At 62.9% G+C, this 57,350-nt stretch carries 51 protein-coding genes and 1 pseudogene (2 of these 52 running past the window's edge); 39 read left to right on the top strand and 13 right to left on the bottom strand.

The window, feature by feature from the left end; translation table 11 throughout:
- The 7 genes from hisS to F3Y30_RS07780 form a co-directional block, all read left to right on the top strand.
- Positions 1-1,544: the 3' portion of a histidine--tRNA ligase gene (hisS, locus tag F3Y30_RS07750; RefSeq protein ID WP_203425890.1), read on the top strand. The gene continues 79 nt to the left of window position 1, outside the view; only the last 1,544 of its 1,623 coding nucleotides appear in the window; its start codon lies beyond the left edge, outside the window; it ends in the stop codon at positions 1,542-1,544.
- Between the two features lie 115 nt (positions 1,545-1,659).
- Complete coding sequence (locus tag F3Y30_RS07755) at positions 1,660-2,799, top strand: ATP phosphoribosyltransferase regulatory subunit (protein WP_203425891.1); 1,140 nt, start codon at positions 1,660-1,662, stop codon at positions 2,797-2,799.
- Positions 2,796-3,491, top strand: coding sequence for an ATP phosphoribosyltransferase (gene hisG, locus F3Y30_RS07760; RefSeq protein ID WP_203425892.1), 696 nt, complete (start codon positions 2,796-2,798; stop codon positions 3,489-3,491). Before F3Y30_RS07755 ends, hisG begins: the two co-directional genes overlap by 4 nt.
- 8 nt (positions 3,492-3,499) lie before the next feature.
- Positions 3,500-4,105, top strand: coding sequence for a class I SAM-dependent methyltransferase (locus F3Y30_RS07765; RefSeq protein WP_203425893.1), 606 nt, complete (start codon positions 3,500-3,502; stop codon positions 4,103-4,105).
- Positions 4,106-4,180: 75 nt separating this feature from the next.
- Positions 4,181-4,888: a glutathione binding-like protein gene (locus F3Y30_RS07770; protein WP_203425894.1), complete on the top strand. Its 708-nt coding sequence runs from the start codon at positions 4,181-4,183 to the stop codon at positions 4,886-4,888.
- Positions 4,889-4,973: 85 nt separating this feature from the next.
- Entirely contained in the window at positions 4,974-6,200 is a 1,227-nt protein-coding gene (locus F3Y30_RS07775) for an FAD-dependent oxidoreductase (RefSeq protein WP_203425895.1), read from the top strand.
- A gap of 175 nt (positions 6,201-6,375) precedes the next feature.
- Positions 6,376-9,186, top strand: a complete 2,811-nt coding sequence (locus F3Y30_RS07780; protein ID WP_203425896.1) for an EAL domain-containing protein — start codon at positions 6,376-6,378, stop codon at positions 9,184-9,186.
- A gap of 69 nt (positions 9,187-9,255) precedes the next feature.
- Here the strand turns inward: F3Y30_RS07780 and F3Y30_RS07785 are convergent, their stop codons facing one another.
- The 3 genes from F3Y30_RS07785 to groES form a co-directional block, all read right to left on the bottom strand.
- On the bottom strand, positions 9,256-9,702 hold the full coding sequence (locus F3Y30_RS07785; RefSeq protein WP_203425897.1) for a hypothetical protein: 447 nt from the start codon (positions 9,700-9,702) through the stop codon (positions 9,256-9,258).
- Between the two features lie 679 nt (positions 9,703-10,381).
- Positions 10,382-12,019 (bottom strand): chaperonin GroEL, encoded by a 1,638-nt coding sequence (groL, locus tag F3Y30_RS07790; RefSeq protein ID WP_203425898.1) that lies wholly within the window; start codon positions 12,017-12,019, stop codon positions 10,382-10,384.
- A gap of 74 nt (positions 12,020-12,093) precedes the next feature.
- Complete coding sequence (groES, locus tag F3Y30_RS07795; RefSeq protein WP_004109735.1) at positions 12,094-12,390, bottom strand: co-chaperone GroES; 297 nt, start codon at positions 12,388-12,390, stop codon at positions 12,094-12,096.
- Between the two features lie 268 nt (positions 12,391-12,658).
- On the opposite strand from groES, the gene F3Y30_RS07800 reads away from it, so the two are divergent.
- The 8 genes from F3Y30_RS07800 (at position 12,659) to F3Y30_RS07835 (ending at position 22,124) form a co-directional block, all read left to right on the top strand.
- Positions 12,659-13,477, top strand: coding sequence for a sulfurtransferase/chromate resistance protein (locus F3Y30_RS07800; protein ID WP_203425899.1), 819 nt, complete (start codon positions 12,659-12,661; stop codon positions 13,475-13,477).
- A gap of 22 nt (positions 13,478-13,499) precedes the next feature.
- Positions 13,500-14,867 (top strand): chromate efflux transporter, encoded by a 1,368-nt coding sequence (chrA, locus tag F3Y30_RS07805; protein ID WP_203426522.1) that lies wholly within the window; start codon positions 13,500-13,502, stop codon positions 14,865-14,867.
- A 93-nt stretch (positions 14,868-14,960) separates the two neighbouring features.
- Positions 14,961-15,809: a TIGR01459 family HAD-type hydrolase gene (locus tag F3Y30_RS07810; RefSeq protein WP_203425900.1), complete on the top strand. Its 849-nt coding sequence runs from the start codon at positions 14,961-14,963 to the stop codon at positions 15,807-15,809.
- 16 nt (positions 15,810-15,825) lie between these two features.
- On the top strand, positions 15,826-16,806 hold the full coding sequence (locus F3Y30_RS07815) for a bifunctional riboflavin kinase/FAD synthetase (RefSeq protein WP_203425901.1): 981 nt from the start codon (positions 15,826-15,828) through the stop codon (positions 16,804-16,806).
- Between the two features lie 278 nt (positions 16,807-17,084).
- Positions 17,085-20,000, top strand: coding sequence for an isoleucine--tRNA ligase (gene ileS, locus F3Y30_RS07820; protein WP_203426523.1), 2,916 nt, complete (start codon positions 17,085-17,087; stop codon positions 19,998-20,000).
- A 141-nt stretch (positions 20,001-20,141) separates the two neighbouring features.
- Entirely contained in the window at positions 20,142-20,759 is a 618-nt protein-coding gene (locus tag F3Y30_RS07825) for a hypothetical protein (protein WP_203425902.1), read from the top strand.
- Positions 20,760-20,762: 3 nt separating this feature from the next.
- Positions 20,763-21,245: a GNAT family N-acetyltransferase gene (locus F3Y30_RS07830; protein WP_203425903.1), complete on the top strand. Its 483-nt coding sequence runs from the start codon at positions 20,763-20,765 to the stop codon at positions 21,243-21,245.
- A gap of 78 nt (positions 21,246-21,323) precedes the next feature.
- Complete coding sequence (locus F3Y30_RS07835; RefSeq protein ID WP_203425904.1) at positions 21,324-22,124, top strand: GGDEF domain-containing protein; 801 nt, start codon at positions 21,324-21,326, stop codon at positions 22,122-22,124.
- A 68-nt stretch (positions 22,125-22,192) separates the two neighbouring features.
- On the opposite strand, the gene F3Y30_RS07840 is transcribed toward F3Y30_RS07835, so the two are convergent.
- The gene (locus tag F3Y30_RS07840; protein ID WP_203425905.1) at positions 22,193-22,645 is read right to left on the bottom strand and encodes a nucleoside deaminase; all 453 of its coding nucleotides are present in this window, start codon (positions 22,643-22,645) and stop codon (positions 22,193-22,195) included.
- Between the two features lie 72 nt (positions 22,646-22,717).
- Between F3Y30_RS07840 and F3Y30_RS07845 the strand changes: the two genes are divergently transcribed.
- The 3 genes from F3Y30_RS07845 to F3Y30_RS07855 are packed head-to-tail and all read left to right on the top strand — an operon-like array spanning position 22,718 to position 26,084.
- The gene (locus F3Y30_RS07845; protein WP_203425906.1) at positions 22,718-24,586 is read left to right on the top strand and encodes a pseudouridine synthase; all 1,869 of its coding nucleotides are present in this window, start codon (positions 22,718-22,720) and stop codon (positions 24,584-24,586) included.
- A gap of 6 nt (positions 24,587-24,592) precedes the next feature.
- Positions 24,593-25,153 (top strand): 16S rRNA (guanine(966)-N(2))-methyltransferase RsmD, encoded by a 561-nt coding sequence (rsmD, locus tag F3Y30_RS07850; RefSeq protein WP_203425907.1) that lies wholly within the window; start codon positions 24,593-24,595, stop codon positions 25,151-25,153.
- Positions 25,154-25,181: 28 nt separating this feature from the next.
- Complete coding sequence (locus F3Y30_RS07855; RefSeq protein ID WP_203425908.1) at positions 25,182-26,084, top strand: patatin-like phospholipase family protein; 903 nt, start codon at positions 25,182-25,184, stop codon at positions 26,082-26,084.
- On the opposite strand, the gene F3Y30_RS07860 is transcribed toward F3Y30_RS07855, so the two are convergent.
- Positions 26,085-27,917 carry a monovalent cation:proton antiporter-2 (CPA2) family protein gene (locus tag F3Y30_RS07860; protein WP_203425909.1) on the bottom strand — a complete coding sequence of 611 codons (1,833 nt, stop codon included), beginning with the start codon at positions 27,915-27,917 and terminating at the stop codon, positions 26,085-26,087.
- Positions 27,918-28,036: 119 nt separating this feature from the next.
- On the opposite strand from F3Y30_RS07860, the gene F3Y30_RS07865 reads away from it, so the two are divergent.
- The 6 genes from F3Y30_RS07865 (at position 28,037) to lpxK (ending at position 33,868) form a co-directional block, all read left to right on the top strand.
- Positions 28,037-29,383 (top strand): TldD/PmbA family protein, encoded by a 1,347-nt coding sequence (locus F3Y30_RS07865; protein WP_203426524.1) that lies wholly within the window; start codon positions 28,037-28,039, stop codon positions 29,381-29,383.
- 45 nt (positions 29,384-29,428) lie between these two features.
- A complete protein-coding gene (locus F3Y30_RS07870; RefSeq protein WP_203425910.1) occupies positions 29,429-30,241 on the top strand; it encodes a 3'(2'),5'-bisphosphate nucleotidase CysQ in 813 nt (270 codons plus the stop codon).
- A 62-nt stretch (positions 30,242-30,303) separates the two neighbouring features.
- Positions 30,304-30,540 carry a DUF4170 domain-containing protein gene (locus F3Y30_RS07875; RefSeq protein WP_203425911.1) on the top strand — a complete coding sequence of 79 codons (237 nt, stop codon included), beginning with the start codon at positions 30,304-30,306 and terminating at the stop codon, positions 30,538-30,540.
- A 103-nt stretch (positions 30,541-30,643) separates the two neighbouring features.
- Positions 30,644-31,957 carry a lipid IV(A) 3-deoxy-D-manno-octulosonic acid transferase gene (waaA, locus tag F3Y30_RS07880; RefSeq protein WP_203425912.1) on the top strand — a complete coding sequence of 438 codons (1,314 nt, stop codon included), beginning with the start codon at positions 30,644-30,646 and terminating at the stop codon, positions 31,955-31,957.
- A gap of 11 nt (positions 31,958-31,968) precedes the next feature.
- Entirely contained in the window at positions 31,969-32,715 is a 747-nt protein-coding gene (locus F3Y30_RS07885) for an HAD family hydrolase (RefSeq protein WP_203425913.1), read from the top strand.
- A gap of 112 nt (positions 32,716-32,827) precedes the next feature.
- Complete coding sequence (gene lpxK / locus F3Y30_RS07890; protein ID WP_203425914.1) at positions 32,828-33,868, top strand: tetraacyldisaccharide 4'-kinase; 1,041 nt, start codon at positions 32,828-32,830, stop codon at positions 33,866-33,868.
- Between the two features lie 8 nt (positions 33,869-33,876).
- Here the strand turns inward: lpxK and F3Y30_RS07895 are convergent, their stop codons facing one another.
- Positions 33,877-34,104, bottom strand: a complete 228-nt coding sequence (locus tag F3Y30_RS07895) for a DUF2093 domain-containing protein (protein WP_203426525.1) — start codon at positions 34,102-34,104, stop codon at positions 33,877-33,879.
- Between the two features lie 80 nt (positions 34,105-34,184).
- The gene (gene mutL / locus F3Y30_RS07900; protein WP_203425915.1) at positions 34,185-35,981 is read right to left on the bottom strand and encodes a DNA mismatch repair endonuclease MutL; all 1,797 of its coding nucleotides are present in this window, start codon (positions 35,979-35,981) and stop codon (positions 34,185-34,187) included.
- Between the two features lie 336 nt (positions 35,982-36,317).
- Here mutL and F3Y30_RS07905 point away from each other — a divergent pair, with 336 nt between their 5' ends.
- From F3Y30_RS07905 to F3Y30_RS07915, 3 genes are all read left to right on the top strand, one after another.
- A complete protein-coding gene (locus tag F3Y30_RS07905; RefSeq protein ID WP_203425916.1) occupies positions 36,318-38,054 on the top strand; it encodes a response regulator in 1,737 nt (578 codons plus the stop codon).
- 141 nt (positions 38,055-38,195) lie between these two features.
- The gene (locus F3Y30_RS07910) at positions 38,196-39,545 is read left to right on the top strand and encodes an EAL domain-containing protein (RefSeq protein ID WP_203425917.1); all 1,350 of its coding nucleotides are present in this window, start codon (positions 38,196-38,198) and stop codon (positions 39,543-39,545) included.
- Positions 39,546-39,675: 130 nt separating this feature from the next.
- Entirely contained in the window at positions 39,676-40,020 is a 345-nt protein-coding gene (locus F3Y30_RS07915) for a PilZ domain-containing protein (RefSeq protein WP_203425918.1), read from the top strand.
- Here the strand turns inward: F3Y30_RS07915 and F3Y30_RS07920 are convergent.
- Positions 39,972-40,952 (bottom strand): LysR substrate-binding domain-containing protein, encoded by a 981-nt coding sequence (locus F3Y30_RS07920; RefSeq protein ID WP_203425919.1) that lies wholly within the window; start codon positions 40,950-40,952, stop codon positions 39,972-39,974. The genes F3Y30_RS07915 and F3Y30_RS07920 overlap by 49 nt on opposite strands.
- 91 nt (positions 40,953-41,043) lie before the next feature.
- Here F3Y30_RS07920 and F3Y30_RS07925 point away from each other — a divergent pair, with 91 nt between their 5' ends.
- Positions 41,044-42,594 carry a trimethylamine methyltransferase family protein gene (locus F3Y30_RS07925; RefSeq protein ID WP_203425920.1) on the top strand — a complete coding sequence of 517 codons (1,551 nt, stop codon included), beginning with the start codon at positions 41,044-41,046 and terminating at the stop codon, positions 42,592-42,594.
- 24 nt (positions 42,595-42,618) lie between these two features.
- Positions 42,619-42,826, top strand: a pseudogene (locus F3Y30_RS07930) (hypothetical protein); the annotation flags it as partial.
- Between the two features lie 97 nt (positions 42,827-42,923).
- Here F3Y30_RS07930 and F3Y30_RS07935 read toward each other — a convergent pair.
- The 5 genes from F3Y30_RS07935 to F3Y30_RS07955 form a co-directional block, all read right to left on the bottom strand.
- On the bottom strand, positions 42,924-43,577 hold the full coding sequence (locus F3Y30_RS07935) for a PRC-barrel domain-containing protein (RefSeq protein WP_203425921.1): 654 nt from the start codon (positions 43,575-43,577) through the stop codon (positions 42,924-42,926).
- A 197-nt stretch (positions 43,578-43,774) separates the two neighbouring features.
- Positions 43,775-44,659, bottom strand: coding sequence for an SMP-30/gluconolactonase/LRE family protein (locus F3Y30_RS07940; RefSeq protein WP_203425922.1), 885 nt, complete (start codon positions 44,657-44,659; stop codon positions 43,775-43,777).
- A complete protein-coding gene (locus F3Y30_RS07945; RefSeq protein ID WP_203425923.1) occupies positions 44,656-45,294 on the bottom strand; it encodes a 2-dehydro-3-deoxy-6-phosphogalactonate aldolase in 639 nt (212 codons plus the stop codon). The genes F3Y30_RS07940 and F3Y30_RS07945 overlap by 4 nt, the downstream gene beginning before the upstream one ends.
- Positions 45,295-45,304: 10 nt before the next feature.
- The gene (locus F3Y30_RS07950) at positions 45,305-46,219 is read right to left on the bottom strand and encodes a 2-dehydro-3-deoxygalactonokinase (protein ID WP_203425924.1); all 915 of its coding nucleotides are present in this window, start codon (positions 46,217-46,219) and stop codon (positions 45,305-45,307) included.
- Complete coding sequence (locus tag F3Y30_RS07955; protein WP_203425925.1) at positions 46,219-46,944, bottom strand: SDR family oxidoreductase; 726 nt, start codon at positions 46,942-46,944, stop codon at positions 46,219-46,221. Before F3Y30_RS07955 ends, F3Y30_RS07950 begins: the two co-directional genes overlap by 1 nt.
- Positions 46,945-47,106: 162 nt before the next feature.
- Between F3Y30_RS07955 and F3Y30_RS07960 the strand changes: the two genes are divergently transcribed.
- The 10 genes from F3Y30_RS07960 to F3Y30_RS08005 all read left to right on the top strand — a co-directional run.
- Complete coding sequence (locus tag F3Y30_RS07960) at positions 47,107-47,922, top strand: IclR family transcriptional regulator (protein WP_203425926.1); 816 nt, start codon at positions 47,107-47,109, stop codon at positions 47,920-47,922.
- A 259-nt stretch (positions 47,923-48,181) separates the two neighbouring features.
- The gene (locus F3Y30_RS26595; RefSeq protein WP_281435434.1) at positions 48,182-48,919 is read left to right on the top strand and encodes a LuxR family transcriptional regulator; all 738 of its coding nucleotides are present in this window, start codon (positions 48,182-48,184) and stop codon (positions 48,917-48,919) included.
- 79 nt (positions 48,920-48,998) lie between these two features.
- Positions 48,999-49,748, top strand: coding sequence for a LuxR family transcriptional regulator (locus F3Y30_RS07970; protein WP_246752905.1), 750 nt, complete (start codon positions 48,999-49,001; stop codon positions 49,746-49,748).
- Positions 49,749-49,908: 160 nt separating this feature from the next.
- A complete protein-coding gene (locus F3Y30_RS07975) occupies positions 49,909-51,075 on the top strand; it encodes an Mrp/NBP35 family ATP-binding protein (protein WP_203425928.1) in 1,167 nt (388 codons plus the stop codon).
- Positions 51,076-51,226: 151 nt separating this feature from the next.
- Positions 51,227-52,210 (top strand): magnesium transporter CorA family protein, encoded by a 984-nt coding sequence (locus tag F3Y30_RS07980; RefSeq protein WP_203425929.1) that lies wholly within the window; start codon positions 51,227-51,229, stop codon positions 52,208-52,210.
- Between the two features lie 73 nt (positions 52,211-52,283).
- Positions 52,284-54,128, top strand: coding sequence for a potassium transporter Kup (locus F3Y30_RS07985; protein WP_246752906.1), 1,845 nt, complete (start codon positions 52,284-52,286; stop codon positions 54,126-54,128).
- 304 nt (positions 54,129-54,432) lie between these two features.
- On the top strand, positions 54,433-55,611 hold the full coding sequence (locus tag F3Y30_RS07990) for a cell wall hydrolase (protein ID WP_246752907.1): 1,179 nt from the start codon (positions 54,433-54,435) through the stop codon (positions 55,609-55,611).
- 289 nt (positions 55,612-55,900) lie between these two features.
- Positions 55,901-56,275, top strand: a complete 375-nt coding sequence (locus F3Y30_RS07995) for an AtpZ/AtpI family protein (protein ID WP_203425931.1) — start codon at positions 55,901-55,903, stop codon at positions 56,273-56,275.
- A gap of 58 nt (positions 56,276-56,333) precedes the next feature.
- A complete protein-coding gene (locus tag F3Y30_RS08000; protein WP_203425932.1) occupies positions 56,334-57,086 on the top strand; it encodes a F0F1 ATP synthase subunit A in 753 nt (250 codons plus the stop codon).
- Positions 57,087-57,152: 66 nt separating this feature from the next.
- On the top strand, positions 57,153-57,350 hold the 5' portion of the coding sequence (locus F3Y30_RS08005; protein ID WP_112598859.1) for a F0F1 ATP synthase subunit C. The gene runs 30 nt beyond the window's last position; the window shows 198 of its 228 coding nt (coding positions 1-198); the start codon lies at positions 57,153-57,155; the stop codon falls past the right edge of the window.

Raw genomic sequence — 57,350 nt, forward strand, 5'->3', positions numbered from 1 at the left:
TCCGTGCCGTCAACGAGATGACTGGCAAGATCCGCGAGGTCTACGAGCGCTACGGTTTCGATCCCGTCGAGACGCCGCTGTTCGAGTACACGGATGCGCTCGGCAAGTTCCTGCCCGACAGCGACCGGCCGAACGAGGGCGTCTTCTCGCTTCAGGACGATGACGACCAGTGGATGAGCCTGCGCTACGACCTGACGGCCCCGCTCGCCCGTCATGTCGCGGAAAACTTCAACGAGATCCAGCTTCCCTATCGCACCTATCGCGCAGGCTACGTCTTCCGCAACGAGAAGCCGGGCCCGGGCCGCTTCCGCCAGTTCATGCAGTTCGACGCCGATACGGTCGGTGCCGCGGGCGTCCAGGCGGATGCCGAGATGTGCATGATGATGGCCGACACGATGGAAGCGCTCGGCATCGCGCGCGGCGACTATGTCATTCGCGTCAACAACCGCAAGGTCCTCGACGGCGTGCTCGAGGAAATCGGGCTTGGTGGCCCGGAGAACGCTAATGCACGCCTCACCGTACTGCGCGCCATCGACAAGCTCGACAAGTTCGGCCCCGAGGGCGTTCGTCTCCTGCTCGGCGAGGGCCGCAAGGACGAGAGTGGCGACTTTACTAAGGGAGCCGGGCTAAAGGACGAACAGATCAAAGTCGTTGAAGAGAAGGTAATCTTCTTCTCAACCGGCGCTCGCTTCACCCGTGCTAAGCAAGGTGGCCTGGCGGACAACGTTGTTCTGGACGATCGCTTACCAAGTGATCCTGAAGCTCTTTGGTTGGACAATCTGGATCTTGCCGAGATGGTCAGCAAAAGAGGCTCTAACAATGAGATTGGCCTAGCCGCGGCCGAAGAACTGAGAACCATGGCTCAGCTGTTCCACTCGGCGGGATACGGCACAAAACGAATCCTGATCGACCCATCCGTCGTGCGCGGCCTGGAGTACTACACCGGCCCGGTCTTCGAGGCCGAGCTGCAGTTCGCGGTCACCAACGAGAAGGGCGAGAAGGTCGTCTTCGGTTCGGTCGGCGGCGGTGGCCGCTATGACGGACTCGTTTCGCGCTTCATGGGCCAGCCGGTTCCTGCTACGGGCTTCTCCATCGGCGTCTCGCGCCTGATGACGGCACTCAAGAATCTCGGCAAGCTCGGCCAGAGCGAAGTGATCGAACCGGTCCTGGTCACGGTCATGGATGGCGATGTCGGCTCGATGGGCCGCTACCAGCGCTTCACACAGGAACTCCGAGCCGCCGGCATCCGCGCCGAAATGTACCAGGGCAACTGGAAGAAGTTCGGAAACCAGCTGAAATACGCCGACCGTCGCAATTGCCCCATCGCCATCATCCAGGGCGGCGACGAGCGGGCCGAGGGCGTCGTCCAGATCAAGGATCTGATCGAGGGCAAGCGGCTCTCCGGCGAGATCGAGGACAACGCCGCCTGGCGCGAGGCGCGCGCCGCGCAGATCTCGGTGCCGGAAAACCAGCTGGTCGAAAAGGTTCGCGAAATTCTCGCCGCGCAGGCGGAAGACCGCGAGCGGGCGGGCAGGGACGCCTGACAATGAGGAGCGCCTCCTGCCTGGGATCTGGGCGACCAAGCCAGTCCGCCAACCTCGTCGTTGACGCAGGCAGCAGCTGGAGGCAGCGCGATGCTGGCAGAGGGAGTGCATTCGGATGCCGCTGATCAACCTTCCCGTCTTCGCTCCCCAGATGCTCGCTGACTTCGCCGCTCTTGGAACCGAGCGTGTCGATACGCCCGTCATCCAGCCGGCGGAACCGTTCCTCGACATGGCGGGCGAGGACTTGCGCCGCCGCATCTTCATGACCGAGAGCGAAACCGGCGCGAGCCTGTGCCTGCGCCCCGAGTTCACCATCCCCGTCTGTCTACGCCATATCGAGACGGCGACCGGCACACCCAAGCGCTACGCCTATCTCGGCGAGGTGTTCCGCCAGCGCCGCGGCGGTGCGAACGAATTCTACCAGGCCGGCATCGAGGACCTCGGCGAGACCGATACGGCGGGCGCCGACGCGCGCGCTATCCATGATGCCCTGCTGGTTTTGACAAAGCGCCTTCCCGGTGCACCGTTTGCCGTCACCCTTGGCGATCAGTCCGTCTTCGAGGCCGTCGTCGCCGCCTGCGGCCTGCCCGCGGGCTGGCAGAAGCGTCTCGTGCACGCCTTCGGAAACCAGACCCAGTTGCAGAAGCTCCTCGGGCAGCTCGCAAATCCGTCCGCAACGGGCGTCTTCGGCCCGGAGGTCGAGCGTCTCGCGATCCTCGGTCTCCTTGAGGATGAGGAGCGGCTTGCGGCCCATATCGACCAGACCATGGAAGCGACGGGCTATTCCACCAACGCCAGCCGCAGCCCCGCGGAAATCGCCCGGCGACTGCGCGAAAAGATGGAACTCGAGAGCACACGCCTCGAAGGCGGCACGCTCGCCATGCTGACGGAGTTCCTCTCGTTGGAAGTAAGCCTCGCGGAAGCGCCCGACGCACTCTTCGCCTTCGCCGACAAGGCGGGCCTCACGATGGACAAGGCGCTCTCCGGCTTTGACGCCCGCGTGGCGGCCCTTGCGAATGTCGGCGTGGATCTCTCCTCCGTCACCTATCGCGCTGCCTTCGGGCGTCCGCTGGACTACTACACCGGCCTCGTCTTCGAGGTGACCCTCGAAGGGGACTCGTCCGTGCTTGCCGGTGGTGGGCGCTTTGACAGGTTGATGACGCTCCTTGGCGCAACGGACCGCATCCCCGCCGTGGGCTTCGCTCTCTGGCTCGATCGGATCGAACAGGCAATCGAAAGGAGCGCGCGGCAATGACGCTGACGATCGGCTTGCCGTCCAAGGGCCGCATGAAGGACGACGCTTCGGAAATCTTCTTCAGGGCTGGCCTGAAGATTGCCGCGGTCGGCAACGAGCGCTCCTATCGCGGCCGGGTCGAGGGCATCGACGATGTGGAAGTTGCTTTCCTGTCGGCCTCGGAAATCTCCCGCGAGCTGGCGAACGGTACCATCGACTTCGGTGTCACCGGAGAAGACCTTGTCCGGGAAGGGCTCGCTGAAGCGGATGCACGCGTAGAGTTCTGCGCGCGTCTCGGCTTCGGTCATGCGGACGTCGTGGTCGCGGTGCCGGAGATCTGGCTCGATGTCGACACGATGGCGGATCTTGCCGATGTCGCCGCGGATTTTCGCGCACGCCATGGCCGCAGGCTGACGATCGCGACGAAATACTGGCGGCTGACGCAGCAGTTCTTCTCCGGAAATCACGGCATCCAGCTCTACCGGATCGTCGAGAGCCTCGGTGCGACCGAGGGGGCGCCCGCCTCCGGGTCGGCAGATATCATCGTCGATATCACGTCGACCGGTTCAACACTGGTCGCCAATCACCTGAAGATCCTCTCCGACGGCGTGATCCTGAAATCGGAGGCCTGCTTCGTCCGGGCGCGAAAGGAAAGCCACGCCGGTGATCGGGCAGTGGACGAGATTGTCGAACGCCTTCGCGCCGCGCTGTGAAGCCGGACATGGGCGGCGATGACGACAAGATCACCGGCCTCTACGAGCGTCACGCGCTATCCTTCGATCGCGAGCGCGGACGCTCCTTGTTCGAGAGGCCGTGGCTCGATCGCTTCACTGCGCTGATCAGGCCGCAGGGAACGATCCTGGATATCGGCTGCGGCATGGGAGAACCGATCTCTGCGGCGCTGATCGCGGACGGCTTCCGCCTGACGGGGATCGACTCGTCGCAAACGCTGATTGACCTCTGCCGAAAACGATTTGCCGAGCACAGCTGGATCGTGTCGGACATGCGGACCCTGGCGCTCGCGCGGACGTTCGACGGTATCATCGCCTGGCACAGCTTCTTCCACCTCGATCCCGACAGCCAACGCCGGATGTTTCCCATCTTCGCGGCCCATGCCAGGCCCGGCGCGCCGCTGATGTTCACGGCGGGGCCATCCCATGGCGTTGCCATCGGGGAGTATCACGGCGAGCCGCTCTATCATGCCAGCCTCGACGCCGAAGAGTACCGCTCGCTGCTGGCAGAGTGCGGATTCGAGGTCGTCTCGCACGTCGTCGAGGATCCCGATTGTGGCGGTGCGACGGTGTGGCTCGCGCGTCGGCGGGCGTAATCCGGGATTTTCACCCCGGAGCTTTAAAAACCGGTTCCACGACCTACGTTAGAAGCCCACTTCAAGGAGTCCTCCATGGCAGATCTGTCTTCATTTCCCATCACCAAGAAATGGCCAGCAAAAAATCCCGATATCATCCAGCTCTATTCCCTACCGACGCCGAACGGCGTGAAGATTTCGATTGCGCTCGAGGAATTGGGCCTGCCTTACGAGGCTCATCGCATCGCATTTGATACCAATGATCAGAAGTCCCCGGAATTCGTTTCGCTGAACCCGAATGGCCGTATTCCGGCGATCATCGACCCCAAGGGCCCCGACGGAAAGCCGATCGGCCTGTTCGAATCCGGTGCGATCCTTGTCTATCTCGCCGAAAAGACCGGAAAGCTGATCCCGGCGGATGCTGCCGGCCGTTATGAAACGCTGTGCTGGGTCATGTTCCAGATGGGCGGCGTTGGTCCGATGTTCGGACAGTTCGGGCATTTCTTCAAGTTTGCCGCCGAAAAGGTCGCCAACAACTCCTATCCGATGGAGCGCTACCGTGACGAGTCGAAGCGCCTCCTGAGCGTTTTGGAAGCCCGTCTCGATGGACGCCAGTGGATCATGGGTGAGGAGCACACTATAGCCGACATCGCTCTCTATCCGTGGGTTCGCGGAGCGGACGTCTTCTACGGCGGCCGCGAAGTTCTCGACTATGCGGGTTTCCCGAATGTCATGGCCTGGCTGGAGCGCTGCCTGGAGCGGCCCGCCGCCAAGAAGGGACTGGACATCCCCGCCAGGACCTGAGGCCTAGCCCTATCGCTGCGGCCTGGTGGCGAGTTGACGCCGCCGGGCCGGACGCGTTACCACTCGTCAAAACAACAGATCGGGGATGGACATCGTGGCGGGAAGGTTGGTCGTAGCCGGAGGCGGTCAGGCGGCATTCGCGCTTGTCGCAAAGTTGCGGGCGTTGAAGGATACGCGTCCGATCACGATCGTCAGCGCAGAGGCTACCCTTCCATACCAGCGTCCGCCGCTCTCCAAGAAATATCTTCTGGGCGAGGCCGATCTCGAGCGGCTGCATTTCCGGGCGGAGAGCTGGTATCCGGAAAACGATGTCGAGGTGAAGCTGTCGACGGAGGTTGCCTGGATCGACCGTGCCGGCAAGACAGTCTCGCTGAGCGACGGCTCTATGCTGGAGTACGAGTATCTGGCGCTCGCGACCGGGGCGACGCCGCGCCGCCTGCCGGATGCGATCGGCGGAAATCTCAAGGGCGTGTTCACGGTCCGCGACTATCTCGACGCAGACCGCCTCGGCCTTGAAATGCAGGAAGGCCGCAAGGCGCTCATCGTCGGCGGCGGCTACATCGGACTTGAAGCCGCAGCCGTGGCGAGGGGGCGGGGCCTCGACGTCACTGTCATCGAAATGGCAGACCGCATTCTTCAGCGCGTGGCCTCGCCAGCCACCTCGTCGATCGTCAAGGAAATCCACATCGCGCGCGGCGTCGACGTCAGGGAAAAAACCGGCCTCGACAGGCTGGTCGGCGAGAACGGCCATGTAACGGGTGCGGAACTCTCCGATGGTTCCATCATTTCTGCGGATGTCGTCATCGTCGGCATCGGCATTGCCCCCAACGACCAGCTGGCCCGCGATGCCGGGCTGGAGGTCCTGAACGGTATCGTCGTCGACGACCATGCCCGGACCTCGGATCCGTCCATCTTCGCAATGGGCGACTGTAGCGTCCTGCCGTTGAAGGGCAGCATGGTCCGCCTCGAGTCCGTCCAGAATGCGGTAGACCAGGCGGAGGCGGTTGCGGCCATCATCGCCGGCGGTGACGAGCCCTATGTTCCCAAGCCCTGGTTCTGGTCGGATCAGTACGACGTCAAGCTGCAGATCGCCGGTTTCTGCATGGGGTTCGATGATACCCTCGTCAGGCCGGGCGCGCGTGAAGGAAGCGTCTCTGTGTGGTACTTCCGGGCGGGCGAACTGATCGCGGTCGATGCGGTCAACGACGCCAAGGCCTATGTCACCGGCAAGAAGCTTCTGGAACTCGGCCGCACCCCGGACCGGGCGCTTCTGGAAGATCCGTCTACCGACCTCAAGACCCTCGTCGCCTGACGAGCCGGCGTCTGCCTTGCCCGCGAAGGGCAGGCGATTCCCGTGCAATTTTGAGGCTTCCTTAAGCATAGGTTTATGCAAGTCCGTGCTTTTATGGGACTTTCAGCCCGACTTAATGATTCTTCAGCCTTTTCTCACTTGAGTGATCCGATCGAACCTCACCGCCGGATTTCTCATGCTCCGTATTGTGAATTGCATCGCGCTCGAGCACGACTATCGACTTGTGCTACTCGCAGCCATCATCTGCTTCCTGTCCTGTTTTGTCACAGTGGCACTGGTGCAGCGCGCGCAATCCTGCGAGCGCCTCGCGCGTCGCCTCTGGCTCGGAGCTGCGGGCTTCTCGACCGGCTTCGGTATCTGGTCCACCCACTTCATCGCCATGCTCGCCTACAATCCCGGCATGGTCATGGGATACGAAGTCTACCGGACGCTCATCTCGCTCGCGGTCGCCATCATCGTGACGACGATGGGGATCGTCGTCGGGACCGCATCGAAGCGCCGGTCGGCCGCGCTGGCGGGCGGAATGCTTCTGACGGGTGGCATCTTCGTCATGCACTACATGGGGATGTCGGCGCTGGAAATTCCCGGCACGATCGAGTGGGACTACGCCTATGTGGCTGCATCCTTCGTTGCAGGCGCGATCTTCAGCAGCCTTGCCCTGCTTGGCATCGCAGGCGGCGCACGCAACGTCGCTGCAAGGTGGCGTGTTACGATCCTGATGATGCTCGGCGTCGTCGCCCTTCATTTTACGGGCATGGCGGGCGTGACGGTGGTCTCGGGGCCGATGGACATCACCGACGACACGGTGGTCTCGCCGGTGCTGATGGCGGTGCTGATTGCAGCTGTGGCCTTCTCGCTGCTCTTCGTCGGATTGATCGCGGTCGTCTTCGCGCGTCAGGCAGAAAACGCCGTCAGCGCCGGCACGCGGCAGCTTGCCATGTTCGTGCAGGGCGTGACGGACTATGCCATCTACATGCTCGACGCCGATGGCAGGGTCGAGAACTGGAATGTCGGGGCGGAGCGGAGCAAGGGCTATACGGCCAAGGAAATCGTGGGCGAACATTTCTCCCGCTTCTACAGCGCCGAGGAACAGGCAGCGGGACTGCCCCAGCTTGCCCTGGACGTTGCGCGGGAAACCGGAAAATACGAGACCGAAGGCTGGCGTTACCGCAAGGACGGCAGCCGTTTTTGGGCGCATGTCGTGATCGACACGATCCGCGACAGCGAGGGTGACCTGGCCGGCTACGTCAAGATTACCAAGGACATCACGAAAGAGAAGGCGGATGCCGATCGCATCGCGGAGGTGACGAAAAACCTCGATCTCGCGCTCGAAAACATGGCACAGGGCCTTTGCCTCTTCGATGCCGACGAGAGGCTGGTACTCTCAAACAAGCGCTTTTCGGATCTGTTCGGATTCTCGGCGGACACCTTCAAGCCGGGCATCACGCTCGCCAGCATGGTCGATCTCGCCGTCTCGCGCGTTCACGATGATCCGGAGGTCTGGCAACCGAGGGCTCGCGACATCTATGCTCGCCACAGAAAGCTCATCCGCCAGCCGGGCGGCGGCAGCACCGTCGAACAGCTGTCTTCCGGCCTGTCCGTCCAGATGAAGTACAACACTCTCGCAGACGGCTCCTGGGTCGCGACCTACGAGGACATCACCGATCGCCTGCGCACCGAGGAGCAGATTGCCCACATGGCCCGCCATGATGGGCTGACCCAGCTGCCGAACCGCGCAAGCTTCAACGTTCACCTGGAAGGTGAACTCGAGAGTGCACGGCGTTCCGGCGCATACGTGGCCGTGATCGGCATCGACCTGGACAAGTTCAAGGAAGTCAACGACACGCATGGTCATGCCGTAGGCGACGAGGTGCTGAAGATCCTCTCCCAGCGCATGCAGGACATGCTCACCGGGGATGAGGCCGTGGCGCGCTTCGGTGGCGACGAGTTTGCCGCATCGAAGCGGTTCGATGACATGGCGGAACTGAACGATTTCCTCATGCGCCTCGAAAAGGCGCTCCATGCGGAGGTCAAGGTCGGATCCTTTGAATTGAAGCCCGGCGCCAGCCTCGGAGTCGCGATCTTCCCGCAGGACGCGATGAACGTCGAAAACCTCCTGTCAAACGCCGACCTCGCAATGTACCGGGCCAAGGAAGCGCTTACCCGCACCGTCTGCTTCTACGAGGTATCGATGGACGATGTGGCGCGCCGCCGCCGCATGATGGCCAACGACCTGTGGCTTGCCGTGGAGCGCGGCGAACTGCAGTTGCACTATCAGGTGCAGAAGTCGGTGAAGGGTGGAGAAACGACCGGATACGAAGTGCTGCTGCGCTGGCGTCACCCGGACCGCGGCACCGTGTCGCCCGCCGAATTCATTCCCGTCGCGGAGGAGTGCGGCGCCATCCTGTCGATCGGCGAATGGGTTCTGCGCGAAGCCTGCCGCGAGGCGGCGAGCTGGCCGCTGCCGCACAAGATCGCCGTCAACCTGTCTCCGGTCCAACTCGCAAACACCGACGTGGTCGGCCTTGTCCGGGACGTGCTCGCGCAAACCGGCCTTGCGCCGAACCGCCTCGAGCTCGAGATCACCGAATCCACGATCATCGCGGACAAGCAGCGGGCGCTCCTGGCACTCAGGCAGGTGAAGGCGCTCGGCGTTACCATCGCCATCGACGATTTCGGTACCGGATATTCGTCGCTCGAGACCTTGCGTTCATTTCCTTTCGACAAGATCAAGCTCGACCGCAGCTTCATGAACGAGATCGAGGACAGCCCGCAGGCAAAGGCCATCATCAGGGCGATCCTGGCGCTTGGGCGCAGCCTCGACGTGCCGGTACTTGCCGAAGGAGTGGAGACCGGCAGGCAGCTCGATATCCTTCTCAAGGAAGGATGCGACGAAGCGCAGGGCTACTTCCTTGGCAGACCGGCGCCGATGACTGCCGACGAGGTGCGGGAAGATGCCCATATCGGCAAGGGCCGCGCCGCCTGATCGCAGGCACGCATTCCACTGCCTGCGGGGGAGGTCATGCTCCGGCGGGACGCCGCATAAGGCTCGCGCCTACTGCCGCTTCATGGAATAGGCGGGGAGTTCGACCTGGAAGCGGGGGAAGATGAACACGCCGATGATCAGGCCGGCATACTTCTGTTCGATTCCGGTAGACTCTCCGACGCAGAAGACGGGCTGGCGGGGAACACCCGCCACGTTGATCGTCGTGGAAAAGCAGAACGACGAGCACGTCGTCGACGCCTGTTCGAAGAGTTCGAGCACGCGGGTACGGTCGAGCGGTTCGTAACAGCGAATGAGGTTGAGCAGCCCGCAGTCGCGCTCATGAAGCCCGTGGGTCTTCGCTGCCTTGTCGCCAAGCCTGAACAGTCCGTTGGACAGATCGCCGGTCCAGCGTTCCGTCACGCAGTATTGGGTCAAAAGCTCATTGTCGGCATCGTCCAGCTCCAGGGAGCCGGGTACAAAAGGCGCTGAAAGATTAGTTTTCGCAATCTTAAACACGTACAATCCCAAGCGAAAAAATCAATTTGGCCGCCATGCACTTGTCCTGTCAAGACGAGCCCAGCATGTTCGGTCTTCCGGCTGCAGGCGCAACTTCCCGTCCGCTACAGAGTCCCCGCGGAATCGGTCCATTCGGCACCCATTAGACAGGTCAGTGAACGTACGCGCAACCTCGTTTGCGGTCGGCGTTAGTCTATCAAATCTTTTCTTGTATGAGCCTTGGTCTTCCAGTGTGCTGCCCAGCGGACCAATCACACCCGACATGCCGACCGTCCCCGTGAATCTTCGAGCTCACTTGCTTGGTTTTATAATTTCTTTTTTGCGACCGGCAATGGGTGCCCTGTCAAAATTGTGGGTATTTGATGAGAATTTTAAGGCCAAATCCACATTGGTGCGTATTCAGGTGCATTCTGTGGATAATGCACCCGGTGATTGTGTGATGGTTGTGCCTGTGCGGGGGATCACGACAGTGCGCCGATTTGTCCCGACAGGGGCACCTGCGCAATGAAAAAGGGCAGCCCAAGGGCCGCCCTTCGTCTTGATTTCATCGAGGATAAGGCTTGCGCCTTGTTCCATCATGCCGCCCATGCCGCCACTTCAGGCCGCATGCGGCCTGAAGCACTTTGAGAACATGGGCGAAGCTTTATGTGCGTCGTTCAGTGATAAGGCTGTCGCCTTATCACATCATGCCGCCCATGCCGCCCATGTCGGGCATGCCGCCGCCCATCGGAGCGTCCTTCTTCGGCAGCTCGGCGATCATGGCTTCGGTGGTGACGAGGAGGCCTGCAACCGAAGCTGCGTCCTGCAGAGCGGTGCGAACGACCTTGACCGGATCGACGATACCCATGGCGATCATGTCGCCATATTCGCCGGTCTGGGCGTTGTAGCCGTAGTTGTCGCCCTTCTGCTCGAGGATCTTGCCGACGACGATCGAAGCTTCGTCACCAGCGTTCTCTGCGATCTGGCGGGCCGGAGCCTGCAGAGCGCGACGAACGATGTTGATGCCGGCTTCCTGGTCGGCGTTCTCGCCCTTGACGGTCAGCTGGGAAGAAGCGCGCAGCAGAGCGACGCCGCCGCCCGGTACGATGCCTTCCTGAACAGCAGCGCGGGTCGCGTTAAGCGCGTCGTCGATGCGGTCCTTCTTTTCCTTCACTTCGATTTCCGTCGAGCCGCCGACGCGGATCACGGCAACGCCGCCAGCGAGCTTTGCAAGGCGTTCCTGCAGCTTCTCGCGGTCGTAGTCGGAGGTGGTTTCTTCGATCTGAGCCTTGATCTGGGCGACGCGGCCTTCGATTTCAGCCTTCTGGCCTGCACCGTCGACGATCGTCGTGTTTTCCTTGGAGATCGAAACCTTCTTCGCACGGCCGAGCATGTCGAGCGTGACGTTTTCGAGCTTGATGCCGAGGTCTTCGGAGATCACGGTACCGCCGGTCAGGATGGCGATGTCTTCGAGCATGGCCTTGCGGCGGTCGCCGAAGCCCGGAGCCTTGACAGCAGCAATCTTGAGGCCGCCACGGAGCTTGTTGACGACGAGGGTCGCAAGAGCTTCGCCTTCAACGTCTTCAGCAACGATGACGAGCGGCTTGCCGGTCTGAACGACAGCTTCGAGAACCGGCAGCATGGCCTGGAGGTTCGAGAGCTTCTTCTCGTGCAGGAGAACGTAGGCGTCGTCGAGGTCGGCGACCATCTTTTCCGGGTTGGTCACGAAGTAGGGCGACAGGTAGCCGCGGTCGAACTGCATGCCTTCGACGACTTCGAGTTCGGTTTCGGCGGTCTTGGCTTCTTCAACCGTGATGACGCCTTCGTTGCCGACCTTCTGCATGGCTTCAGCAATGTCGAGGCCGATCTGGCGCTCGCCGTTTGCCGAGATCGTGCCGACCTGTGCAACTTCTTCCGAGGTGTTGATCTTCTTGGCCTTGGCCTGGAGATCCTTGACGACTTCCTTGACAGCGAGGTCGATGCCGCGCTTCAGGTCCATCGGGTTCATGCCGGCAGCAACGGCCTTTGCGCCTTCGCGGACGATCGCCTGGGCGAGAACGGTCGCGGTGGTGGTGCCGTCACCGGCAACATCGTTGGTCTTCGAAGCGACTTCGCGGACCATCTGGGCACCCATGTTCTCGAACTTGTCTTCGAGTTCGATTTCCTTGGCAACGGAAACGCCGTCCTTGGTGATGCGCGGTGCGCCGAAGGACTTGTCGATAACGACGTTACGACCCTTCGGGCCGAGTGTTACCTTCACTGCATCAGCGAGGATGTCGACGCCACGCAGCATCTTTTCGCGCGCGTTGCGGCCGAATTTTACTTCTTTGGCTGCCATTTTCAAAACTCCTGGTTTCGAAAGGCCGGATACTCCGGCTTGAATTTATGGGAAGTTTTTAAGGGAACCGGCGATCAGCCGATGATGCCCATGATGTCGGCTTCCTTCATGATCAGAAGGTCTTCGCCGTTGAGCTTGACTTCGGTGCCCGACCACTTGCCGAACAGAACGCGATCGCCGACCTTCACGTCGAGAGCGACGACCTTGCCGCTTTCGTCACGTGCGCCGGAGCCGACGGCGACGATTTCGCCTTCCTGCGGCTTTTCCTTCGCGGTGTCAGGAATGATGATCCCGCCCTTGGTCTTTTCTTCGGACTCGACGCGACGTACGACGACGCGGTCGTGGAGCGGACGGAAGTTGGTGCTTGCCATTGTCTAATCCCTCGATCAAATGACATTGCGGATCACGAACGGATCCGTTCGATTGGTGTTAGCACTCACATCTGGAGAGTGCTAGCGAGGGGGAGATAGGCTTGACGCCGGATGGAGTCAAGGATGGCTTCGGCAAAATTATGTTCTCCGGGCAGAAGTTGACACGGATCCCGCAATTTTGTTTAACAAACATATGGGGCTTGCGAATGCCCCACGAGGCGCCATGCCGAATTTCGCGTCCTTAATCTCACATCATGAGGGACGTATCATGGCTTCCTACAATGCAATTTCATCCGAAAAGCTCGTGCGCCTGATCGGCACGCCAAAAGCGCCGATCCTGATCGACGTGCGCGACGAGGACGATTTCTCCGCCGCGCCATTCCTGCTGCCTGCTGCCATCAGGAAAAGCCACACGGAGATCCGGCAATGGGCCGGCGATTATCGCGGCCACCAGGCCGTCGTCATCTGCCAAAAGGGTCTGAAGCTCAGCGAGGGCGTTGCCGCATTCCTGCGTTCCGAGGGCGCCCAGGCGGAAGTCCTCGAAGGCGGTTTCGAGACCTGGCAGAAGGCGGGCCTGCCGCTTGTTCCGGTCTCGCGACTGCCGGGGCAATGCAATAGAGGCGGAACGCTCTGGGTGACGCGTTCCCGGCCGAAGATAGATCGGATCGCCTGCCCCTGGCTGATCCGGCGCTTCGTCGATCCCAAGGCGGTCTTCCTCTTCGTCGCTCCCTCCGAGGTCGAAGCGGTCGCGCATCGCTTCGACGCCACGCCCTTCGATGTCGAGGGAGTGTTCTGGAGCCATCGCGGCGAACTTTGCTCCTTCGACGTGATGATCGAGGAGTTCGCGCTTGCCTTTCCGGCCTTGCAACATCTCGCCCGCATCGTTCGCGGCGCCGATACGGACCGGCCGGATCTCGAGCCGCAGGCCGCAGGGCTGCTCGCCATATCACTCGGACTTTCGCGCATGTACGCGGACGATCTCGAACAGCTCGAGGCGGGTATGCTGCTCTACGACGCGCTCTATCGCTGGGCGCGAGACGCCTCGCAGGAAAAACACGACTGGGTCTCGCATGGCGCGCGCAAGTGAAGTCTCGCCGACCGAGGCGCCCATGAACGACCGGATGACAGCAGACGCCTCTCCCAGACACCCGACATTCGGGGAGGCGCTGAAGGTCTGGGCACGGATCGGGCTTCTGAGCTTCGGAGGCCCCGCCGGGCAGATCGCGCTCATGCACCGCGAGCTGGTGGACGAGCGGCGATGGATCTCCGAAAGCCGGTTCCTGCATGCGCTGAACTATTGCATGCTGCTGCCGGGTCCCGAGGCCCAGCAGCTTGCCACCTATGTCGGCTGGCTGCTGCACGGCGCCCGCGGCGGCATCGCGGCCGGGACGCTCTTCGTCTTGCCCGGCTTCCTCGTCATCTGCGTGCTCTCTTCCGCTTACGCCCTCTTCCAGGATACCCACTGGCTGGATGCCCTCTTCTTCGGCTTGAAGGCCGCTGTCCTCGTGATCGTCGTCCAGGCGCTCATCCGGATCGCCAGTCGCACGCTGAAGACGCCCGCCGCACGCATTCTTGCCGCGCTCGCCTTCCTCGCGCTCTTCGCCTTCGCGCTGCCGTTCCCGCTGGTCATTCTTCTTGCCGGTGTTGTCGGATATGTCGCGGCGCGCACCGCGCCCGGCCTTCTCCAGCCGCAGGCGGGCCATCGCAGCCACGTGCCGGACCTTCCATCTGTTATCGGAGAAGGCGTGGAAGGGGGAAGGCAGACCCCGGGGAGGGCGTTCCTCGTCGTCGCGGTCTGTTGCGCACTCTGGATCGCGCCCTTCCTGCTCCTGGCGATGGTTCCGGGCCACACCGGCGCCTTCAATGCGATCGGTGTCTTTTTCTCGAAAATGGCGGTCGTCACGTTCGGCGGCGCCTATGCCGTTCTCGCCTACGTCGCTCAGCAGGCGGTCGACACCTATCAATGGCTCAAGCCGGGAGAGATGCTGGACGGTCTGGCGCTCGCCGAGACGACGCCGGGCCCGCTGGTGCTCGTGCTGTCCTTCGTCGGCTTTCTTGCCGCCTTTCGCGATGCCGACGGCCTGGATCCGCTGCTGTCCGGGCTCCTCGGGGCTTTCCTCGCCGCCTGGGTCACGTTCGTGCCCTGCTTCCTTTGGATCTTTCTCGGTGCGCCCCACGTCGAGAGGCTGCGCGGCAACGAGGCGCTTTCAGGGGCGCTGGCCGCAATCTCGGCGGCTGTTGTCGGCGTGATCCTCAATCTCGCCCTCTGGTTCGGCTTGCATGTGCTCTTTCGCGAGGTCGGACGCCTGGAGGCGGGGCCCCTGTCGATGCCGTTGCCCGCATGGTCCTCCATCGATCTTCACGCCCTCGCGCTTACGATCGTCTCGGCCTTCATGTTGCTCCGGCTGAAGACCGGGATCCTCACCGCGCTTTCGGTCAGTGGTGTCCTCGGCTTCCTCCTTTCATGGCCTTTGTGAGAAGCGCCGAGGCGTAAATTTCTTCGGAAAGGCTTGTTTTCTCGTTCCAGCTTTGCGATGTCAGCCCGGCCTCCCAACTACCGGAAAGTCATCATGGCAAAGCGCATCGATTCCTTCGACGAGATCACAGGGCACTATGACGTCGTGCTGTGCGACGTGTGGGGCGTATTGCACAACGGGGTCGAAGCCTTCGCGAACGCGTCGCAGGCGCTGGCCGCGGCCCGGGCTGCTGGCCTCGCAGTGGTGCTGATCACCAATTCCCCGCGACCGTCACCGGGCGTCAAGGTGCAGATCCGCGGCCTCGGCGTAGAGGATGACGCCTACGACCGCATCGTTACGTCGGGTGATGTCACACGCGCGCTGATTTCGTCCGGACCGCCGAAGATCTATTTCATCGGCGGCGACAAGGATCATCCGCTATTGACCGGCCTCGATGTCGAGCGCGTGTCGGCCGAGGAGGCGGAAATCGTTGTCTGTGCGGGCTTCCGCGACGACGAGACCGAAACGGCAGAGGACTACCGCGAGGAACTGACAGTGCTCGCCGCCCGCCACCTGCCTTTCATCTGCGCCAATCCGGACCTCGTGGTCGAGCGCGGACATCGCCTCATCCCCTGCGGCGGGGCGCTCGCCCAGCTTTACGGCGAACTCGGCGGCACGACACTCATCGCCGGCAAGCCCCATCGGCCCATCTACGAGGCGTCGATGACTGAGGCACGCGAGGTCTTCGGCGAATTCGCATCGTCGCGGGTCATTGCCATCGGCGACGGAATGCCGACCGATGTCAGGGGTGCGGAGGCGTTCGGGCTTGATGTACTGTATATCTCCGGCGGCATCCATGCGCAGGAGTACGTTGTCGACGGGCGCACCGACGAGAAGCTGCTCGCAGCATTCCTGGAAAGAGAAGGCGCGACGCCGAAGTGGTGGATGCCTGCCCTGAAGTGATTGGATCGAAGCCGAGATGACTGTCTTTCATCGAAACGAGACCAGGGATCCGCTTCCCGAAGCGCTCCGCGGCGGAGTGATCGCGATCGGCAATTTCGATGGCGTGCATCGCGGACACCAGTCCGTGCTCGACCGGGCGCTGCAGATTGCGCGCGAGCGTGCGATCCCGGCGCTGGTGCTGACATTCGAGCCTCATCCGCGCACGGTCTTCCGCCCGGATCAACCGGTCTTCCGCCTCACGCCCGCTCCGCTCAAGGCGCGCATCCTCGAAGGCATGGGCTTCAACGCCGTCATCGAATATCCGTTCGATCGCCAGCTCTCCCAGCTGTCGCCGCACGATTTCGTCGACTCGGTGCTGTTGGACTGGCTGCATGCCTCCCATATCGTCACCGGCTTCGATTTCCATTTCGGCAAGGGTCGCGAAGGTGGCCCCGCCTACCTGATGGCCGCCGGCGAAGCCAACGGCTTCGGGGTGACGCTGGTCGACGCATTCCGTGACGAGAATACCTCGGTCGTATCCTCGAGCCTCATCCGCTCTATGCTCTGTGAAGGCGACGTCGTCGGTGCGGCCGGCGAGCTCGGCTACCGCTTCACGGTCGAGCAGGAGGTCATCGGCGGCAAGCAGCTCGGCCGCACGCTCGGATACCCGACTGCCAACATGCAGCTTCCTCCTGAAGCGGGCCTTCGCAACGGCATCTACGCGGTGCGGTTCCGTCGAGCCGACGGGACCTTGCACGACGGGGTCGCAAGCTTCGGACGCCGGCCGACGGTCGACGCTAACGGCGCACCGCTTCTCGAGACCTTCGTGTTCGACTATTCCGGCGATCTCTATGGTCAGGTCTGCTCGGTCTCCTTCTTCGGCCACCTTCGCGACGAGCTGAAGTTCGACGGGCTCGATGCGCTGGTTGCGCAGATGAAGCGGGATGACGAGGAGGCGAGGGCACTTCTTTCCGGCGTGCGTCCGCTGAGCGAGATCGATCTGCGTCTCTGCTTCTAGCGTGTTTCGGCTTTGCAACCTGAACGCTCCGGCCCAAGAAAAGTCGCCGCATCACATCGTGCACCTTTTCAAGAGAGCGAAAACGCCGTAATACCGCCCACCATGATGCTGATACGGCTTACCATCGATCTGCGAATTAGTGGCCCGGCCTTCCGCGCGCTCTGAGCGAGGCCGGAAGGTCCGGGTTTTCGAGCGTTCCGCAAACGCTCCCGCCGTCACCACCAGACCCGTTCCCTTACATGCGCGACAGATCGCGCGATGAGACGATTGCCACAGCCATGACCGATACGCCCGAAAAAGTCGATTATTCCTCCACCCTCTACCTGCCGCAGACGGAGTTCCCGATGCGCGCCGGCCTGCCGCAGAAGGAACCGGAAACGGTGGCCCGCTGGCAGAAGATGGACCTCTACAAGAAGCTGCGCGCCTCTGCCGCCGGCCGCGAAAAGTTCGTGCTCCACGACGGCCCGCCCTACGCCAACGGCAACATCCACATCGGCCATGCGCTCAACAAGATCCTCAAGGACGTCATCAACCGCTCGTTCCAGATGCGCGGCTATGATGCCAACTACGTTCCGGGCTGGGACTGCCACGGCCTTCCGATCGAATGGAAGATCGAGGAAAAGTACCGCGAGAAGGGCAAGAACAAGGACGAGGTTCCCGTCAACGAGTTCCGCCGGGAGTGCCGCGACTTCGCCTCGGGCTGGATCAAGGTCCAGTCGGAGGAGTTCAAGCGCCTCGGCATCGAGGGCGACTTCGAGAACCCCTACACCACGATGAATTTCCACGCGGAAGCGCGCATCGCCGGCGAGCTGATGAAGATCGCCAGGAGCGGCCAGCTCTACCGCGGCTCCAAGCCGATCATGTGGTCGGTGGTTGAGCGCACGGCGCTGGCCGAAGCGGAAGTCGAATATGCCGACGTCGAGAGCGACATGATCTGGGTGAAGTTCCCGGTCAAGTCTGGTCCGGATTCTCTGGTGGGTTCCTTCGTCGTCATCTGGACCACGACCCCCTGGACGATCCCCGGCAACCGCGCGGTCGCGTTCTCTTCGCGCTATGCCTACGGCCTCTACGAAGTCGCGACTGCCGAGAACGACTTCGGCCCGCAGCCGGGTGAGAAGCTGATCTTCGCCAAGCGTCTTGCCGAGGAGTCGGCGGCCAAGGCCAAGCTGACATTCAACTTCGTCCGCGACATCGAGGGCGACGAGCTTGCGGCTGTCGTGTGCAACCATCCACTGCACGGCCTCGGCGGCGGCTATGATTTCAAGGTTCCGCTGCTCGACGGCGACCACGTCACGGATGATGCCGGCACGGGCTTCGTCCATACCGCGCCGAGCCATGGTCGCGAAGACTTCGAGGCGTGGATGGACAATGCCCGGGCGCTCGAGGCGCGCGGCATCTCCTCCGCCATCCCGTTCCCGGTCGACGATGCCGGCTTCTACACGGCCGACGCGCCGGGCTTCGGTCCGGATGCGGAGGATGGCGCCGCACGCGTCATCGACGACAAGGGCAAGAAGGGTGACGCCAACGACCGCGTCATCAAGGCGCTGATCGCACGCCACGCGCTGTTCGCCCGCGGCCGTCTGAAGCACTCCTATCCGCATTCCTGGCGCTCCAAGAAGCCGGTGATCTTCCGCAACACGCCGCAATGGTTCGTCTACATGGACAAGGACTTCGGCGACGGCACGACGCTGCGTTCGCGTTCGCTGTCGGCGATCGATGCGACGCGTTTCGTTCCGGCCGCCGGCCAGAACCGCCTGCGCGCAATGATCGAGAGCCGCCCGGACTGGGTTCTCTCCCGCCAGCGAGCCTGGGGCGTTCCGATCGCCATCTTTGCCGACGAGCAGGGCGAGATCCTTGTCGACGAGGCGGTCAACGCCCGCATCCTCGAAGCCTTCGAAAAGGAAGGCGCGGACGCCTGGTTCGCGGAAGGTGCCAAGGAGCGGTTCCTCGGCAACGACCACGATCATGCCCGCTGGCTGCAGGTCATGGATATCCTCGACGTCTGGTTCGATTCAGGCTCGACGCACACCTTCACCCTGGAGGACCGTCCGGACCTGAAATGGCCGGCCGACGTCTATCTCGAAGGCTCCGACCAGCACCGCGGCTGGTTCCACTCGTCGCTGCTCGAGAGCTGCGCGACGCGCGGCCGTGCTCCCTACGACGCCGTCGTCACCCATGGCTTCACCATGGATGAGAAGGGCGAGAAGATGTCGAAATCCAAGGGCAACGTCGTTGCACCCCAGGACGTGATGAAGGATGCCGGCGCCGATATCCTGCGCCTGTGGGTCATGACCACCGACTACTGGGAAGACCAGCGCCTCGGCAAGACGATCATCCAGACCAACATCGACGCCTACCGCAAGCTGCGCAACACGATCCGCTGGATGCTTGGCACGCTCGCCCATGACAAGGGCGAGGAGATCGCTCATGCCGATATGCCCGAGCTCGAAAGGCTCATGCTGCACCGGCTTTGCGAACTCGACCAGTTGGTTCGCGAGGGCTACGACGCCTTCGACTTCAAGAAGATCGCGCGTGCGTTGATCGATTTCTCGAACGTCGAGCTCTCGGCATTCTACTTCGACGTCCGCAAGGATGCGCTGTATTGCGATGCGCCGTCGAGCCTTCGCCGCCGCGCGAGCCTTGCCGTGATCCGCAAGATCTTCGAGTGCCTCGTCACCTGGCTGGCGCCGATGCTGCCCTTCACCACGGAGGAGGCCTGGCTGTCGCTGAAGCCCGACGCGGTTTCGGTGCATCTGGAGCAGTTCCCGGCCGTTGCCGCCGAATGGCGCGACGACGCGCTGAAGGCGAAGTGGGAAAAGATCCGCGAAGTCCGCACCGTCGTGACCGGCGCTCTCGAAATCGAGCGGCGCGAGAAGCGGATCGGTTCGTCGCTGGAGGCGGCTCCCGTGGTTCATGTCGGCGATCCGGAGCTTCTCAAGGCGCTGGACGGCGAGGACTTCGCCGAGATCTGCATCACCTCGGCGATCACCGTGGTGGCTGGCGAGGGGCCGGCGGATGCATTCCGTCTCGGCGAGGTGGCAAAGGTTGCCGTCGAGCCGAAGCGGGCGGAAGGCCGCAAGTGCGCCCGCTCCTGGCGAATCACCACGGATGTCGGCTCGGATGCGGACTATCCCGACGTTTCGGCACGCGATGCCGCCGCGCTTCGGGAGATTGGCTTCCGCGTCGCGGCCTGATTGCCGGATCCTTTGGACAACAGCTACCGGATGAATTGCGCTTTGTGGCCTCATCCGGTAAAGCTGCCTGAAAATCGTCCGATTTTTCCGCCATGGCACGCAGAAGCAGTATCGTGCACCGGCTCTGCTGGAAGGGTATTCATGGAAATGACGCGGAAGTTGAGAGTTGGCGCCAGCCTTGCTGGGCTCGTCGGGGCAGGCCTGGCATTGTCCGGCTGCGTTGGCGGCCCGACCTACGGCACCGACAAGACAGCGACCGAACAGCTGATGGACGACATCGGCAATGCGGTGACGATCCGGCCCGGAAACGGCGCCGCCAAGACCATTGCCTACCAGCCGCGCGGCCAGCTCGTCCTTCCGAAGGATGAGACCAAGCTGGCGCAGCCGCAGCAGTCGCTTGCCGGCAAGGACAATCCGCAGTGGGTCGAGAGCCCGGAGCAGATGCGTGAGCGCCTGCGCGAGGAGGCGACGCTCAACCAGAACAACCAGTTCTACGAATCGCCTCTCACGAGCCAGTTCGAAACGGGCCGCAAGCTCTCCGCCAAGGAGCAGCAGGAGAAGTACCGCGAGGCAAGACGCCTCGAGCAGGGCCTCTACTCTGACAAGCGCCGCACCCTCAGCGATCCGCCGATCGAGTACCGGAAGATGCCGGAGGAGGCGCAGGCCGATCTCGGAGAGCCGGAGAAGGACAAGGAGCGCCGCCGCAAGAAGGAGGCCTCGATCGCAAAGACCGGCAAGAGCCCCTGGTGGCCGTTCTGATCCATGGCCTATCGCATTCGCCCTGCGACGACGGCTGACGCCGGAACCATCCTGCGTTTCATCACCGAACTTGCGGTCTACGAAAAGGCTGAGCATGAAGTCGAGGCGACGGTCGAAACCGTCGCCTCTTCACTTTTCGGACCCACTTCGGTCACGCGCGCCGTCATCTGCGAAAGCGAAAACGGTGACCCCGTGGGCTTTGCAGTATGGTTCATGAGCTATTCCACCTGGCAGGCGCGCAACGGTCTCTACCTCGAGGATCTCTACGTCACGCCCGAGCATCGCGGCGGCGGTGCCGGCAAGATGCTCCTGCGCCATCTCGCGCGTCTCGCGGTCGAGGAAGGGTGCGGACGCTTCGAATGGAGCGTGCTCGACTGGAATGAGCCGGCGATCCGGGTCTATGAGGCCATCGGCGCGGAACCGCTCTCCGAGTGGACGCGCTATCGCCTCGCCGGTGACAAGCTGAAAGAGTTTGCGGCCGGTTGAAGCGGGCCTTTCGCGATCGTTAGAGATTTCCCGTTCTACCTCACGTTGCGTTAACCCGTGCAGGGTAGCGTTCGCGCCATGTTGGGCATCAGCAGGAAAACGGCGATCAAGGCAGCGGCCGCAACGGGGGCATCCGTGGTGGTTTCGGTTGCCATCGTGCTGCTCATCGTGCCCGTCCTGGGAGGCCATCCGGATGGCCCGGGCTTCTGGATGAGTATGCTTTGCCCGCTCGTCATTGCGGGTCCTGCTAGCACCTACCAGTTCCACCAAAAGGAAACGATAGCCCGGCAGCGCGATGCATTGGCTTGCATGCATGTCGAGCTCGAGGACGCGCATCGGGCGCTGAAGGAACTCCACGCGGATCTTCGCACGAGGGCCCGCACGGATTCTCTCACCGGCGGCCTGAACCGCGAGGCGTTCTTCTCCGCTTTCGAGGCGGCCGCTCCCGGAAGCACGGGCCCTGCGGCGCTGATCATCGCTGACGCCGACCATTTCAAGAAGATCAACGACACGTTCGGCCACCTCGTGGGCGACGAGGCGTTGCGCAGGATCGGTGCCGCCATCAGCGGCTGCGTTGGCGGGGGCGACCTGTGGGGAAGGATCGGTGGAGAAGAGTTCGTGGTGTTTCTCGCCGGACAGGACCGGCAAGGAGCAATCCACACGGCCGAACGCATTCGCCGCTCCGTGTCGGAATGCGGAATGATTGCTGACGGTCGGCCGGTCCCCGTGAGCGTGAGCATCGGAATTGCCTGGGCCCAGGGGCCTTTCGATCCGGCGGATTTCTTCCGCCAGGCGGATGGAGATCTCTATCGGGCGAAATCAGGCGGGCGCAATCGGATCGTCATGGACGGGCGCGAGGTTGGCGCGGCCGCGGCCTGATTCAGTGGATATAGCCGGCTGGGCTGGCCCGATCGCCATTGACCCCGTTGTGGTCGTCGCCGGGCAGCTCAATCCTCGTCTCGCCGCTCCCTGAAGAAATGCCGCAGCATCTCGGCCGACTCGCTCTCCCGGATTCCCGAATAGACGTCTGGCACGTGATGGCAGGTCGGCTGCGCGTAGAAGCGCACACCGCTTTCGACCGCGCCGCCCTTCGGATCGTTGGCGCCGTAGTAGAGCCGGCGGATGCGGGCAAACGAGATTGCCGCCGCACACATGGTGCATGGTTCGAGGGTGACGTAGAGATCGGCGCCCGACAGCCTTTCCTGCCCAAGCTGCGCGGTCGCCTCACGTATTGCGACGATCTCCGCATGGGCGGTCACGTCGTTGTCGGCGCGCGTGCGGTTGCCGGCCGTCGCAATAACAACCCCGTCGCGCACGATGACGGCTCCGACCGGGATTTCGCCGCGTTCTCCCGACAGACGGGCTTCGGCGATGGCCAGTTCCATGAACCGATTTGTCATTCCCGACGCGAATTCCTCTTAACCACGGGCCTGCGACCTGATACGACACCCGAAAACTCAGGCAAACATCAAATGACACCCAAAGACAAGCCCAGACGGCCCGGAGCCAAGCCATTCGACCGCGACCGCAAGCCGCGTGACGGTGGCGGCAAGCCGGGTTCCAAGAAGCCCTTCGCAGCCAAATCGGCAGGCCCCAAGGCATCGGGCGGCAAGCCCTTTGCCGCAAAGACGGAGAAGAAAGCGCCGGTTCGCGCCTCCGCCCAGGCCGCCGATCACGCCACAGCTCAGGGTCCCGAACGTATTTCCAAGCTCCTTGCGCGTGCAGGCGTTGCATCGCGCCGCGATGTCGAGCGGATGATCATGGAAGGTCGCGTCAGCGTCAACGGAACGGTGCTCGACACGCCGGTCCTGAACGCGACGCTTGCCGATCGCATCGAGGTCGACGGCCAGCCGATCCGCGGCATCGAGCGCACGCGCCTGTGGCTCTACCACAAGCCTGCGGGACTGGTGACCACGAACTCGGATCCGGAAGGGCGCCCCACGGTATTCGAGAACCTTCCGGAGGATCTGCCGCGGGTTCTGTCCATCGGCCGGCTCGACATCAACACGGAGGGCCTGCTGCTCCTCACCAATGACGGCGGGCTTGCCCGCGTTCTGGAGCTGCCTTCGACCGGATGGCTTCGCCGTTACCGTGTGCGTGCCCACGGCAAGATCGAGCAGGAAGCGCTGGACAAGCTCAAGGACGGCATTGCCGTCGACGGTGTCCTCTACGGTGCGATTGATGCGACGCTCGACAAGGTTCAGGGCTCCAACGTCTGGATCACGATGGGGCTTCGCGAAGGCAAGAACCGCGAAATCAAGAACGTGCTCGGCGCGCTCGGGCTCGAGGTCAACCGCCTGATCCGCCTGTCCTATGGTCCGTTCCAGCTCGGCGACCTTCCGGAAGGCCGCGCCCAGGAAATCCGCGGCCGGATGCTGCGCGACCAGCTCGGCCCGCGCCTGATCGACGAAGCCAAGGCCAATTTCGATGCGCCGCTCTTCGAGCGCGAGCAGGAAATGGAAGAGGCGCCTGCGCGAGCCGCAAAGCCGGCACGCGAAGAACGCCAGGAAAGACCCTTCCGCGAGAAGGAAGGCGATCGTCGCGAAAAGGCACGTGGTCGCCTGGATACACGGCGGGACGACCGGCAGGACGGCAAGCGCGGCGGCGGTTGGGACCGTGAGGAAAGCCGGTTCGACGACAGGCCGAAGCGCGAGCCGGGCAATCGCACGAGGAAGGCCAACGTCTGGATGGCCCCCGGTGCCCGACCCGTTGCCGAAAAGAAGGCAAAGGCCGCCGAGGGCGAGGAGGCTGTGAAGCGCACGCCACGTCCGCGCCCGGAAGGCGCGCCGAAGGTAAAGCGCTACGGCCGGAACTGGGACGGAGAGGCGACGACCTCCACGCACAAATACGATCCCGACAAGAAGAAATCCGGCTTCAGGGCCGGGCCTTCAGGCGGTGAACGCAAGCCACGCGTCCTTGGCGACGACGACGGCGGTGACTGGATCCGCGCGAGCGAGCCCGAAAGCCGTCCGCGTGACGGCGAGCGCGGCGGTTTCGGCCGCAAGCGGTCGGGTGCCGGCGACGAGCGCGCGGCCCGCGAGTATGGCGACCGGCCCGCGCGTAGCGAGCGCAAGCCCCGCTTCGAAGGCGATCGCCCGTTTGGAGATCGTCCGCCGCGCCGCGAAGGCGGCAAGCCGTTCGGCGAGAGACCCGCGGGCGACAAGCCGCGCGATAAACCGTTTGGCGGCAAGCCGGGTGGAAAGTCCTTCTCGGGCAAGCCCGGCGGAAAGCCCTTCGGTGGGAAGTCCTTTGGTGGCAAGTCCGGTGGTGGCAAGCCCGGTGGCGGCAAGCCGGGCGGAAGACCCTCCGGCGCATCGCGTCCGCGCGGCAAGGGGAAGTAGTCGAAGGTGCGGATTGTCGGCGGAGAGTTCCGCGGGCGTACGCTCGCCACACCGAGATCCAACGATATCCGGCCGACGACCGACCGGACGCGCGAGAGCCTGTTCAATATCCTGAACCACGCCTATCCCGAGGCGCTGGAAGGCACTCGCGTTCTCGATCTCTTTGCAGGGACCGGCGCGGTGGGCCTGGAGGCCCTCTCGCGCGGTGCCCGTTCGACGCTCTTCGTGGAGCAGGGTGTCGAGGGACGTGGTCTCATTCATACGAACATCGAGGCGCTGGGCGTGATCGGGCGCGCGAAGATCTTTCGACGGGATGCGACCTCGCTTGGTTCCGTCGGCACGATGGAACCGTTCCATCTCCTCTTCGCCGATCCACCCTATGCCAAGGGGCTCGGGGAGAAGGCGCTTGACGCGGCCGCCCGCGGCGGCTGGCTCGTGCCGGGTGCCCTTGCCATCCTCGAGGAGCGTGCCGATGTAAATCCTGGCGCCGTCGACGGCTTCGACTTTCTCGAGGTCCGCGCCTTCGGTGACACGCGCATGCATTTCTATCGGTTCAGCCCAGCCTGACGCCGAAGCAAAGAGGAGAGGATCGAGCATGACCGAAACCCGCCTCGCGCACCAAACCTCGTCCAGGCCGGCTGCCGCGCACCCGACCGTCGCGATCGCCTTCGGCGGCGGCGGTGCGCGCGGGCTCGCTCATATCCACGTGATCGAGGTGCTCGACGAATATGCCATACAACCGACCCTCATCGCGGGATCGTCGATCGGCGCCATCATGGGCGCCGCCATGGCGGCCGGCCTGTCGGGCCGCGAGATCCGCGAGCACACGCTGAGCAGTGTCGGAGACCGCACGAACGCGCTGAACCGCATATGGAGCCTTCGCCCGGCGAGCCTGGCGGATGCCTGGGGCAGCGGTTTCCGCTTCGGCCAGTTCAATCTCGAGCGCATCCTCAAGGCGTTTCTGCACGACAGCATGCCCGATTGCTTCGAAGACCTGCAGATACCGATGAAGGTGATCACCGCGGATTTCTTCGGGCAGTCGGAACATGTCTGCGAAAGCGGGGAACTTCTGCCTGCGCTCGCGGCCTCGGCGGCGCTCCCGGCCGTATTTATGCCGGTCCGCATCGCCGGGAGGGTCATGATCGATGGGGGGCTCTGGAATCCGGTGCCTTTCGATCACCTGCGCGGCAAGGCCGATATCACCATCGGCGTGGACGTGATCGGCAAGCCGCCCGGCGACCATCTGTCGACGCCGAATTCGATCGACAGTCTCTTCGGCGCAAGCCAGCTCACGATGAAATCGATCGTGGCCATGAAGCTCAGGGAAGGCGCGCCCGACATCATGCTGCGACCGGAGGTGGGGCGCTTCCGGGTGCTGGACTTCCTGCAGGCGCGAGACGTCCTTGCCGCGACCGCCGGCATCAGGGACGAGCTGAAGCGCGCGCTGGATGAACTTCTCTCGAAGCCGTCGCGCCAGCCTCCCGACAGCCACCCATAGTCAGCTCGCCGCCTGTCGCGTGGCTTCGCCGATCGCCGTCGTGTCGTCGCCGTCCTCGTCTTCGAGGAGATGCCCGACATGCTTCGGCTTGAGCAGCGGCTCCGGCCGGACCGGCTTGGAGAGTAGCATGTGGCGCCCCGCGGCAAGCCCTTCCGCCGCCTGCAGCACCAGTCGCTCCTCGTCGCGGCGACGGATGTCGTCGCTGATCGAACGGGCCTCGTCTTCCAGGATCCCCAGTCCCTCCAGCGTCCTTCGTCCGAAAACGAGGCCGGACTCGAATGTCTCGCGGGTCTCGTGGTCGACGCCGCGGGCGCGAAGGGAAAGCGTGTGCACCCGGTCGTAGGAGCGCACGAAGACACGCGCGTTGGGGTATTCGGCCTGCACCAGATCGACGATCTTGTCGGTCGTCTCCCGCCTGTGGGTGCAGACAGCGACGATCTTGGCCCGTTCGATGCCGGCAGCGGTCAGCACGTCCTTGCGGGTCCCGTCTCCGAAATAGATGCGGAAGCCGAAGTTCGCCGCCTGCCGGATACGGTCTGCGGAATAGTCGATGATCGTCACGTCCCTGCCGCCGGCAAGCAGGATCTGAGCGGCAATCTGTCCGAAGCGCGAGAAACCGACCATCAGCACGTCGGAGCCCGCTCCCTCGAAATCCTCCTCCAGTTCCTCCGCGGCTTCCTCCTTGAGCAGGAAGTTGGCGAGGCCGGCCGCGGCCGGTGTGAGCGCCATGGAGACCGTAACGATGACGATCAGCAGCGACGCCATGCCTGTGGAGAAGACTCCGGCCGCTGCCGCCGCCGTGAACAGGACGAAACCGAATTCGCCGCCCTGGGGCAGGAGGAGCGCCACGCGGATCCCGTCGTTCCGGCTGGCGCCGGCGATGCGGCATAGCGCGAAGATGATGACACTCTTGACGATCATCAGGGCCGGGACCGCCGCGAGGATGATCAGGTAGTTCTTGGTCACGACCTCGAGGTCCAGGGACAGCCCGACAGCCATGAAGAACAGGGCGAGCAGGATCCCGCGAAACGGTTCGATGTCGGCGGCGAGCTCGTGGCGATAGGAGGATTCCGCGAGCAGCACTCCGGCAAGGAAGGCGCCCATGGCCATGGAGAGACCCGCCAGTTGCAGCAGGGACGCCGAACCGAGCACTACGAAGAGTGCCGCCGCGATCATTGCCTCGTGCGCGCCCGTCCGGGCGATCGCATGGAAGAGCGGGTTGAGAAGGTAGCGGCCGGCGACGAGCATGCCGGCGATGGCAGCGACGGCGAAGGTGAAGTCGTAAACTGCACTCGTCGGATCTTCCGGCGGCTGTTTCGCCAGCAGCGGAATGAGCGCGAGCAGCGGCACGATGGCGAGATCCTGGAACAGCAGCAGCGAGAAGGAAGCCTGGCCGTATCGCGTGTTGGTGTCACCCTTCTCGTTCAGGATCTGCAGGGCGAAGGCGGTCGAGGAGAGCGCAAGACCGAAGCCGATGATGAGGCTTCCCGCCCAGTCGGAAAGCCCCGTGAACCAGACGATGCCGAAGAGTGCGGCGCCCGTGAGGACGACCTGGGCAATACCCATGCCGAAGATCTGCCGCCGCATCTGCCAAAGGCGCGAGGGTTTCAGCTCGAGGCCGATGACGAACAGCAGGAAAACCACGCCCAGTTCGGCGACGCCCAGGATCTCTTCGCCGTCGTTTATGCGATGCAATATCGGCCCGATCACCACGCCGGCTGCGAGATATCCGAGAATGGTGCCGAGGCCGAGCCGCTTGAAAATAGGTGCGGCAAGCACCGCGCCGCCGAGCAGCAGCAGGGTCTCGGAAAAGAGGGCATGGGTATTCGGCATTCGCGCAGGAACCTTTTGCAGGCGACTATCTATGAGATGTGGTCTGGAAGAATCACGGCCCCAGGCCTTGATGCTTGTCGGAGTGCACAATAAATGGGGCAGGAATGAAAGGCCAAATCATGTCCGATGCTGTCGATTCCGAAAGCCTTCTCTCCAGAGCCAGCGAGCTGATCGACCGAGCGGTCGCGGCGGGTGCCGATGCGGCAGACGCTGTGGTCGTGCGGGGGCACTCCCGCTCGGTCACGGTGCGTCTAGGCAAAGTGGAGGGAACCGAGGCCTCCGAAAGCGACGACTTCTCGCTGCGCGTCTTCGTCGGCAAGCGGGTTGCGAGCGTGTCGGCGAACCCCGGTTTCGATCTCAAGCTGCTCGCAGAGCGGGCCGTCGCCATGGCCAAGGCCTCGCCGGAGGATCCGTTCTCCTCGCTCGCGGACCCGTCCGACCTGGCGAAAGACTGGCCGGAGCTCGAGCTTTTCGATCCGTCCGAGGTTTCCGCCGATCAGCTCACCGAAGCCGCCCTGGCGACCGAGGCTGCGGCTGTTGGCTATGGGGGGATCACCAATTCGGGCGGCGGCGGTGCTTCTGCCGGCATGGGCGGACTGGTCCTTGCCACGTCGCACGGCTTCTCCGGCTCGTACAAGGCGAGCCGCTTCGGCCGATCCGTCAGCGTCATTGCGGGCGAAGGCACGAAGATGGAGCGCGACTACGATTTCGACAGCCGCCTCTACTACGCCGACCTGCGCGATGCCGCCGACATCGGCATCGGTGCCGCCGAGCGGGCGGTGAAAAGACTGAACCCGCGACAGGTCCCGACCGCCAAGGATGTCACCGTCGTCTACGATCCGCGTGTGGCGCGCGGGATTGCAGGTCATATCGCCGGGGCGATCAACGGCGCCTCCGTCGCGCGCAAGACGAGCTTCCTGCGCGACCGGATGGGCAAGCAGGTGCTGAAGTCCGGCCTTTTCGTGACGGACGATCCGCTTGTCGTTCGCGGCTCCTCATCGCGTCCCTTCGATGGCGAGGGCGTGCGCGGCGAGCGCCTCGTCATGATCGAGGACGGCATTCTCAATCATTGGTTCCTGTCGACCTCGACCGCGCGCGAGCTCGGCCTTTCCACCAACGGCCGCGGCGTGCGCGGCGGCACTGCGGTAAATCCCGCTTCGACCAATTTCGCGCTTGAGCCCGGTGACGTGTCGCCCGAGGATCTCATCCGCTCGATCGGAACAGGTTTCTACGTGACCGAACTGATCGGGCAGGGGGTCAACATGGTCACCGGCGAATACAGCCGGGGCGCTTCAGGCTTCTGGATCGAGAATGGCGAGCTGACATTCCCCGTGTCCGAGGTGACGATCGCCTCGAACCTCAAGGACATGTTCATGCGCATTACGCCCGCAGACGACATCGATCGCAAGTTCGGCGTGGCTGCACCGACCCTTGCCATCGAGGGCATGACACTTGCTGGAAAATGAACGGCAAACGCACCGACACAGGCCGGTGCGGGAACGGATAGGCCGATGACTGGCGCAAGAGCGGGAAGATCCTGGAGCGCTGATCTCGAGCTCCTCGTTGGGGCGGCGCAGGCAGCCGGCGCCCGCGCGATGGAGTTCTTCGGCAACTCACCCGAGGTCTGGTGGAAGAACGAGGGCCGGTCACCGGTCAGCGCCGCCGATTTTGCCGCCAACGATATCCTGAAGAAGGAACTGCTTTCAGCGCGGCCCAACTACGGATGGCTCTCGGAGGAGACGGACGATGATGCGGCCCGCCTTGATTGCGAGACAGTGTTCGTGATCGATCCCATCGACGGGACCAGGGCCTTCATCGCCGGACTGGACGTGTGGTGCGTCAGCGCCGCCGTGGTGCACCGGGGACGGCCCGTCGCAGGCGTTCTGGTAGCACCGGCACTTGGTGAAGTCTTTTCGGCTATCGCCGATGGTCCCGCCCTCAAGAACGGCGCGCCGCTGCAGATTGCCCCTGCCGAGGAGGGGCGTGCGACGCGTGTCGCGGCCGCACAGGACATGCTCTCGAACATGGACCTGTCGGGCCTCGGCGAGGTCGAGCGCATCGCCCATGTGCCCTCGCTCGCCTATCGCCTCGCAATGGTGGCCGACGGCCGGATCGATGCGACGCTCGTCAAGCGGAACTCCCACGACTGGGACCTCGCAGCGGCCGATCTCATCCTTTCGCGTGCGGGCGGCGGGCTTGCAACGCTCGAGGGCGCGGCCCTTTTCTACAATCGTCCCGAGGTCAGTCACGGGATCCTGTGCGCCGCGGGTCTCGAACGACTTTCCCGGTTTGTGAGGGCGTCGCACACCCTTTCCGGCCATTGACCTTTGAGCCGGAATACCGCAAACCGACTGCGAGGGCGGTCGCACAAGTATTGAGAGATGACATGGCTGAAAATACCGAAACGAAACAGCGTCTGCACCTGGTGTTCGGAGGCGAACTAACCACGCTCACGGGTGTCGACTTCCGCAAACTGGACGACCTCGATATTGTCGGAATCTATCCCGACTATGCCACCGCGTTCGCGGCGTGGAAGTCCAAGGCGCAGATGACGGTAGACAACGCCCACATGCGCTATTTCATCGTGCACCTGCACCGCCTTCTCGATCCAGAGAACGCCTGAAACGTATGAATTTTCGTCATCGGCCGGCCATGCCGGCCGATTGTACAAGCGGGTGCCTGATGAATTCTTTTCCTGTGACGGCTGAACCGAAGAGCCATGGCCGATGAGGGGCGTGCTCGCTCGGGTCGCGCTTTCGGCCTATCGCTGGATTGGCGTCGGGCTCTATCCGGTCATCGGCTCCTACCTGGCCTTCCGCGGCGCGAAGGGCAAGGAAGACAGGTCGAGACGGCGCGAGCGCTACGGCCGCGCCAGCGTGGAGCGGCCGAATGGTCCTCTGGTGTGGTTTCACGCCGCAAGCGTCGGTGAAACGACGGCTGTCGTCCCCCTCATCAAGGAGGTTCGCCGCCGCGGTATTTCGGTGGTGCTCACGACGGGCACGACGAGTTCGGCAAAGGTGGCTGCCGCAAGGCTCGGCTCCGGGGTGATCCACCAGTACGTGCCGCTCGATCTCAAGCCTGCGGTCAGCCGTTTCCTCGACTACTGGCATCCGGATCTCGCGATCATCGCGGAATCCGAGATCTGGCCCATGACGATCCTCGAACTCGGAGCTCGTCACATCCCTCAGGTCCTGGTGAACGGCCGCCTTTCGGACCGCTCGTTCAAGCGCTGGAAGAGCCGTCCCGGGCTCGCAGACGCGCTGTTCGAGAACCTCGCTCTGGTGATCGCCCAGACGGAGGAGGATGCAGAACGCTTTCGCACGCTTGGTGCGCTGCCGGTGCTGGTCTCTGGCAACCTCAAGGTGGACACGGATTCACCGCCGTACGATCCGGCGGTGTTGCGTGAGTACCGGGACCAGGTCGGTGACCGCAAGACATGGGCGGCGATCTCGACCTTCGAGGGCGAGGAGGCCGCCGCCGGCAATGTCCACCGCGTGCTGAAGGAGCGTCTCGGCCTGCTGACCATCATCGTGCCGCGCCACCCGGAGCGCTGCGACGCGATCGAGGATATGCTGAAGGCCAAGGGGCTGACGGTAGCACGGCGCACCCGTGGCGATCCGCTCACGCCGGAAACCGATGTCTTTCTCGGCGATACCATCGGCGAGATGGGGCTCTACCTGCGCATGACGGAAGTCGCCTTCGTCGGACGCTCGCTGTTTGCCGAGGGCGGGCAGAACCCGCTGGAGCCCGCCATGCTCGGCTGCGCGGTCCTTTCGGGCGCCAACGTGCAGAACTTCCGCGAGAGCTACCAGAAGCTCGCCAAGAGCGGCAGCGCCCGGATGGTGCGCGACGTCGAGATGCTCGCGAAGGGCGTCAACTACCTGCTGACCCACGACGACGTGCGCCGCACGATGATCGAGGCCGGTCAGGAGACCGTGCAGGACATGCGCGGCGCGCTGCGTGCCACCATCAAGGGGCTCGAGCCCTACATCAATCCGCTGACCGTCAAGGCGCGGCTGCATCCACGTGAACCTTCCTGAACGGTGCTTTCATGACCAAGACTGCCGCGATTTCGGGTATTCTCTTCGACAAGGACGGGACGCTCCTGGACTATGCCAAGAGTTGGGTCCCGGTGAATTACGAGCTGGCGCGGATCGCTGCCGGCGGCGATGAGGATCTGGCGCGGCGCCTGCTGGTGGCGGGCGGCATGGACCCGGATACCGGTTACGTCCTTCCCGATAGCCTGCTTGCCGCCGGCAACACTGTGGAGATCGCCGAGGGCATGGTGGCTGCCGGTGCCACCTTCACGGTGGAGGATCTCTCGGCTCTCTTCGACGGGCTGTTTGCGAACTCCGCGTCCCTCGCCGTGGCCGTCACGGATCTTTCCCGCTTCTTCGGCGAACTGCGGGCAAGGGGCTATTGGCTCGGCGTTGCCTCGAGCGACAACGAACGCTCGATCCGGGCCACCGCCCAGAGGTTCGGCTTCGAGAACTACATCGACTACGTAGCGGGCTATGACAGCGGCCACGGCGTGAAGCCGGAACCGGGCATGGTGCTCGGCTTCTGTGCCGCGACCGGGCTCGAACCGCACGAGATAGCGGTGGTCGGCGACAACAATCACGATCTTCACATGGGGCGCAGCGCCGGCGCCGGCCTGACCGTCGCAGTGCTGACGGGAACCGGTTCGCGGGAGTCGCTTGCCGCGGCATCGGACTACTGCCTCAACGATATCACCGAGCTCGTGGCCCTGCTGCCGGAGGCCGGTGCGGCCCGCCCCGTGCCCACCACCGCGGCATAGATATACAAGCGGTTGCTTTTATGAACGTTTTCGCGTTTCCTGCAGAGGGGCGAGTTTCGGCGGATCGCGGCCGCGTATGCGGATGAAGCGCGTGAGCCGAGCAGGGGGCGGTATGGTTTCTGAAGCACCACCTTTCTGGTGGACGAAGGCGGATTGGCGTGCGTGGGCCCTGTGGCCCGTTTCGAGGCTTTACGGGTTTGTCGCGGGTCGCCGGATGCGCAGGGCGAAGCGTGCGGCATTTCCGGTCCCTGTCATCTGCGTCGGCAATTTCACGGTCGGCGGCGCTGGAAAGACGCCGACGGCGCTGGCGCTGGCACGTGCGGCGAAAGCCCGGGGGCTCAAGCCCGGTTTTCTCAGCCGCGGCTATGGCGGCTCCCTCGACGTGACGACCGTTGTCGATCCGGCCCACCACTATTCTCGCGCTGTCGGTGACGAGCCGCTGCTGCTTGCACGCGAGGCCCTCACGGTCATCTCCCGCAAGCGGGCGAAGGGAGCACAGCGTCTGGTGGACGAAGGTGTCGACCTCATCATCATGGACGACGGCTTCCAGAGCGCGCGCCTGGTTTTTGATTATGCGCTGCTCGTCATCGATACGCATCGTGGACTGGGGAACGGCTATCTCGTTCCGAGCGGTCCGGTCAGGGCCCCGCTTGGCGAGCAGATGCGGCAGGCAAGCGCGCTCCTGACGATCGGAGACGGCAAACAGGCGGACCGGCTGGTCCGGCAGGCCGCGCGGGCGGGAAAGCCCGTTCACACGGCAAGGCTCGTCCCGACTGACGTGGACGATCTCGGGGAGCAGACGGTCATCGCCTGGGCGGGGATCGCGGATCCCGAAAAGTTCTTCCGCACCGTGCGAGAGACGGGAGCCGATCCCGAGGTAAGGCGCGGGTTCCCGGATCATCACCACCTGTCGGATGACGAGGTGGTCGAACTGCTCGATGTGGCGGATCGGACAGGCTACCCGATCGTGACGACCGCTAAGGACAGCGTCCGCCTTGCGGGCGGACACGGGCGATCGGAAGAGCTTCGGGAAAAGAGCCGGGTGATCGGCGTGGAAATCCGCTTCGACGACCCCAAGGCCCCGGGCAAGATCATCGATGCGGCGATTGCCTCGGCCCGCAAGCGCAGGCTGGGGAACGGGTCGACCGGCTGATCGCCGGATCAGCGCATCTGGGTCGGAAGGATGCCCGCCCGCTTGTCGGCTTCGAAGGAGGCCTTGGCGTCGACATAGGGTTCCTGGCGCGCAACGCTCCAGTAGCGAAGCTCGTCTATGGGAATGATCTCTCCCGTCATGGCGCAGATCACATGGGAACCGGGCATCAGAATCTGGAAGTCGCCATCGAGATAGCGGATCCGCGCCTCGCGACCGGGTCCTTCAAAGCGATTCATCATGGTTCCAGGCTCCTGCTTTTGCCGTCACAACACGGTCATCCGTGATTACAGCGCCGTCCCGCTGAATTCCAGCTTTTTCAGCTTCGGCCGAAAAGGCGCTCGATGTCTGCGAGCTTGAGCTCGATATAGGTCGGACGGCCGTGATTGCACTGGCCGGATCCGGGCGTCGCCTCCATCTGGCGCAACAGGGCGTTCATCTCTTCGGGCCGCATGCGCCGGCCCGATCGGACGGAGCCGTGGCAGGCCATCGTCGCCGCCAGATATTCCAGCCGGTTCTGAAGTCCGTTGGCCGTATCCCATTCGGCCAGTTCGTCGGCGAGTTGCCGGATCAGCCCTACCACATCCATCTCGCCGAGCATGGCAGGGGTCTCCCGAACCGCCACGGCCCCGGGGCCGAAACGTTCGATCGACAGGCCGAGGCGCCGGAACTCCTCCGAATGGGTCACCAGTCGGTCGCAGTCGTCTTCGGAAAGGTCGACGATCTCGGGGATCAGTAGCGCCTGGGCAGGCACAGGACGGGCGTGAAGTGCCGTGCGCATCGCCTCGAATACCAGTCGTTCGTGCGCGGCATGCTGGTCGACGATGATCAGGCCGTTTTCCGTCTGGGCGAGAATGTAGTTCTCGTGGATCTGGGCGCGCGCTGCCCCGAGCGGATGCGAAACGGCCACGTCCGCTCCTTGCGACGGCACAGGGGCGGGCTCGGCGCGGGCGGAAGGCTCGATGAAGGTGTCGAAGCGCGCCTGCGGCGGCTCGGCGAAGGTCGTGGGCGTCGGTTGCGGCTGCACCGGGCGATAGGGCGAGGAGGACATGTCCCACGGCTGCGCCGGCCGGATTGATCCTCCGTGGAAGGCCCGCATCAGTCCGGACGCGCCGGTCGTCGAGGCGCGGTCGCCGTCGCGGGAAAGCGCCTCGCGCAGGCCGCCGATGATAAGCCCGCGAATGAGGCCCGGATCGCGGAAGCGGACGTCTGATTTCGCCGGATGCACGTTCACGTCGACAAGCTCGGGATCCATGTTGATCGCCAGCACCGCCACCGGGTAGCGCCCGTGGGGCACCGTCTCGGCATAGGCGGCTCTGAGCGCGGACCAGATCAGCTTGTCCTGCACAGGCCGGCCGTTCACAAAGGCGAACTGGTGCAGGCTGTTGCCGCGGTTGAATGTCGGCACGCCGGCAAAGCCGCTCATCGACACTCCCTCGCGTTCAGCCTCGATCTCGATCGCGTTGTCGCGGAAATCCTTGCCGAGCACCTGGGCGATCCGCGCCAGCCGGTCGTCTCCGGTCGCCGGAAATTCGAGCGTGCTGCGATCGGGTCCTGAGAGCACGAAGCGAACATGCGGGAAGGCAATCGCCATGCGCCGGACGACGTCGGAAATTGCCGACGCCTCGGCCTTTTCGGTTTTCAGGAACTTCAGGCGGGCAGGAGTGGCGAAGAACAGGTCGCGCACTTCGACCACCGTGCCGCGGTTTGCGGCGGCGGGGCGTACGGCCTCCACCTTTCCGCCCGTCACGACGATTTCGGATCCCTCCGTGCTCGCGGCCGTTCGGCTCTGGATCGAAAGCCGGGAGACGGAGCCGATCGAGGGAAGCGCCTCGCCGCGGAACCCGAGCGTGCGAATGTCGAGAAGGCTGTCGGAAAGCTTCGAGGTGCAATGGCGGCGAACCGCCAGCTCAAGATCCTGTGGCATCATGCCCGAGCCGTTGTCGGTCACGCGCAGAAGCGTCTTGCCGCCGCCTGCCGTGGCGATCTCGATACGGGTCGCACCGGCGTCGATCGCGTTCTCGATCAATTCCTTTGCAGCGCTCGCGGGGCGTTCGATCACCTCGCCGGCGGCAATCTGGTTGATGAGCGTTTCGGAAAGCTGCCTGATGGTCATCGCCTATTTTCGCGGATTCGCGAACGGCTGCAAAGCCGGAAAAACGAACTATGCCCCGCTTCCTTCCATTTGCACTCGCCGGCAGGCCGTTCAGCCCACTTAATCAGCTTTTAATCAAATGCTGCGAGTTTGACAGTCTCGCTTGTATGAACACAAGCCGGCCGGCACCCGCCGGTGGACGATTGCAGCGCTGCTGGCCGCTGTTATCGCGTTGTCCGAACGGCGCCTCGCCGCGCCCGATCAGCATGTGGACGATTGCTGGTATAGATTTTGGACAACGATGCCCGGCACAACGGTTTAGCGACGTTGCGGCCTGGCCCTACGGGGACTGCAGACATGAATGATGTAGCGTCGCCCGACGCGAACATCCGCTCTGGAATATTCGAGACGGCGTGCGATGTTCTCGGCGCGGCCGTGCTCGTCTATGACAACAACGATTGCCTGGTCTTCGCCAGCCGCCAGGTTTCGCGCTATTTCCCGATCAAGGCTGATCTGCTGAAGCCCGGTGCGCGCCTCCGCGATATTCTGGGATCGATCTTCGACGCCGGGCTCCGCTATGGCATCCCGCCCGAGATGCGCCACAAGATGATCAATCGCGAGGAGTGGGTCTCGACCCGGATCTCCGCCCACTGGCGCGAGCATCACGAGGCGATCGAAAGGCTTGGCCGCGACCGCTGGATCCATTTCCGCAAGCGCCGGTTGCCCAATGGTTACAACATATCCACGCTGACCGACGTCTCCGAGCAGAAGAAGCAGGAGGAGCAGTGGCGGTCCGATCTCGACCGGATCGCGCTGACGGAGGAAATTCTCCACACCCTGCCGAACCCGCTCGTCATCAAGGACAGAAACCTCGCCTATGTGGCAGCCAACAAGGCCTATTCGGATATCTACGGTACGGACTCCGACAGCATTCTCGGCCGAAGCATCTGGGACCTGACGGACGCGGAGAACGCGGAGCGCATCGAACGCGACGACCGCTCGGTACTCGACAGCGGCGCGCCCATTTCTGTCCGGGAACACATCGTCCGCGTCGACGGATCCGACCTCTACACCATTACCCGCAAGCACCGGATCGGTACGCCGGGCCACTATTTCATCGTCACCGTCATGCAGGATGTGAGCGAGCTCGCGGTACCCGACGCCGTGATCGTTGATGGAGAGGTCGTGGTGCGTTCGCCGGAAGGTTTCGTCGAGGCGCAGAACTGCTTCGACCCCGTCAGGGACGCCGAGAAGCGCATGCTGCGCGAACAGATATCGATCGACGGCGTCGCCAACTTCGCAAACAAGCGTGTGCTGGTCGCCACGTCGAACCCGAGGGTGGAGGCATTCCTCCTAGGAGAATTGCAGTCCTGCGGCGCCGATTGCTGCGCCGTGCGCAGCATCGTCGAGCACGATGCGTTCCTCTCCATGGCGGCGGCGCGAGGCGTGAAAGTGGACCTCGTGCTGGTGGACGACAACCTCATCGGCCAGGACGGCGTGCTTCAGAATGCCTATGGCGTGCCGGTGCGCCTCGTCGCACCCGAGGGCATCGGCCAGGATTTCCTCCGCGCGCTCGCCGAAGAGCATGAGCTCCTGTCAGGCAGCGAACCGCCGATGGGGGATATCGTGACGCCGATGGGCTTCTCGGACGATTGGTACATCGCGACCGACGTGGACGCATTGACGCCCGGGGCGGTGGGCGACGTCGAAGTCCTCGTTGCCGAGGACAACCAGATCAACCAGTTCGTCTTCTCGCAGATCCTCGAAGGCATGGGGATCTCGCACCGGATCGCCGAAAATGGCGAGGAAGCCGTCGCTCTGTGGCGCAAGCACCAGCCGAGGCTTGTCCTGATGGACATCTCGATGCCGGTGAAGGACGGGCTGGATGCCGCGCGCGATATCCGCGAGGCCGAGAAGGTGCTCGGCACCTATACGCCGATCGTCGCGGTCACGGCCCAGGCGCTCAATGTCGATATGCAGAATTGCATGGATGCCGGCATGGATGACTACATCACCAAGCCGGTCAGCCCCGACATGGTAGAGACCATCTACCGCCGTCACGTTCTCGAAAAGTCAAGGAAATCTGTCGCCTGACACGTCCGATGGCTGTCAACTCCCTACTATTGGGGATGATTCTAGGGCAAAGGTTACGGTGCACTGATATGCATTTGTTAACAGTCATGCATCACTGTTGGGCCATTGCCGGAAGTTAGGTTCAAGGTCAGGAATTCATTGATGAAGTCTGCAGAGCATCCGACGCTGGAAGTCTCCCAGCACGACCTGCACGCGATGGCCTATACCGACCCGCTGACCGGCCTCGGAAACACGTATCGGCTGCGTGACAAGGTCCGGCAGATTGCCGCGGAGCGCGCCGAGGATCCTGCCCCTTTCACCGTCGGTATCGCAAATCTCGACGGCTTCAAGCCCATCAATGATCTCTTCGGTCCGCAGGCCGGGGACGAGATCCTGTGCCAGGTCGCACACCGCCTGAAAGCCTGCATTCCCGACGGAGCCACGGTAACCCGCCACGGCGGTGACGAATTCGCCTTCGTCCTGCCCCTGGTCTTCGAGCGCAAGGGCGCCGAGAAGATCGGACAGATGCTGAAAGAGGTGCTGTCGGCGCCCTTCGATCTCGGCGACCGCAACGTCCGTCTTTCGGCATCCTTCGGCTTTGCGATCTATCCCTTCGCGGGCGAGGAGTTCGCCGACATCCTGAAGAGCGCCGACACCGCGCTCTACCGCTCGAAGCGCCGCGGCCGTGGACAGATCACGGTCTATTCCCAGGAAATAGCGCAGGAGATGAAGCGCGCGACGCACCTTGAGCAGGCACTGCGCAACGCCATCATCGCCAACGAGGTCGATGTGCATTTCCAGCCCATCGTCAGCCTCCGCAACGACACGGTCGTAGGTTTCGAGGCGCTCGCGCGCTGGTGCGATGCTGATCTCGGCTACGTGTCGCCGGCGACCTTCGTTCCGCTGGCCGAGGAGCGAGGCTTCATCGATGCCCTCTCTGACACCCTGTTGAGAAGGGCGGCGGAAGCAGCACTCTCCTGGCCGAAGGAACTGTTCCTCTCCTTCAACCTCTCCTCGGCGCAGCTGATGGATCCGAAAACGAGCTTCAATACACTCGCCATTCTCAATCGCGTCGGGCTGGACCCGCGGCGGCTGGAGTTGGAGATCACGGAAACGGCTGTGATGACGGATGCGGACACGGCGCAGAAGATCGTTACCGAGCTCAGGGCCGCGGGCGTGCGCATTTCGCTGGATGACTTCGGCACCGGCCAGTCGAGCCTCGGCCGGCTTCGAGACTTCTCCTTCGACAAGGTCAAGATCGACCGCGCCTTCGTCTCCCGCATTTCGAACGACAAGGCCTCCGAGCATATCATCAAGGCGATCGTCGCCATGTGCGAGGGGCTCGACCTCGAGGTCGTCGCCGAGGGTATCGAGGATTTCGCCGAGGCGCTGAAGCTCAAGGCTCTCGGTTGCGGCATGGGGCAGGGCTATTTCTACGGAAAGCCGGCCGATGCCGTGGCGACCATGCGCTATCTCAACGAGAAGTACGTTTCGCTTTTCCCCAGTCCATGACGGGTTGATTTCGTAACGTCATGGTTGTAGCGTTTCGCGACGCTTTACCAATAGTTCATCTTGTGTATTAGTCGATCCGAAATTTCGGTACGCTATTCTGTCCCCGTTGCTCTTCATTCTCGGGGAACAGATGACGACGCAAAACAAGCAACAGACGCCCTTCTACCGCGCGAGCACGCGCTCGAAGGTTCGCATTTTTGGTACGTTGAAGGTTATGGCGCAGACGACCCGCGTTCGGGTCGTCGATCTATCGGCCGAGGGCATGGCCCTTGACCTCGAACATCCGCTGAGACTTCTCTCCGGACAACGGGTGGAAGTCCAAACGGAGGAACTCGGCAAGCTGGAAGGCACCGTCCGCTGGTACAACAACGGCCGGCTCGGCATCCAGTACAAGCTGAACACCAACGCGTTGGCGCAGGTATCGTCCTACTTCCGCTTTTTCCACGAGGAAGTGACGCCCGTCCTGCGCGGTTGATAGTCCGCATCCGGGCGGCTCGTTGCCGCCTGGCCCTCTTGCAGCAGCCAGTCGCGCACCCGCCGCGCCTGGCTGCTCAGTTCCCGCGAACGGGGCCAGACGACGTGGAACGCCATGCTCGTCTTCAGCACATGTCCTCCCACACGCACCAGCGCCCCTGACCGGACCTGCCCCTCGATGAGGTGCTCCCATCCGAGCGCGATGCCTTCCCCCGCAAGCACCGCCTGGATCACCAGCACGTAGTCATTGATCGAAAGCCGCCGGGAATGCCCCGGATAGCGCAGTCCCGCGCTCGCGAACCATTCCGGCCAGTCGCAGGCCTCGCGAACGGGTTCCTCCAGATGGATCAGCGGCAGGTCAAGTAGGTGCTCCGGCGTCTGCGGCATGCCGTGGATCTCGATGAAGGCCGGGCTTGCGACGGCGCTGATCACCTCCGGGGCGAGCAAGGCCGAGTGATAGCGCGGCCACTGCGCCGGATCGCCGCCACGCACGCCGAGCGGTATCGGTTCTTCGTCGAGATCGAGGTCGCGCACGCTCGTCTGTATCCTGAGGTCGATATCGGGCAGGTCCTCGCGCATTCGCGCGAGCCGCGGCAGCATCCACATCGAGGCAAAGGAAGTCGAGGCAGCAAGCGTCACGATAGCTTCGCGCCCCTTCGCACGGATCTGTTCGGCCGATTTCTGGATGCGCGACAGGCCGATCGCCACATCGGTGTGGAAACGCTCGCCTGCCTCCGTCAATTTGACCGCCTTATGGACGCGGTGGAAGAGCGGTGCGCCGAGCTGTTCCTCGAGGCTGCGGATCGCATAGGAAACCGCAGCCTGTGTCATGCCCAGCTCGTGGGCTGCGCGCGTGAAATTCTGATGGCGCCCGGCAGCCTCGAAAATGACGAGGCTTGTGGCGGATGGCAGCAGGCGGCGAAGGGTTTCCATAAGGCCAGCTTATATCAAACCCAAAATCTTTCCATCGTTACAGGTCGCCGATTTCGATCTAGCGTTACCCGTGATTATGGGGAGAACGATCATGTCCGACACAGCCGTTGCAGACGCTCCGAACAGGAGGAGCCGGGGCACGAGGGCTGCACGCCGGGAAGGCGCCGCCAAGCCGGCCGGAGTTCCCTACATCGTGCGCAATATCCCGACCTACGATATCCTTTCGGAGGAAAATCTCGTTCGCATCGAGGCCGCAGCGGACAGGATTCTGGCGGAAGTCGGCATCGAGTTTCGCGACGACCCGGAGGCTCTTGCGCACTGGAAGCGGGCAGGGGCGGCAGTGACGGGCACGCTCGTACGCTTCGAACCGGGGATGCTGAAGGAGGTGGTTGCGACGGCGCCTGCCGAATTCACGCAGCACGCCCGCAATCCCGCAAACAGCGTCAGGATCGGGGGCCGCAATGTGGTGTTTTCCCCCGCCTACGGTTCGCCCTTCGTGATGGATCTCGACAACGGGCGGCGCTACGGCACGATCGAGGACTTCCGCAACTTCATCAAGCTTGCCCAGTCGAGCCCGTGGTTGCACCATTCGGGCGGCACGATCTGCGAACCGGTCGACGTGCCGGTAAACAAGCGGCACCTCGACATGGTCTACGCCCATGTCAAATACTCCGACCGCCCCTTCATGGGGTCCATCACCGCGGAAGAGCGTGCGGAAGACTCGATCGATATGGCACGGATCGTGTTCGGCGCCGATTTCGTCGATCGCAACTGCGTGATCCTCGGCAATGTCAACGTGAACTCGCCGCTCGTCTGGGACGGGACGATGACGAAGTCGCTGAGGGCCTATGCGCGCGCCAACCAGGCGGCGGTCATCGTCCCGTTCATTCTCGGCGGCGCCATGGGACCGGTCACCAACGCCGGCGCCATTGCGCAGTCCTATGCCGAGACGCTCGCCGGCTGTGCGCTGACACAACTCGAGCGGAAGGGCGCCCCGGTCGTCTTCGGCAACTTCCTGTCGTCCATGTCCCTTCGGTCGGGGTCCCCGACCTTCGGTACGCCCGAGCCGGCGATCGGCTCCATGGTCGTCGGGCAGCTCGCCCGCCGGCTCAATCTGCCGCTGCGCTGTGCCGGCAACTTCTCGAACGCCAAGCTGCCCGACGCCCAGGCCATGCAGGAGGGCCTGATGTCGATGCTCTCGGCAATCCATTGCGGCGCAAATTTCATCCTGCACTCGGCCGGCTTCCTCGATGGCCTGCTGTCGATGTCCTACGAGAAGTTCGTCATGGACGCCGATCTGTGCGGGGCCTTGCATTCCTATCTGGCGGGCGTGGTCGTGGACGACAACACGCTGGCGATGGACGCCTTCCTGCAGGTCGGTCCCGGCAGTCATTTCCTCGGCTGCGACCACACGATGCGCAACTACCAGACTGCGTTCTGGGACTCGACGCTCTCCGACAACGAGACCTTCGAGAAATGGAGCGAGGAGGACGGCTCGACCGATATGGCAACGCGCGCGAACCGGCAGTGGAAGAAGACGCTTGCCGAATTTGAAGCGCCGGCCCTCGATGTAGCCGTCGACGACGCACTTTGCGACTATGTCGATCGCCGGAAGAGTTCCATGGCCGACGCCTGGTACTGATGACGGGTGAGACCTCCTTGGGGAGTGTGGAATGATCCTGTCGAAGGACACGCTCTCCAACCCTGCAGGTTAAAGCACCTGACGTTGAAGACCCGGATCATGCCGACCTCCCCATGGACCAGCCTATTCCGGAGGCGTCATGCCGAAGGAGCGCTACCGCCTGTGCCACCTGGAAAAGGCCAAGGTCGGCATCGCGCCGACCATCACGGCGGGTTCGGCGAAAGTCACACGATGCGCTTCCTACGACGTGCTTGTCTGAAGACCCGATAACAGGGTCGAGCCGGCGACGCTTTCGCGTCGCCGGCTCTGCTCCGTGTCGTCCCGGTTCGTTACTCTGCCGGTTCCGTTGCCGGAGCGTTTGTGGTCGGCGTGGTTGACGATGTCGTCGACGTGTCGAGCGGCGTTGCCGCATCCTTCTCGGCCATCTGCTGCGACATGGTCTTGAATTCCGGCGCCGCCTTGAGGCTTTCGGCCGTCTCGGTCGTCGTCAGCTTGACGTCGCCGTTGTCGGGGCTCTGGTTCACCGTGATGGAGGTGAAGGGTACGGCGACCCACTTTTCGCCCATGCCCAGGAACCCGCCGACGCCGATGACCGCTGCGACGATGCCGCCGTTCTTCTCGATGATCACGTCGTTGATGTCACCGATGCTTTCGTCAGCGCTATTGTAGACCGACTGGCCGATGAAGCTGTTGGCGCTGACCTGGTCAGGCGACTGTGTCGTCAGGTATTCGCCCTTGGTGCCGGCCACGTCAACGTCGGGGTCGGTCGTGGTGGCTGCGGTGCTGTCCGCAGGCTTGACGGCGGTGTCTGCCGTACCATCGGCCGGCTTCATGGTGGTCGTCGCGTCAGGCACTACCGCAGGATCTTCCATAGTCTGATTGGTCTGCGGGGTGGTCGTGCTCTGAGCATAAGCGGCCGGAGCAATCGCTGCGCCAAGGAAAAGAGCACCAGCGGCAACGGAAGTAAGAAGTTTCTTCGTCATATTAGACCTGCCTTTCGTTTGCTTGGGCATCAAGGCACGGCGATTTGCTTTATTGCACATCCGTCCGCACCGGCTGATGCTTGGAGAACACATCCGATAGGCTTTGGTTCCAAAGAAAATAACTTTTGCGAGTGTCCGGAAATCATGCACGGCGCATGGCGATCCGGGACCGGGATCGCCATGCGCCGTGGGCAAGCTTACAGCTTGTACTGCGGTTCGAAGCGACCCTTGACCGCTATCCCGAGTTCGAAGGTCTTGCCCGCATGCGGGTCCTCCCCTCGGCTTGCGTCGTCCAGGCCCTGCCAGGCCGATGTCACGAGCAGGCGATCGGCATTCGGGCCGATGAAGGCGGGGCAGCTCGTCTGCGATGCCGGCAAGGCATAGCGGCTGATTTTCGTGCCGTCAGGCTTGTAGACCTCCACCGCGCTGGCGCCCCAGCGCGCGTTCCAGATCAGGCCGTCGGCGTCGCAGACCGAGCCATCGATGCCGCCGGGCGTCCCTGTTTCGTCGCTGAGCACGGCAGGCACGCCTGTCGGTAGCCCGGTTTTCGGGTCGAGGTCGACGCGCATCAGATGGTTGACATCCGTATCGGTGAAGTAGGCGACGGCCCCATCGGGCGAAAAGCAGATGCTGTTCGGAATGGTGATGTTGGCGAAGAGCTGCGTCACCTTGCCTTCAGCTACGTGGTAGATAGCGCCTGCATGCTTCTCGGCCGAGCGGCCCATGGTGCTCGCCCACAGCGCGCCGGAGGGATGCACCCGTCCGTCGTTGGAGCGGTTGCCGGGCTTGTCCTCGAGCGTGGTGAGGAGGGTGAGCCGGCCGGTCGCCGTCTCGCGGACGAAGAGTCCTTGATCGGAGACGATCAGCTGGCGGTCCGGATCGATTACGGCAAGCACGCTGCCGAGGAAGGGGAGGTCGTGCACCTGCTTGCGCGAGCTATCGAGATGCAGTTCGTGCAGCTTGCGTCCCTTGATGTCGAACCACCATGCGGTGCCGGTCGCGGGATCGTAGGTCGGACCTTCGCCGAGCTCGCTGGTGATGTCGCACAGGATGCTGCCTGCGAACGGGATGGGCTCGCTCATCGGCCGGCTCCGAAGACTTTGTCATAGGCTTCGATCGTCAGCTTTGCGCGCTCCGCCACTTCGGCGGCCGTCATGCCGGGCTTGTAGAGGCTGGAGCCGAGTCCAAAGCTCTTCACGCCGATCCTGGCGTAGTCGGCGAAGTTCGTCTCCGACACGCCGCCGACGGCCGCGATCTCGAGTTCGGGGGGAAGGATCGCCCGGATTGCGTGGATGCCGGAGGGACCCAGAACACTCGCCGGGAAGAACTTCAGTCCGGTCGCGCCCGCCTTGGCTGCCGCAAGCGCCTCGGTCGGCGTAAAGACGCCGGGCATCGTCACCATGCCCTTGGCCGCGGCAAGCGAGATGACTTCCGGTTCGACATTGGGGCTGACCATCAGCTTTCCGCCGACCCTGTCGAGTTCTTCGACCTGCGCAGTGGTCAGCACCGTGCCGGCACCGATGAGGGCGGAGGCAGGAGCCATCTTGGCGGCGATCTCGATCGACCGGAACGGATCCGGGGAATTCAGCGGGATCTCGATCGCCGTGAAACCGGCCCCGAGCAACGAACCGACGACCGCTTCAGTCTCGGATGGCTTCAGGCCCCGCAGGATTGCGATGAGCGGATACTTCATTGGCGGAAAGGGGATGCGTGACATATTCGTCCTTTCAGATGGACCAGATCGAGCGGGCTGCAGCGGCGAGGCCGATGCGCACGGCCTGGTCGGCATCGATGATTGCGGGCTTGATGCCGAAAACTTCGAACGCGCTCTCGTAAAGGGCGCCGAGGCTTCCGGAGGCGACGAGTGCGATCGGCGTGCCGGCCGGCATTGTACCGAGCGCGCCGGCAAGCTCAACACCGATCAGTGTTCCCGAGAGCCTCGCCTTGGCGTCGGCATTCGCAAGCTTGTCCAGGAGCTGGCCTGCGCGCACGGCGAATAGCCTGCTGGTGAAAAGCGCCGGATCTGCGCGCACGGCGCTGACGGCATCGCGGAATGCACTGCCCGTTCCGTCCACCGCGCCGCCATCGGCTACGGAGTGGCTGAGGATCGTGTGTTTCGAGAGCGCATCGAAGATCTCGCCGGTCATGAAGGTCGAAAAGCCGCTGACGCTGTCGCCCTCGACGCGGACCCACTTGCTGTGCGTGCCAGGCATGCAGACCAGATGCCGGCCGCCACCCAGTCCGTCGAGCGCTCCAAGAAGCTGCGTTTCCTCGCCTCGCATGACGTCCGGCGACGCGCCGCGCTGGGCAAGCCCCGGCAGGATGCGGATGTCCGCGGATGTGCCCGGTACGCTGACGGCCGCGGCCGGAATTGATGCAAGGGCGGCCGGTGTGTCGATGTATCCCGCCTCGGTCCAGCCCTGCCGCGCGCCTGCCATACCGCAGATGATCACGGGAAGGCCCGACGGCGCTCCTGCTGCATCGAGATGCGCATCGAGGACTTTGGCGAAGCCGGCCGTGGCCGCCGTCGTCATGCCTTCGCCGCTCCGCCGCTCGGCAATGACTGTTCCATCGGAAGCCATGAGCCAGAGTCGGAAACTGGATGTTCCCCAGTCGACGGCGACATAGGCTGGTGTGGTCATCAGAGAACTCCTCCGTCTACGACGATTGATTGCGCGGTCATGCCGGCCGAGGCGGATGATGCAAGGAACAGGCACGGCCCGACCATGTCTTCCGGAACGAGTGCGCGCTTCAGGCACTGTTGTTCCAGCATCGAGGCGATCGCCGCCTCATCGATCCACAGCCGCCTTTGGCGCTCGGTCAGCACCATTCCCGGCAGAATGGCGTTGACGCGGATGTTTTCCGGTCCGAGCCGCCCGGCAAGTGATTTCGTCAGGCCGATGATCGCGGCTTTCGCCGTTGCATAGGCGGGCAGCTCACCCATGTTGAGCATGAAGGCGATCGACGAGAAGGTGACGATCGAGCCTCCGCCCGCGGCCCGCATGTATGGCAGGACGGCCTGCGCTGCGAAGAAGTGATGACGCAGGTTCACGGCCTGGTTCTCGTCCCAATATTCCGGGGTCACGGTTTCGAGGTCGTGCCGGTCGTCGCGCGCCGCATTGTTCACGAGGACGGATACGCCTGCCGTTGCCTCGGCGGCGGATGATATTGCGCTGCGCAACTGGTCGATATGACGGATGTCCGCCTTGGCGAAAAAGGGCCGGTGGGCAACCTCGGGCGCGAGGTGCTCGGCGAGCGCACGGCCTTCCTCTTCCGCAATGTCGATGAACCCGACCCGTGCTCCCTGGCGGGCGAAGGCTTCCACGAGGTTCGCGCCGATGCCGGTGGCGCCGCCCGTGATGAGCACCCCCTGTTCTTGAGGTCAGTGAACTCTTGATTTGACATTGACGTTACGGCCTCCCTCCGCATCCCGAGCGCCCAAAAGTTCCACTAATTGGAACACGGTTTGATTATTTGGAATTCATCGTCTACAATCCGGGCCGTGTCAAGCGAGCAGGAAGTACACGAGATGGAAGTTGGCCCCGAAATCGATGCGCAAAACGAGGCGAGGGGCACCGGTACGCTCGGAAAGGCAATTTCCGTCCTCGAATTGGTGGCGCTCGCCGAGCGCCCGCTGCGCTTCACAGACATTCTGGCCCTTGCCGGCCAGCCCCGCGGAACCCTGCACCGGCAGCTGTCGCACCTCGTGGAGGAAGGGCTTCTCGAGCTTCGGTCCGATCACTGCTACGAACCGGGCATCCGCATGCTCAAGCTCGCATCCAACGCCTGGGCGCGAAACCAGTTCCGCACGGTGGCCGAACCCCATTTGCGGGTTCTTCATGGGCATACGGGGGAGACCGTTCATCTCGGCGTGCTGCGTGGCCGGGAAATCATCTATCTCGACAAGGTCGAGAGCCACCAGGCCGTACGGATGAATTCGCAGATCGGCAACGCCTCACCGGTCTACTGCACGGGTGTCGGCAAGGCGGCGCTTTCCGTTCTCGCCGAGGAGGAGCTGAAAACGCTTCTCGCGACACTCGATTTTCGCCGATACACGCCGAACACCCTGTGCGATCCCGCAGCACTCGCCGCGGACATCGCTGAAATTCGAAAGTCGGGTTACGCCTTCGATCGCGAGGAGCACGAGCCAGGGATTCGCTGCGTCGCATCGCCGATCCACGCTGGAGACCGGTCGCTGGTCGGAGGCATATCCGTGACAGGGCCCGCCTATCGCGTATCTATGGAGATGCTGGAGGACTGGGCGCCCCATGTTCAGCGGGCTTCGCGACGCATCATGGAGGATATGTCGGCCCGGCTCGGGCCACAGCGCCAGATCAATTTCTGAGCGGACCCATGGGATGCGCGGGTTGTCTTGACGGCGGAATTTACGGTAAATTAGAAAATGGCGCTGGACGCGAGGGACGCACGTCATCTAGCTTTCCCTCGGACGGGCGAATCTTTTGATTATGCTCGGCCGCGGCTGGGGGGCGGCGGTAAGATGACACGCATGAGCACTGGGACAAGGGGTTCCTCAGGCGAGATCGCGAGGCATGTTGCGCCGGAAGGGCGCAGTGTGCAAATGCAATTGCTGGGGTAAGGCTGAAATGGCTGATCGATCCTTGGAGTACATCCATGTTTCCCCGTCATTGTGGGTGAAACGGTTTTCGGAAGCCGCCTGCGAGGCGGAAATTGCTCGGTTGCTTTCCGAGATCACCGAAAGCTACGGTCTCAAGTGCTACCTGCTCATCAACATTCCCTCTGAAACGTCCACGGAGTTCGCGTCGAGCGTGTTGCTGACGACGTGGCCCGCAAGCATGCTTCGCGGCTATGACCAGGCGGGCCTGATCTACGGAAGCCCGATCCTGAACCGGTTGCGCCGCAGCACGGCGCCGTTCCGTTACGAGGTCGGACGAAGCAATGGCCGGCGACGGGATGGAAAGGCGCAGATCGCCACGGAACTTTTCGGCCAGCACGGCATGCAGCGCGGCGCCTATTTTCCGGCCCACAGCACCAGCGGTCAGTGCGGCGCACTTGCGTTCTGCGGCGATCGGGAGAGCCTGTCGAGCCGTGAGATGACGGAACTCAACGCCATTGCGAACCTGGCTTTCGGCAAAGTTTTTGATCTCAGGGCGGAAGCCGCGTCCCGCGCATCGCTTTCGCGCCGCGAGATCGAATGTCTGTCCTGGGCATCCGCGGGCAAGACGAGCGTGGAAATGTCGGAAATTCTTGGACTGTCCGAATATACCGTCAACCATTACCTCAACCGCGCCACGAGGAAACTCGATGCCGTCAACCGCGTGCAGGCTGTCGCCAAGGCCGTGCGCGCAGGGTTGCTCTCGTGACGGGGTGTGGTGTGCTGAAAATTGGCTTAAGGTTTTATTTTAGTGATGTGTCACATTGGGTGGCGGACGGAATTGGCGCATGATGGAGGCTGACGAAACGAGCGCCGGGAGCAACAGTGACGTGCTGGACGTGGGGAGCGAGATCGCGCGTCTCGAGACGCAGTTCGATATCGTGCGTTACATGCGCCGTAAGTGTGAGGAATTCGGCCTCAAGTACTTCAACGCATTCACCCTCCCGGGTTTTGAGGTCGAAAAGCTCTCGGCTCATTCGATCGTCAGCAATTGGCCCCAGGAAATATCCGCCAAGTACGACGCCCTGCGCATGGTCCGCCACAGCGCGAGCATCCGCCGGCTTCGCGAGACCACCGTGCCATTCTCCTACGACATGTTCGAATGGGTCGGGGAATCGAGCCTGACTTCGGAGTTCGGCGAATTGCAGGCGGTGCTCGAAAGGCACGGCATGATGGCCGGGCACTTCTTCCCCGTCCATGACGCCTTCGGAAACCGCGGCGCGGTCGTCTGGTGCGGCGAGAGCCCCGAGCTCGACTTCGACGACCGTCTGGTTCTGCAGATGATCTCGATCCACATCTTCAACCGACTGGCGGAAATCGGTGCGGCGTGGAAAACCGGCCAGGTGGTGCTGACGGAGCGGGAGATACAGTGCCTCGGTTGGACGGCTGCAGGAAAGACCAGCCTGGAGATCGCCGAAATACTGGGTCTTTCCGAACATACTGTGAATCACTATTTGAATCAGGTGACCCGCAAGCTCGAGGCGGTCAATCGTACCCAGGCGGTGGTAAAAGCCATTCGCAGGGGCCTGATCACCTGATCTTGAGGGCAGCGGCCGAGGGGGCGTTCTTCGTCTTCGTCGGCATGTCTGGCATCTGCATGTTCCATTCCGGCAGCGGTTGCTCTAATTCAGCACCATGACGTGCCTCTTTGTCCCTGTGGGCCAGGCGCGAACGTTGAATGCTCTTTGCGAGGAAGACATGCCTGAAGTGACCAAGGAACAGGTACTGGAGAAACTGAGGACGGTTCGCGGCCCGGACATGGAGGGCAACATCGTCGACCTCGGTCTGGTTTCGGACGTCTTCCTTTCCGACGGAAAAGCCTACTTCTCCATCACCGTTCCAGCCGAGCGCGCCAAGGCGCTCGATCCGATGCGCGCCGCCGCGGAAAAGGTCGTGCGCGAAATTCCCGGAATAAAGGGCGCAATGGTCGCGCTGACCGCGGACAAGAGGGCGGCTTCCGGTGCCGCGGCTCCCGCGGCCCGCGCCGAGACCGCCGCTCCGCCGGCAGGTCAACCGCCTCACGCGCACGGCCACGCGGCGCCACCGAAGGCAAAGTCCGGCATTCCTGGCGTCGGGGCGATTATCGCTGTCGCCTCCGGCAAGGGCGGGGTCGGCAAGTCGACCACTGCGGTGAACCTCGCGCTGTCGCTGAAGGCGAACGGCCTGCGGGTCGGCATTCTTGACGCCGACATCTACGGCCCCTCGATGCCGCGCCTCCTGAAAATCTCGGGCCGGCCGCAGCAGATCGAAGGGCGCCTGATCCGTCCCATGGAAAATTACGGCATCAAGGTGATGTCGATGGGATTCCTCGTGGACGAGGAAGTGGCGATGATCTGGCGCGGCCCGATGATCCAGTCGGCGCTTCTCCAGATGCTGCGCGAGGTCGCATGGGGCGAGCTCGACGTGCTGGTCGTGGACATGCCGCCTGGCACCGGCGATGCCCAGCTGACCATGGCCCAGCAGGTGCCGCTTGCGGGCGCGGTTATCGTCTCGACCCCGCAGGACCTTGCTCTCATAGATGCCCGCAAGGGCCTGAACATGTTCAACAAGGTCGAGGTGCCGGTTCTCGGCATCATTGAAAACATGAGCTATTTCATCGCGCCGGATACTGGCAACCGCTATGACATCTTCGGTCATGGCGGCGCGCGCAAGGAGGCCGAGAAGATCGGGGTGCCTTTCCTCGGCGAGGTCCCGCTGACCATGGATATCCGCGAAACATCCGATCTCGGAACGCCGGTCGTGGTTTCCAATCCCGATGGCGCCGCCGCTCAGACCTACCGCGAAATCGGTCGGCGGGTATGGCAGCAGCTGGAGGAAACGAGGCGCTCCGTCAGCCGCGAAGCGCCCCAGATCATCTTCGAGTGAGTGCCGACGCTCCGGTGCGTTAACAAGTGCGGCGGAAAGGTGGCACTTGATTTTAATGTTGCACTGCGCAATATCCCGGTTGACCGTGCCTCTGTGCGTGGAAAGATAAAGCAGGAGTTTAGGTGATGGTTCTCTGGAGCACCATCCGTCCGTGATCACGGTCTTCCGCTCGAACGGAGAGGCGCGTACCTTGTCCCTTCCATCCGTGGAAGAGGCGCCTCCAAGCCTCGATGGCGCGGTATGGATTGATTTGCTCAGTCCAACTCGCGAGGAGGAGGATTTTGTCGAGCGCCTGCTTTCGATCGACGTGCCGACCCGTGAGGACCTGAAGGACATCGAGCCCTCGAGCCGTCTCTTTACGGAAAACGGCGCGGTCTACATGACGGCGTCGCTCGTCTGGAAGGCCGACAGTGAATTGCCCGAGCTCACCGACGTCGCCTTCATCCTCGTCGGCGATCACCTTGTGACGATCCGCTATGCGGAACCCAAGTCCTTCGGTCTTTTCAAGGCGGCAATGCACAGGATCCCGGGAGGCTGTGTATCCGGGCCGGTCATGATCACGCGGCTTCTTGAGACCATCGTCGACCGGACGGCAGAGATCCTCGAGCGCTCGGCAACGGAGGGGGATGCTCTCTCCCGGCAGGTCTTCGGCGACAAGCAGCAGGTCACGCGCCGCCCGCAACGCTATCTTGAAGACCGCCTGATGGCGGTCGCCGGACACCAGCGGCTGGTGGCGCTGACGCAGAACAGCCTCATGACCCTCCTTCGGTTGGTGGGCTATCTTCGTACCGTTCCGGCCCTCCAGCAGGACAAGGAGAGTCGCGAGCTCTGCAGGTCGGTCTCGCGGGATCTGCAGTCCCTCTCCGAACACGCTTCGTTCATCGGCGGCAATACCACCTTCCTTCTTGATGCGTCCCTGGGGCTCATCAATCTGGAGCAGAACGCTATCATCAAGATATTCTCGATCGCATCCGTGGTGCTCTTGCCGCCCACGCTGATCGCATCGATCTACGGCATGAACTTTGACCACATGCCCGAGCTGCACTCGACCTACGCCTATCCGGTTTCGCTCGTCGCGATGGTCGTGTCGGCTGTCATCCCCTTCTTCTTTTTCCGCTGGAAAGGCTGGCTCTGAGAGCCTGTTTATACCAATGCACACAAACCCCGGACATACCGCGTCGGGCCATTCGCGTCTTCGTACCCTGTTCATGCTGTCTCTGGGTTCGGTTGGCGTCGTCTATGGCGATATCGGCACGAGTCCGCTCTACGCATTTCGCGAGGCCCTGCGGCCTGTCGCCGAGGGTGGCGTCACCCACGAAGAGGTTATCGGCCTCATTTCGCTGATGATCTGGACGCTGACCGTCATCGTCACACTGAAGTACGTGCTTTTTCTTCTTCGCGCCGACAACCAGGGCGAGGGCGGCACGCTATCGCTTCTTGCACTGCTGATGAAGACCGGCAGTCGGCACGCCTCCCTGCTGTTCGTCATGGGCATTGCCGGCGCGGCGCTTTTTCTCGGCGATGCGATGATCACGCCAGCCTTGTCCGTGCTCTCCGCTGTCGAAGGTCTGAAGCTCGTAACGCCAGAACTCAGCGACTACGTCGTACCCATATCGGTCCTGATCCTGGTGGTCCTCTTCGCCGTCCAGTCGCTGGGGACTGCGGCAGTCTCGAAGTTCTTCGGGCCCATCACCGCGATCTGGTTCATCGTTATGGGCGGGATTGGCATCTATCACGTGCAGGACGATCTCAGCATCCTCGCAGCGTTCAATCCCCTGCATGCCGTCCTGTTCATGTTTGACGAGGGCTACATCGGGCTCGTCGTGCTGGGTGCCGTGTTCCTGACGGTCACGGGTGCGGAAGCGCTCTATGCCGATCTCGGTCATTTCGGCCGCCGCCCCATCCAGTGGGCCTGGTTCTGTCTGGTGTTTCCCGCTCTGACCCTGAACTATCTCGGGCAGGGTGCGCTGGTGCTGAAGCACCCGGAAGCCGCGTCGGACCCGTTCTTCCTTATGTTTCCGAAATGGGCGCTGCTTCCCGCCGTTATCCTGGCGACCGCATCGACCATCATCGCGAGCCAGGCGGTCATAACCGGCGCGTTCTCGCTGACACGCCAGGCAATCCACCTCGGCTTCCTGCCGAGAATGGAGATTTTCCATACGTCTGAGACGCAGACCGGGCAGATCTACCTTCCGATGGTCAACGCGCTGATCCTGTTTGGCGTGATGGTGCTTGTCTTCATGTTCGGAAGTTCGGAAGGGCTGGCGACCGCCTACGGCATCTCCGTCACGGGGGCCATGGTCGTCACCACGGTCATGGCGTTCGAATTCCTGCGTGTGCGCTGGCGCTGGAGCGTGCTCTGGGCGCTCTCCGTGCTTCTGCCGCTGCTGGCACTGGAATTCACTTTCCTTGCGGCAAACCTTCTGAAGATCCATGACGGCGGTTATGTGCCGGTCATCATAGCCGGCGCTGCCATGGTGGTCATGTGGACCTGGACGCGTGGCACCAAGATCCTTCGGGAAAAGACCCGGCGCATCGAGGTTCCGCTGGCATCCTTCGTCAAGTCGATCGAGAGAAAGAGCGAGCATGCACCGGTCACGGTCAATGGCACGGCCATCTTCCTGACAAGCGATCCGGATTTTGCACCCGCGGCGCTGATGCACAACATCAAGCACAATCACGTGCTGCATGAGCAGAATTTCATTCTCACGGTCCGCACGTCCAACACGCCGAAGGTGTCGCCGGCCGAGCGCTGCGTGACCCGCAAGATTTCTGATCGCTTCTCGTGCATTGAGCTGCACTTCGGTTTCATGGAAACGCAGAACGTCTCGCAATCGCTGGCCCTTTTCCGCAAGTGCGGAGTGAAGTTCGACATCATGTCGACCTCGTTCTATCTTGGCCGACGCAAGCTGGTGCCTGATGCGCAGTCTGGCATGCCCCGCTGGCAGGATCGTCTCTATATTTCGCTGGCCAATGCGGCGACCGACCCATCGGACTACTTCCGTCTGCCGACCAACCGCGTGGTGGAACTCGGATCCCACGTCATCATCTGACAGGGAGCGGGGAGGGCCGGCATCCACCGCTTCCCCGCATTTCCAGTCTCGCCCACGTTTTCACCTTCCGCCATTAAACGCGCATTAACCATGACGCTCTTATGGTTAATGCAATGAGGACGCGGAATGCTGCTGTCGGCACATGCCCGTCATGCAGGCCATTGCGCTCCTCTACGAAGGGCCGAACTTGATCCGTGCGCATGCCGGTCCGGCTCCCTTAAAAGTCAAGTCTGGCAGGCGCACGCGCCGGCATTCGCCGGCCGCTGACCCTGTGCAAGCGTAGCTCGCGTCGGAGTATGGTGGTTTGCGTAAGCGTGGCGTTCGTATAGCGGGATTCTGGCTTCCGCCGCTCAACTGGAAGGCACCCCTGGCCCTCGGCCTTGGCCTCTTTGCAGCATTCCCGACGGATTTGGCCCACTCGGACCTGGCGGCCTTCCTTGCCGGTATCAACCGGCGCGGCGGCAATCAGGAAATGGTGATGACGCCATCACCCGCAGGGTCGATCCACGAGGTCGAAATCGCCTTCAACGATCCGATCACCACCGGCGCGCTCGATGACGGCGCGGGCATAAGCCTTCCGGGCGGCGCCGAGGCGGCGTTGAGAAACGAGCAGAAGGGCAAGGGTGGCGTGCCGGACGAAGACCGGGTGACACGCGGAAAGAAGAAGGGGCGTATCGTCGCCGTTACGCCCGTCATGCCGCCCAAGGACTTTTCGGCCGGCTCGGTGCTGGAGCGTACCAGCTCCCTGTTGACCCCCACCTTCGACGGCAAGGAGCGGATGACCTTCACCGACCCCAAGATCAAGGGCAAGGAAATCGCGATCGCCACCGCCTTCTACAAGAAGAAGCCGATTGCACGCGACCAAAGTGTTCCTGCAATGCTCGCGAGCCTCGTCACCAGCGACAAGGCGGACATACTGGCTACGGCCTACGCGCGAACGGAACCTGACTATGCCCGCGAATCGCCCTTCGATTCGATCCTCAAGCCGAACACGGACGAAGGCCGCTTTGTGCCGCAGATTTCCCCTGAGGATCACGCTTGGGCAGCGACCGCATTGCCGGCCGGCGTGTTTACCGCAGCGGAACAGAAATGCCTGACCGCTGGAATCTATTTCGAAGCCCGTGGGGAATCACTCAAGGGCCAGGCCGCCGTCGCCCAGGTCATTCTCAACCGGGTGAGAAATCCGACCTATCCGGACACGATCTGCGGCGTCGTCTATCAGAACCAGGATTGGTATAACCGCTGCCAGTTTTCCTTCGCGTGCGATCGCATTCCCGATCTTGTTCTGGCGCCCTGGCATTGGAAAACCGCCAAGGAAGTGGCGATGGCTGTCACCGCAGGCAAGATCTGGCTTCCGGAAGTGGGCTCCGCCACGCACTATCACGCGACCTATGTGCGGCCGCCGTGGGGCAGGACAATGGAGCGTGTCGCCAAGATCGGAAAGCATGTGTTCTACCGCACCTATGGCGGCGGCTGGATCTGATCATTTGGTCAAACGTTGCTGTTGCGGGGCGGAATCGATCACGCGAGTCTGCTCCCGCCCGGGCGCTCGCATCCGCGACAATCCGCGCATCCACGTGGAAAACTCAGCAACTCATTGATATCTTGAGATAAAATCCAGCTTTGTCAAAGCTTCGCTATGCCTTGACTATGCAACCACCTAAAACTATGTTGCGCCCGACTTCAAAACGGGCCGTAAGGTGGCTTGACCCTAGCCGTTATTGTGTCCGCATTAGGGCGGGAGCCACGGACGCAAGGACAGGGAGGACGCCATGGCGGAGGACCGCAAGGAAAGTCTGGAAGAGAGAATGAAGCGCCTCGATGCCGAGCTGGCGAAGAGGCGTACCGACGACAAGTTAGCCGACGCCGCCGAAGAGCGAGCAGCCGACAGCCGGAAGGGTTATGCGGTCGCCATGAAGCTCTCAAGCGAGTTTGTCGCCGCAATCATCGTCGGTGCCCTTCTGGGCTATCTTTTGGACCGTTTTGCGGGTACAGGGCCGTGGGGCATGATCGTGCTCCTGCTCCTGGGTTTTTGTGCAGGCGTGCTGAACGTGCTGAGGTCCGCCGGAAAGGTGGCCTCGCCGCATCCGATGGACAGGATGGCGGGACGGCGCGACGGAAATGGTAAGAGCGAGGATGGCGCGTAAGCGCAGTCCGATGAAGAATGTCTTCCGTCCGCGGGCGGGCAAACGAGAGAGATAAGCGGTGTCAAACGATCCGACCCATCAGTTCCTGGTCAACAAGATTGTTCCCATCGAAGTTGGTGGAATCGATTTCTCCTTCACCAACGCGTCGCTCTTCATGGTCGCATCCGCGGCCGTTGCCGCTGGCTTCCTCTACATGACGACGTCGCAGCGCGGGCTGATCCCCGGCCGCATGCAGTCCGTCTCCGAAATGTCCTACGAGTTCATTGCCAAGATGCTGCGCGAAGGCGCCGGCAGCCACGGCATGAAATTCTTCCCGATGGTCTTCTCGCTGTTCATGTTCATCCTGACTGCGAACCTGCTCGGGATGATGCCCTACTTTTTCACAGTCACGAGCCAGATCATCGTCACCTTCGCGCTGGCGCTCTTCGTCATCGGCACCGTGGTGGTCTACGGCTTCTTCAAGCACGGCTTCGGCTTCCTGAAGCTCTTCGTGCCGCATGGCGTTCCGGGCGCGCTGCTCCCGCTCGTCATTGCGATCGAAATCATTTCGTTCCTCTCCCGCCCGATCAGCCTCTCCGTTCGTCTTTTCGCGAACATGCTGGCCGGTCACATCACGCTCAAGGTGTTCGCAGGCTTCGTTGCCTCGCTCGGAGCCCTTGGCGCGCTCGGCGTGGGCGGTGCAGTTCTCCCCCTCATCATGACGGTCGCCCTGACCGGTCTCGAGTTCCTCGTGGCATTCCTGCAGGCATACGTTTTTGCGGTACTGACGTGCATGTACCTCAACGACGCGATCCACCCCGGCAGCCACTAAGGATACAGTCGTTGGTGCCGGAGGCACCAGTTACAAGCCGCAACAACCCATTCGAAGGAGTTCATCATGGAAGCGGAAGCAGCAAAGTTCATCGGTGCAGGTCTGGCTTGCTTTGGTATGGCCGGTACGGCTCTCGGCCTCGGCAACATCTTCGGCAACTACCTTGCCGGCGCTCTGCGCAATCCGTCTGCCGCTGACGGCCAGTTCGGCCGCCTCGTATTCGGCTTCGCCGTTACGGAAGCTCTGGGCATCTTCTCGCTGCTC

Origin of the sequence: Sinorhizobium sp. BG8, from assembly GCF_016864555.1 — a bacterium.
In the GTDB taxonomy this organism is placed as follows: Bacteria; Pseudomonadota; Alphaproteobacteria; order Rhizobiales; family Rhizobiaceae; genus BG8.

Coding starts and splice junctions, on each gene's coding strand:
- F3Y30_RS07960 (WP_203425926.1), top strand. CDS start 47,107: ATGGAAGTTGGCCCCGAAATCGATGCGCAAAACGAGGCGAGGGGCACC.
- F3Y30_RS07925 (WP_203425920.1), top strand. CDS start 41,044: ATGTCCGACACAGCCGTTGCAGACGCTCCGAACAGGAGGAGCCGGGGC.
- F3Y30_RS07810 (WP_203425900.1), top strand. CDS start 14,961: ATGGCAAAGCGCATCGATTCCTTCGACGAGATCACAGGGCACTATGAC.
- chrA (WP_203426522.1), top strand. CDS start 13,500: ATGAACGACCGGATGACAGCAGACGCCTCTCCCAGACACCCGACATTC.
- F3Y30_RS07765 (WP_203425893.1), top strand. CDS start 3,500: ATGGGCGGCGATGACGACAAGATCACCGGCCTCTACGAGCGTCACGCG.
- F3Y30_RS07945 (WP_203425923.1), bottom strand. CDS start 45,294: ATGTCACGCATCCCCTTTCCGCCAATGAAGTATCCGCTCATCGCAATC.
- waaA (WP_203425912.1), top strand. CDS start 30,644: ATGAGGGGCGTGCTCGCTCGGGTCGCGCTTTCGGCCTATCGCTGGATT.
- F3Y30_RS07910 (WP_203425917.1), top strand. CDS start 38,196: ATGAAGTCTGCAGAGCATCCGACGCTGGAAGTCTCCCAGCACGACCTG.
- F3Y30_RS07845 (WP_203425906.1), top strand. CDS start 22,718: ATGACACCCAAAGACAAGCCCAGACGGCCCGGAGCCAAGCCATTCGAC.
- F3Y30_RS07940 (WP_203425922.1), bottom strand. CDS start 44,659: ATGAGCGAGCCCATCCCGTTCGCAGGCAGCATCCTGTGCGACATCACC.
- F3Y30_RS07885 (WP_203425913.1), top strand. CDS start 31,969: ATGACCAAGACTGCCGCGATTTCGGGTATTCTCTTCGACAAGGACGGG.
- F3Y30_RS07915 (WP_203425918.1), top strand. CDS start 39,676: ATGACGACGCAAAACAAGCAACAGACGCCCTTCTACCGCGCGAGCACG.
- F3Y30_RS07780 (WP_203425896.1), top strand. CDS start 6,376: ATGCTCCGTATTGTGAATTGCATCGCGCTCGAGCACGACTATCGACTT.
- groES (WP_004109735.1), bottom strand. CDS start 12,390: ATGGCAAGCACCAACTTCCGTCCGCTCCACGACCGCGTCGTCGTACGT.
- F3Y30_RS07835 (WP_203425904.1), top strand. CDS start 21,324: ATGTTGGGCATCAGCAGGAAAACGGCGATCAAGGCAGCGGCCGCAACG.
- F3Y30_RS07755 (WP_203425891.1), top strand. CDS start 1,660: ATGCCGCTGATCAACCTTCCCGTCTTCGCTCCCCAGATGCTCGCTGAC.
- F3Y30_RS07840 (WP_203425905.1), bottom strand. CDS start 22,645: ATGACAAATCGGTTCATGGAACTGGCCATCGCCGAAGCCCGTCTGTCG.
- F3Y30_RS07875 (WP_203425911.1), top strand. CDS start 30,304: ATGGCTGAAAATACCGAAACGAAACAGCGTCTGCACCTGGTGTTCGGA.
- F3Y30_RS07855 (WP_203425908.1), top strand. CDS start 25,182: ATGACCGAAACCCGCCTCGCGCACCAAACCTCGTCCAGGCCGGCTGCC.
- F3Y30_RS07995 (WP_203425931.1), top strand. CDS start 55,901: ATGGCGGAGGACCGCAAGGAAAGTCTGGAAGAGAGAATGAAGCGCCTC.
- F3Y30_RS07970 (WP_246752905.1), top strand. CDS start 48,999: ATGATGGAGGCTGACGAAACGAGCGCCGGGAGCAACAGTGACGTGCTG.
- F3Y30_RS07985 (WP_246752906.1), top strand. CDS start 52,284: ATGCTGTCTCTGGGTTCGGTTGGCGTCGTCTATGGCGATATCGGCACG.
- F3Y30_RS07865 (WP_203426524.1), top strand. CDS start 28,037: ATGTCCGATGCTGTCGATTCCGAAAGCCTTCTCTCCAGAGCCAGCGAG.
- F3Y30_RS07815 (WP_203425901.1), top strand. CDS start 15,826: ATGACTGTCTTTCATCGAAACGAGACCAGGGATCCGCTTCCCGAAGCG.
- F3Y30_RS07775 (WP_203425895.1), top strand. CDS start 4,974: ATGGACATCGTGGCGGGAAGGTTGGTCGTAGCCGGAGGCGGTCAGGCG.
- F3Y30_RS07770 (WP_203425894.1), top strand. CDS start 4,181: ATGGCAGATCTGTCTTCATTTCCCATCACCAAGAAATGGCCAGCAAAA.
- F3Y30_RS07800 (WP_203425899.1), top strand. CDS start 12,659: ATGGCTTCCTACAATGCAATTTCATCCGAAAAGCTCGTGCGCCTGATC.
- F3Y30_RS26595 (WP_281435434.1), top strand. CDS start 48,182: ATGGCTGATCGATCCTTGGAGTACATCCATGTTTCCCCGTCATTGTGG.
- hisG (WP_203425892.1), top strand. CDS start 2,796: ATGACGCTGACGATCGGCTTGCCGTCCAAGGGCCGCATGAAGGACGAC.
- F3Y30_RS07950 (WP_203425924.1), bottom strand. CDS start 46,219: ATGACCACACCAGCCTATGTCGCCGTCGACTGGGGAACATCCAGTTTC.
- ileS (WP_203426523.1), top strand. CDS start 17,085: ATGACCGATACGCCCGAAAAAGTCGATTATTCCTCCACCCTCTACCTG.
- F3Y30_RS07895 (WP_203426525.1), bottom strand. CDS start 34,104: ATGAATCGCTTTGAAGGACCCGGTCGCGAGGCGCGGATCCGCTATCTC.
- F3Y30_RS07905 (WP_203425916.1), top strand. CDS start 36,318: ATGAATGATGTAGCGTCGCCCGACGCGAACATCCGCTCTGGAATATTC.
- F3Y30_RS07860 (WP_203425909.1), bottom strand. CDS start 27,917: ATGCCGAATACCCATGCCCTCTTTTCCGAGACCCTGCTGCTGCTCGGC.
- F3Y30_RS07825 (WP_203425902.1), top strand. CDS start 20,142: ATGGAAATGACGCGGAAGTTGAGAGTTGGCGCCAGCCTTGCTGGGCTC.
- F3Y30_RS07935 (WP_203425921.1), bottom strand. CDS start 43,577: ATGACGAAGAAACTTCTTACTTCCGTTGCCGCTGGTGCTCTTTTCCTT.
- F3Y30_RS07920 (WP_203425919.1), bottom strand. CDS start 40,952: ATGGAAACCCTTCGCCGCCTGCTGCCATCCGCCACAAGCCTCGTCATT.
- lpxK (WP_203425914.1), top strand. CDS start 32,828: ATGGTTTCTGAAGCACCACCTTTCTGGTGGACGAAGGCGGATTGGCGT.
- F3Y30_RS07975 (WP_203425928.1), top strand. CDS start 49,909: ATGCCTGAAGTGACCAAGGAACAGGTACTGGAGAAACTGAGGACGGTT.
- F3Y30_RS07870 (WP_203425910.1), top strand. CDS start 29,429: ATGACTGGCGCAAGAGCGGGAAGATCCTGGAGCGCTGATCTCGAGCTC.
- mutL (WP_203425915.1), bottom strand. CDS start 35,981: ATGACCATCAGGCAGCTTTCCGAAACGCTCATCAACCAGATTGCCGCC.
- F3Y30_RS07830 (WP_203425903.1), top strand. CDS start 20,763: ATGGCCTATCGCATTCGCCCTGCGACGACGGCTGACGCCGGAACCATC.
- groL (WP_203425898.1), bottom strand. CDS start 12,019: ATGGCAGCCAAAGAAGTAAAATTCGGCCGCAACGCGCGCGAAAAGATG.